General features: G+C 69.0%; 51 protein-coding genes and 1 tRNA gene (2 of these 52 running past the window's edge). 25 read left to right on the plus strand and 27 right to left on the minus strand.

All coding sequences use genetic code 11. The features are described 5' to 3' along the window. Together ACQP2E_RS06610 and ACQP2E_RS06615 are read right to left on the minus strand one after the other, a co-directional pair. Positions 1-907, minus strand: partial view of an endonuclease domain-containing protein gene (locus tag ACQP2E_RS06610; RefSeq protein ID WP_433828968.1) — the 5' portion only. The gene continues 104 nt to the left of window position 1, outside the view; the window shows 907 of its 1,011 coding nt (coding positions 1-907); it begins with the start codon at positions 905-907; its stop codon lies off the left edge, out of view. Positions 908-1,044: 137 nt separating this feature from the next. Continuing rightward, the gene (locus ACQP2E_RS06615) at positions 1,045-3,243 is read right to left on the minus strand and encodes a bifunctional polysaccharide deacetylase/glycosyltransferase family 2 protein (protein WP_433828969.1); all 2,199 of its coding nucleotides are present in this window, start codon (positions 3,241-3,243) and stop codon (positions 1,045-1,047) included. Positions 3,244-3,454: 211 nt separating this feature from the next. Between ACQP2E_RS06615 and ACQP2E_RS06620 the strand changes: the two genes are divergently transcribed. Continuing rightward, positions 3,455-4,612, plus strand: a complete 1,158-nt coding sequence (locus ACQP2E_RS06620) for a chitinase (RefSeq protein WP_433828970.1) — start codon at positions 3,455-3,457, stop codon at positions 4,610-4,612. A 58-nt stretch (positions 4,613-4,670) separates the two neighbouring features. On the opposite strand, the gene ACQP2E_RS06625 is transcribed toward ACQP2E_RS06620, so the two are convergent. Next, the gene (locus tag ACQP2E_RS06625; RefSeq protein WP_433828971.1) at positions 4,671-4,904 is read right to left on the minus strand and encodes a hypothetical protein; all 234 of its coding nucleotides are present in this window, start codon (positions 4,902-4,904) and stop codon (positions 4,671-4,673) included. 131 nt (positions 4,905-5,035) lie between these two features. On the opposite strand from ACQP2E_RS06625, the gene ACQP2E_RS06630 reads away from it, so the two are divergent. Next, positions 5,036-5,893: a GDSL-type esterase/lipase family protein gene (locus ACQP2E_RS06630; protein ID WP_433833798.1), complete on the plus strand. Its 858-nt coding sequence runs from the start codon at positions 5,036-5,038 to the stop codon at positions 5,891-5,893. A 204-nt stretch (positions 5,894-6,097) separates the two neighbouring features. Next, a complete protein-coding gene (locus ACQP2E_RS06635; RefSeq protein WP_433828972.1) occupies positions 6,098-6,793 on the plus strand; it encodes a hypothetical protein in 696 nt (231 codons plus the stop codon). Between the two features lie 17 nt (positions 6,794-6,810). Here the strand turns inward: ACQP2E_RS06635 and ACQP2E_RS06640 are convergent, their stop codons facing one another. Further along, a complete protein-coding gene (locus ACQP2E_RS06640; RefSeq protein ID WP_433828973.1) occupies positions 6,811-7,869 on the minus strand; it encodes a substrate-binding domain-containing protein in 1,059 nt (352 codons plus the stop codon). A 47-nt stretch (positions 7,870-7,916) separates the two neighbouring features. Here ACQP2E_RS06640 and ACQP2E_RS06645 point away from each other — a divergent pair, with 47 nt between their 5' ends. The 4 genes from ACQP2E_RS06645 to ACQP2E_RS06660 all read left to right on the plus strand — a co-directional run bounded on the left by ACQP2E_RS06645 (position 7,917) and on the right by ACQP2E_RS06660 (position 12,543). Continuing rightward, positions 7,917-8,360 (plus strand): MarR family winged helix-turn-helix transcriptional regulator, encoded by a 444-nt coding sequence (locus ACQP2E_RS06645; RefSeq protein WP_433828974.1) that lies wholly within the window; start codon positions 7,917-7,919, stop codon positions 8,358-8,360. 117 nt (positions 8,361-8,477) lie between these two features. Continuing rightward, positions 8,478-10,967 carry a DUF6250 domain-containing protein gene (locus ACQP2E_RS06650; RefSeq protein ID WP_433828975.1) on the plus strand — a complete coding sequence of 830 codons (2,490 nt, stop codon included), beginning with the start codon at positions 8,478-8,480 and terminating at the stop codon, positions 10,965-10,967. A 20-nt stretch (positions 10,968-10,987) separates the two neighbouring features. After that, a complete protein-coding gene (locus ACQP2E_RS06655) occupies positions 10,988-12,175 on the plus strand; it encodes an ABC transporter-binding protein (protein WP_433828976.1) in 1,188 nt (395 codons plus the stop codon). Further along, complete coding sequence (locus ACQP2E_RS06660) at positions 12,172-12,543, plus strand: hypothetical protein (RefSeq protein ID WP_433828977.1); 372 nt, start codon at positions 12,172-12,174, stop codon at positions 12,541-12,543. The genes ACQP2E_RS06655 and ACQP2E_RS06660 overlap by 4 nt, the downstream gene beginning before the upstream one ends. Here ACQP2E_RS06660 and ACQP2E_RS06665 read toward each other — a convergent pair. Next, positions 12,523-12,951, minus strand: a complete 429-nt coding sequence (locus tag ACQP2E_RS06665; protein WP_433828978.1) for a protein-tyrosine phosphatase family protein — start codon at positions 12,949-12,951, stop codon at positions 12,523-12,525. The genes ACQP2E_RS06660 and ACQP2E_RS06665 overlap by 21 nt on opposite strands. Before the next feature lie 45 nt (positions 12,952-12,996). Here ACQP2E_RS06665 and ACQP2E_RS06670 point away from each other — a divergent pair, with 45 nt between their 5' ends. The 3 genes from ACQP2E_RS06670 (at position 12,997) to ACQP2E_RS06680 (ending at position 18,706) form a co-directional block, all read left to right on the plus strand. Then, positions 12,997-14,271, plus strand: a complete 1,275-nt coding sequence (locus ACQP2E_RS06670) for an MFS transporter (RefSeq protein WP_433828979.1) — start codon at positions 12,997-12,999, stop codon at positions 14,269-14,271. Positions 14,272-15,209: 938 nt separating this feature from the next. Then, complete coding sequence (argS, locus tag ACQP2E_RS06675; RefSeq protein ID WP_433828980.1) at positions 15,210-16,856, plus strand: arginine--tRNA ligase; 1,647 nt, start codon at positions 15,210-15,212, stop codon at positions 16,854-16,856. A 59-nt stretch (positions 16,857-16,915) separates the two neighbouring features. Beyond that, the gene (locus tag ACQP2E_RS06680; protein ID WP_433828981.1) at positions 16,916-18,706 is read left to right on the plus strand and encodes a bifunctional metallophosphatase/5'-nucleotidase; all 1,791 of its coding nucleotides are present in this window, start codon (positions 16,916-16,918) and stop codon (positions 18,704-18,706) included. Positions 18,707-18,738: 32 nt separating this feature from the next. Here the strand turns inward: ACQP2E_RS06680 and ACQP2E_RS06685 are convergent, their stop codons facing one another. The 3 genes from ACQP2E_RS06685 to ACQP2E_RS06695 all read right to left on the minus strand — a co-directional run bounded on the left by ACQP2E_RS06685 (position 18,739) and on the right by ACQP2E_RS06695 (position 21,571). After that, positions 18,739-19,338, minus strand: a complete 600-nt coding sequence (locus tag ACQP2E_RS06685) for a hypothetical protein (protein ID WP_433828982.1) — start codon at positions 19,336-19,338, stop codon at positions 18,739-18,741. A 72-nt stretch (positions 19,339-19,410) separates the two neighbouring features. Beyond that, positions 19,411-20,835, minus strand: coding sequence for a serine/threonine-protein kinase (locus ACQP2E_RS06690; protein ID WP_433828983.1), 1,425 nt, complete (start codon positions 20,833-20,835; stop codon positions 19,411-19,413). Positions 20,836-21,136: 301 nt separating this feature from the next. Next, a complete protein-coding gene (locus ACQP2E_RS06695) occupies positions 21,137-21,571 on the minus strand; it encodes a hypothetical protein (RefSeq protein ID WP_433828984.1) in 435 nt (144 codons plus the stop codon). Between the two features lie 285 nt (positions 21,572-21,856). Here ACQP2E_RS06695 and ACQP2E_RS06700 point away from each other — a divergent pair, with 285 nt between their 5' ends. Beyond that, positions 21,857-22,222 (plus strand): STAS domain-containing protein, encoded by a 366-nt coding sequence (locus tag ACQP2E_RS06700; RefSeq protein ID WP_433828985.1) that lies wholly within the window; start codon positions 21,857-21,859, stop codon positions 22,220-22,222. A gap of 16 nt (positions 22,223-22,238) precedes the next feature. Here the strand turns inward: ACQP2E_RS06700 and surE are convergent, their stop codons facing one another. From surE to ACQP2E_RS06720, 4 genes are read right to left on the minus strand one after another with little or no spacing between them, the layout of a single operon-like run. Continuing rightward, positions 22,239-23,105, minus strand: a complete 867-nt coding sequence (surE, locus tag ACQP2E_RS06705) for a 5'/3'-nucleotidase SurE (RefSeq protein ID WP_245972455.1) — start codon at positions 23,103-23,105, stop codon at positions 22,239-22,241. After that, a complete protein-coding gene (locus ACQP2E_RS06710) occupies positions 23,102-24,046 on the minus strand; it encodes a 1-phosphofructokinase family hexose kinase (RefSeq protein WP_433828986.1) in 945 nt (314 codons plus the stop codon). Before ACQP2E_RS06710 ends, surE begins: the two co-directional genes overlap by 4 nt. Positions 24,047-24,102: 56 nt before the next feature. Continuing rightward, positions 24,103-24,414, minus strand: coding sequence for a hypothetical protein (locus tag ACQP2E_RS06715; protein ID WP_433828987.1), 312 nt, complete (start codon positions 24,412-24,414; stop codon positions 24,103-24,105). A gap of 42 nt (positions 24,415-24,456) precedes the next feature. After that, complete coding sequence (locus tag ACQP2E_RS06720) at positions 24,457-25,374, minus strand: cation diffusion facilitator family transporter (protein WP_433828988.1); 918 nt, start codon at positions 25,372-25,374, stop codon at positions 24,457-24,459. A gap of 132 nt (positions 25,375-25,506) precedes the next feature. Between ACQP2E_RS06720 and ACQP2E_RS06725 the strand changes: the two genes are divergently transcribed. Further along, on the plus strand, positions 25,507-26,448 hold the full coding sequence (locus tag ACQP2E_RS06725) for an SMP-30/gluconolactonase/LRE family protein (RefSeq protein WP_433828989.1): 942 nt from the start codon (positions 25,507-25,509) through the stop codon (positions 26,446-26,448). A 28-nt stretch (positions 26,449-26,476) separates the two neighbouring features. Here ACQP2E_RS06725 and ACQP2E_RS06730 read toward each other — a convergent pair whose 3' ends face one another. Beyond that, entirely contained in the window at positions 26,477-28,597 is a 2,121-nt protein-coding gene (locus ACQP2E_RS06730) for a HelD family protein (protein WP_433828990.1), read from the minus strand. Positions 28,598-28,825: 228 nt separating this feature from the next. Then, on the minus strand, positions 28,826-29,782 hold the full coding sequence (locus ACQP2E_RS06735; protein ID WP_433828991.1) for an alpha/beta fold hydrolase: 957 nt from the start codon (positions 29,780-29,782) through the stop codon (positions 28,826-28,828). 170 nt (positions 29,783-29,952) lie between these two features. On the opposite strand from ACQP2E_RS06735, the gene ACQP2E_RS06740 reads away from it, so the two are divergent. Further along, positions 29,953-30,561 (plus strand): carbonic anhydrase, encoded by a 609-nt coding sequence (locus tag ACQP2E_RS06740; RefSeq protein WP_433828992.1) that lies wholly within the window; start codon positions 29,953-29,955, stop codon positions 30,559-30,561. Positions 30,562-30,669: 108 nt separating this feature from the next. Here ACQP2E_RS06740 and ACQP2E_RS06745 read toward each other — a convergent pair whose 3' ends face one another. Continuing rightward, positions 30,670-30,996, minus strand: a complete 327-nt coding sequence (locus tag ACQP2E_RS06745; RefSeq protein ID WP_433828993.1) for a hypothetical protein — start codon at positions 30,994-30,996, stop codon at positions 30,670-30,672. Between the two features lie 245 nt (positions 30,997-31,241). Here ACQP2E_RS06745 and ACQP2E_RS06750 point away from each other — a divergent pair, with 245 nt between their 5' ends. Continuing rightward, on the plus strand, positions 31,242-31,733 hold the full coding sequence (locus ACQP2E_RS06750; RefSeq protein ID WP_360433538.1) for a DUF3145 domain-containing protein: 492 nt from the start codon (positions 31,242-31,244) through the stop codon (positions 31,731-31,733). An 82-nt stretch (positions 31,734-31,815) separates the two neighbouring features. Continuing rightward, positions 31,816-33,561: a glycoside hydrolase family 3 protein gene (locus tag ACQP2E_RS06755; protein WP_433828994.1), complete on the plus strand. Its 1,746-nt coding sequence runs from the start codon at positions 31,816-31,818 to the stop codon at positions 33,559-33,561. A 51-nt stretch (positions 33,562-33,612) separates the two neighbouring features. Here the strand turns inward: ACQP2E_RS06755 and fabF are convergent, their stop codons facing one another. The 5 genes from fabF to ACQP2E_RS06780 form a co-directional block, all read right to left on the minus strand. Further along, entirely contained in the window at positions 33,613-34,839 is a 1,227-nt protein-coding gene (fabF, locus tag ACQP2E_RS06760) for a beta-ketoacyl-ACP synthase II (protein ID WP_433828995.1), read from the minus strand. A gap of 1 nt (position 34,840) precedes the next feature. Further along, positions 34,841-35,083 carry an acyl carrier protein gene (locus ACQP2E_RS06765; RefSeq protein ID WP_014441425.1) on the minus strand — a complete coding sequence of 81 codons (243 nt, stop codon included), beginning with the start codon at positions 35,081-35,083 and terminating at the stop codon, positions 34,841-34,843. A gap of 47 nt (positions 35,084-35,130) precedes the next feature. Then, the gene (locus ACQP2E_RS06770) at positions 35,131-36,081 is read right to left on the minus strand and encodes a beta-ketoacyl-ACP synthase III (protein ID WP_433828996.1); all 951 of its coding nucleotides are present in this window, start codon (positions 36,079-36,081) and stop codon (positions 35,131-35,133) included. Then, the gene (locus ACQP2E_RS06775) at positions 36,078-37,016 is read right to left on the minus strand and encodes an ACP S-malonyltransferase (protein ID WP_433828997.1); all 939 of its coding nucleotides are present in this window, start codon (positions 37,014-37,016) and stop codon (positions 36,078-36,080) included. Before ACQP2E_RS06775 ends, ACQP2E_RS06770 begins: the two co-directional genes overlap by 4 nt. Before the next feature lie 197 nt (positions 37,017-37,213). Next, positions 37,214-38,395 carry a PucR family transcriptional regulator gene (locus ACQP2E_RS06780; protein WP_433828998.1) on the minus strand — a complete coding sequence of 394 codons (1,182 nt, stop codon included), beginning with the start codon at positions 38,393-38,395 and terminating at the stop codon, positions 37,214-37,216. 574 nt (positions 38,396-38,969) lie between these two features. Here ACQP2E_RS06780 and ACQP2E_RS06785 point away from each other — a divergent pair. Further along, positions 38,970-39,602 carry a TetR/AcrR family transcriptional regulator gene (locus ACQP2E_RS06785; protein WP_433828999.1) on the plus strand — a complete coding sequence of 211 codons (633 nt, stop codon included), beginning with the start codon at positions 38,970-38,972 and terminating at the stop codon, positions 39,600-39,602. Here ACQP2E_RS06785 and ACQP2E_RS06790 read toward each other — a convergent pair. The 5 genes from ACQP2E_RS06790 to ACQP2E_RS06810 form a co-directional block, all read right to left on the minus strand. Beyond that, positions 39,529-40,182 carry a hypothetical protein gene (locus ACQP2E_RS06790; protein ID WP_433829000.1) on the minus strand — a complete coding sequence of 218 codons (654 nt, stop codon included), beginning with the start codon at positions 40,180-40,182 and terminating at the stop codon, positions 39,529-39,531. The two genes, ACQP2E_RS06785 and ACQP2E_RS06790, sit on opposite strands and share 74 nt — an antisense overlap. A 277-nt stretch (positions 40,183-40,459) precedes the next feature. Continuing rightward, the gene (gene gltX, locus ACQP2E_RS06795; protein ID WP_433829001.1) at positions 40,460-41,866 is read right to left on the minus strand and encodes a glutamate--tRNA ligase; all 1,407 of its coding nucleotides are present in this window, start codon (positions 41,864-41,866) and stop codon (positions 40,460-40,462) included. A gap of 51 nt (positions 41,867-41,917) precedes the next feature. Then, positions 41,918-44,038: a methyl-accepting chemotaxis protein gene (locus ACQP2E_RS06800; RefSeq protein ID WP_433829002.1), complete on the minus strand. Its 2,121-nt coding sequence runs from the start codon at positions 44,036-44,038 to the stop codon at positions 41,918-41,920. Between the two features lie 83 nt (positions 44,039-44,121). Continuing rightward, entirely contained in the window at positions 44,122-46,860 is a 2,739-nt protein-coding gene (gene aceE, locus ACQP2E_RS06805; RefSeq protein ID WP_433829003.1) for a pyruvate dehydrogenase (acetyl-transferring), homodimeric type, read from the minus strand. Positions 46,861-47,066: 206 nt separating this feature from the next. Then, a complete protein-coding gene (locus tag ACQP2E_RS06810) occupies positions 47,067-47,471 on the minus strand; it encodes a YjbQ family protein (protein ID WP_433829004.1) in 405 nt (134 codons plus the stop codon). A gap of 207 nt (positions 47,472-47,678) precedes the next feature. On the opposite strand from ACQP2E_RS06810, the gene ACQP2E_RS06815 reads away from it, so the two are divergent. The 4 genes from ACQP2E_RS06815 to ACQP2E_RS06830 all read left to right on the plus strand — a co-directional run bounded on the left by ACQP2E_RS06815 (position 47,679) and on the right by ACQP2E_RS06830 (position 51,084). After that, positions 47,679-49,919, plus strand: coding sequence for a transketolase C-terminal domain-containing protein (locus tag ACQP2E_RS06815; protein WP_433829005.1), 2,241 nt, complete (start codon positions 47,679-47,681; stop codon positions 49,917-49,919). Positions 49,920-50,017: 98 nt separating this feature from the next. Continuing rightward, the gene (locus tag ACQP2E_RS06820; protein ID WP_111648964.1) at positions 50,018-50,449 is read left to right on the plus strand and encodes a DUF3052 domain-containing protein; all 432 of its coding nucleotides are present in this window, start codon (positions 50,018-50,020) and stop codon (positions 50,447-50,449) included. 65 nt (positions 50,450-50,514) lie between these two features. Next, positions 50,515-50,988: a peroxiredoxin gene (locus ACQP2E_RS06825; RefSeq protein ID WP_433829006.1), complete on the plus strand. Its 474-nt coding sequence runs from the start codon at positions 50,515-50,517 to the stop codon at positions 50,986-50,988. Positions 50,989-51,012: 24 nt separating this feature from the next. Next, positions 51,013-51,084 (plus strand) — tRNA-Val (locus ACQP2E_RS06830). A gap of 119 nt (positions 51,085-51,203) precedes the next feature. On the opposite strand, the gene ACQP2E_RS06835 is transcribed toward ACQP2E_RS06830, so the two are convergent. Further along, positions 51,204-51,728, minus strand: coding sequence for a DUF402 domain-containing protein (locus tag ACQP2E_RS06835; protein ID WP_433829007.1), 525 nt, complete (start codon positions 51,726-51,728; stop codon positions 51,204-51,206). A gap of 600 nt (positions 51,729-52,328) precedes the next feature. Here ACQP2E_RS06835 and ACQP2E_RS06840 point away from each other — a divergent pair. Continuing rightward, positions 52,329-53,171 (plus strand): hypothetical protein, encoded by an 843-nt coding sequence (locus ACQP2E_RS06840; RefSeq protein WP_433829008.1) that lies wholly within the window; start codon positions 52,329-52,331, stop codon positions 53,169-53,171. A 123-nt stretch (positions 53,172-53,294) separates the two neighbouring features. On the opposite strand, the gene ACQP2E_RS06845 is transcribed toward ACQP2E_RS06840, so the two are convergent. Further along, on the minus strand, positions 53,295-53,933 hold the full coding sequence (locus ACQP2E_RS06845; protein ID WP_433833800.1) for a bifunctional DNA primase/polymerase: 639 nt from the start codon (positions 53,931-53,933) through the stop codon (positions 53,295-53,297). A gap of 246 nt (positions 53,934-54,179) precedes the next feature. On the opposite strand from ACQP2E_RS06845, the gene ACQP2E_RS06850 reads away from it, so the two are divergent. The 4 genes in view from ACQP2E_RS06850 to ACQP2E_RS06865 are tightly spaced (at most 19 nt apart) and all read left to right on the plus strand, a layout consistent with a single transcriptional unit that may run on beyond the window. Then, entirely contained in the window at positions 54,180-55,406 is a 1,227-nt protein-coding gene (locus ACQP2E_RS06850; protein ID WP_433829009.1) for a helix-turn-helix domain-containing protein, read from the plus strand. A 16-nt stretch (positions 55,407-55,422) separates the two neighbouring features. Next, complete coding sequence (locus ACQP2E_RS06855; protein ID WP_433829010.1) at positions 55,423-56,007, plus strand: flavoprotein; 585 nt, start codon at positions 55,423-55,425, stop codon at positions 56,005-56,007. Positions 56,008-56,026: 19 nt separating this feature from the next. After that, a complete protein-coding gene (locus tag ACQP2E_RS06860; protein ID WP_433829011.1) occupies positions 56,027-56,887 on the plus strand; it encodes a Nif3-like dinuclear metal center hexameric protein in 861 nt (286 codons plus the stop codon). Beyond that, positions 56,884-57,129, plus strand: partial view of a zinc ribbon domain-containing protein gene (locus tag ACQP2E_RS06865; protein ID WP_433829012.1) — the start only. It continues 489 nt past the right edge of the window; 246 of the gene's 735 nt are visible here — the first part of the coding sequence; the start codon lies at positions 56,884-56,886; its stop codon lies off the right edge, out of view. The genes ACQP2E_RS06860 and ACQP2E_RS06865 overlap by 4 nt, the downstream gene beginning before the upstream one ends.

Below are 57,129 nucleotides of genomic sequence, written 5' to 3' on the forward strand. Positions count from 1 at the left end.
CGTTGGTGAAACGCAGGACGGCGTAACCGTCGAGCTGTAACTGCACGTCGCGCTGCCGGTCCTCCTCGAACCGCCGGGGATGGCAGTGTTCGGGACCGTCGAGTTCGACGACGCATCGTTCGCCGGGCCAGAGCAGGTCCAGCCGGATCGGGGTGGTGAGCGCGTGCGACTGGTACGTCTGGTTCCACATCCGGCCGGCGGCCCAGCTCTTCGCGGCCAGGGCGGCTTCGAGCGCCCGCTCCACGGAACTGGCGGGATGCGGCTTGCCGACGACGCCCGGCCCGGGCAGAGCGGACTCAGGGGAAGCGGGCAGCGGACGGGTCAGCCTGTGCACCGGAATCCGGTCCGCGTCTTCCGCCTCCGGTCCGACGATCCAGACCGCGGGCCCGCCGTTGCCCACGAGCCATTGCGCGCCGGCCGCGACGATCTCGCGGTCGCCGGCGCTCTCCAGCAGCAGCACGACCTGACGACGGCCGAAGGCCTCCGCGACGATCCGGGCGAGGGCGGCGGTCCGGGTGTGCAGCGGGAGGGTGCTGACCGTCGTGTGCCGGGCGGTCAGGGCCAGGATCGCGAGGTCGATCAGGAAGGGGACCGGGTACCGCGTACGCCGGGCGAGGTCGGCCGCGGCCAGCCGGATCGCGGCCAGCCCGAGGACGTCCGGGCGGTCGACCGCCGCCGCGTCCGGTAACCAGGCGGGAAGCAGCTCCACCGCGACCCGTTCGAGTTCGGACACGGCGGCGCGGACCACGTCACGAGGCGCCGCCGGGGTGCCGGCCGGGCGGCTCACCACGACGGCGAGGTCCGGATGGGTGCCGGCGATCAGCAGGGCGAGGTCATCGGCGGGGATGCCGGGAAGTGCGACGACGCGGTCCACCGGCACACCGGCCAGCAGTTGAGCGGCGTTCATCGCGCGAAAGCCTATTCATCCGGCCGTGGTGATCGCCATAGCTTCGTCGTGCACTGTGCTCGCACCGTTCGGCGGAGTGTCGCGTTAGTTCCACAGGGAGTGAGGGCCGCCGTCGGGTCAGGGCGGCGGCCCTTCTCTCAGCTTGACGGGGTCCGGGCGCCGAGCAGGGCGCTCAGTCCACCGGCCCGGTGCAGCTTCTGCCAGCCGAGGCGGATGCCGCCGACGGCAGCGAGCACCGACTGGATCAGCACCAGGTACATCAGCTGGCGGTAGACGAACTGCTGCAACGGGACCATCAGGACCGGTTTGAGTTTCTCGCCGTCCAGCCGGAACGCGTAGACCGTGCTGATCATCTGGATGGCGAGCATGGTCAGCCAGGCGATCGCGGTCTGCAACGGGTCCAGGAAGAGGAATCCGTAGATCAGGAAGACGTCGATCAGCGGCGAGAGCAGCGGCATCAGGGTCTGGAACATCAGCAGGTTCAGCAGGCCGCGGCGGCCGAACTTGCCGCCGGCACCCTTCTCCACCAGGGCGCGGCGGTGCTTCCACATCGCCTGCATGGTGCCGTAACTCCACCGGTAGCGCTGCCGCCAGAGCTGCGAGATCGTGGTCGGCGCCTCGGTCCAGGCGCGGGCGTGCTCCTCGTACACCACTCGCCAGCCGGCTCGGATCATCGCGATCGTCAGGTCGGTGTCCTCCGCCAGGGTGTCGTCGGACAGGCCGTTCACCTGCTGCAACGCTGAGCGGCGGAAGGCGCCGATGGCGCCCGGGACGGTTGCCATGCAGCGCATCACGTCGTACGCGCGGCGGTCGATGCTGAAGCCGACGACGTACTCGATGTGCTGCCAGAGGGCGATCAGGCCCTTCCGGTTGGCGACCTTGGCGTTGCCGGCGACCGCGCCGATCTCCGGGTCGGAGAAGGCCTGCACCAGGTTGCGTACGGTGTCCGGCTCGAAGACGGTGTCACCGTCCATCATGACCACGACCTCGGTGTCGGCCGCGGCGATGCCGGTGTTCAACGCTGCCGGTTTGCCGCTGTTCGGCTGCCAGATGACCGTGACGTTCGGATAGCCCAGCCCTTCGGCGATCTCCGCGGTGCCGTCGGTGGAGCCGTCGTCCACCACGATGATCCGGATCGGGTGGGTGCTTGCCGCCAGGGATCGCACGGTGTCGGCGATGCACTCCTTCTCGTTGTACGCCGGGACGATCACCGTGACCGGATCGGTGTACGGCCGGCCCCAGGTGTGTGGCGCCACCCCCTTCGCGCGCCGTCTGCCATGCTTGTGCCGGTTCGCGTGGCGGCGGCCCAGTGCCAGCATCAGCGTCAGCCGGCCGACCGTGAGCACACCGAAGGCGAGCAGCAGCCAGGAGAACCCGATCGTGGTGTTCCGGGCGATCTGTACCGCGCCGACCAGGCCGGTGCCGACCACGAGTTCCTGGGCGGTGGCCTTCGGGTTGACCGTCGCCATGCCGCTGAGCGCCGCGACAGTGGTGAACGTGTAACCCTGCGTCTGCAGCGCCGGGATCACCGTGGCGAGCGCCTCGGCCGTGTTGGACCGGTCGCCGCCGCCGTCGTGGAAGAGCAGGACCGCGCCGGCGCCGTCGTCCGGGGTGACCGCCTCGACGATGTCGTCCATGGTGACGCCGGCTTCCCAGTCACGGCTGTCCAGGTCGTTGACCACGGTCAGGTAACCGCTCTGCCCCATCTCCTCGATGACGGACCAGTTCGTGTTGTCCAGCGCCGCGACCGTCGACGAGTACGGCGGCCGGAAGATCACGCTGGTCACCCCGGCCGCGCCGGCCAGGGCGTACTGGGTCTCCTGCATCTCCACCGAGCGCCGCCAGTCGTTCTTGCCGGACATCTCGGGGTGGGTGAAGGTGTGAATGCCGATCTCGTGGCCCGCGTCCACGACCTGCCGGACCAGGCTGGGGTACTTGCTGATCTCCGAGCCGATCATGAAGAAGGTGGCCGGCACGTGGTACTCGGCCAGCACCTGCAGGATCTCCGGGGTGTACTCCGGGTCCGGGCCGTCGTCGAAGGTCAGCACGATCTGCTTCGCCCCGGCGTCGACGGTCGTGGTGGTGGTGCCGTCGGTCTGGATGATCGGGCCGCCGTTCAGCGCCTCATCCGGGACCTGGTCGGTATCCGCGGTCGACTCGATCGCGCCGTCCTGGGTGAACTCGCCCTCGACCAGGCCGTTCACGAGCAGGATGCTGGCGAACAGGGTGAGCAGCACCGCGAAGATCACCCATCGGGGTTCGGGCGCGCGGATGCGTCGCAGGATCGGTGGCGAACCCTTTGGTGGTTTCGCCTTCTCCGACGTGTAGACACTCACGCATTTCCCTTTCACGTTTTACTGCCGGCCGGCGCCGAATTGCGCCTGCCGGTCGTGTGAGCCAAGACACAAGAATCGTCGTTCAGTGGCATTTCCTTCCGTTGTTTACGGGTCGAAACGGGCATTGAATGTGTGCCTGCTGTGTCCGGATTGATCGCTTAGGCGTTTATCGTTAAAGCTTGATATGACCGAGAAATGCAACTATCTCGGTATGCACCCCATAAGTCGTCCCCTTGCCGGCCTGGTGGTCGCCGGGCTGCTCTTCACCGGAGCCTGTAAGAGCAGCGAGGCCGAGGCACAGCCCCGGCCGTCCGTGGTCGCCTCCGCATCGGCCGCCAACGCGCCCAATGCGAACTCGTCCAATGCCAGCTCGCTCGGTGCCGAGGCGTCGCCGAGCGGTTCGCCCAGCGCGAGTTCCAGTGCCGGCGCCACCGTTTCGCCGAGCGCGAGTGCGACCGCCATCCCGGAAAGCACCGCCACGGCGAGCGCGGCAGAACAGGACGCCGGGCCGGTCGTGGCGCCGTACGTCGACATCGTCAGCGGAACCGCTGATCTCGAGGAGGTGCACTCCAAGACCGGGCTCACCGATTTCTCGCTCGCCTTCGTGCTGGCCGACGCCGAGGGCACCTGCACGCCGACCTGGGGTGGCACGACGGCGATCGACAGCAGCACGGTGGCTGACGAGATCGAGGCGATCGGCGACATCGGTGGTGAGGCGATCGTCTCCACGGGTGGCGCGACCGGCACCTATCTGGAGAACGTGTGCTCGGCGGGCGACCTTGCTCAGGCGTACCGAAAAGCTCTTGACGTTGCCGGGAGCAATCACCTGGACGTGGACATCGAGCAGGACGTCGATTACGGGACCGTGGCCGAGGCGCTCGCGGCGCTGCAGGCCGGGCAGGGCACCGAGATCAGCCTCACGCTGCCGGTCGGCGGCACCGAGACCGGGCTCACCGACGAGGACGTCGCGCTGCTCCAGACGCTCGCCGACGCCGGCGTCGAGGTCACCGTCAACGCGATGACCATGAACTTCAGCTACGACAGCGGCTGGGGCGACGCGATGACCGAGGCGACCGAGGCGGTGCACGCCGACCTCGCGAAGGTCTGGCCCGGCCGCAGTGAGTCCGAGCTGTACGCGATGCTCGGCGTCACCCCGATGATCGGCGTGAACGACACCGGACCGGTCACTACCGTCGCGAACGCGCGGACCGTGCTGGCCTTCGCGCGGGAGAAGGGTCTGGGATTCGTCCGGTTCTGGTCGGTCAACCGGGACAACGGCGACTGCGGCGACGGCGAGCTCAGCGGGCAGTGCAGTGGCATCTCGCAGTCCGACTACGCGTTCACGAAGCTGTTCGCCGACTTCGAGTGACGGGAGCAGGCCTTTGGGTGGCGGGATCAGGCCTTTGGGCGGCGGGAGCATCCCGGGCTCAGCGAGGCCCGGCGGGTGCAGTCGAGGCGGCCGTCCTGGAGACGGTCGCCCTGGTGGTCAGATCCGCCGACGGCGACTGAACAAAACTGGACACCACGACGCCGATATAGAGCACGGCTGCCGCCGCCGCAGCGATTCCGGAAATCATGAGGATCTTTTTCCGCTTGCCTGTGGAATCGACGAAGACCTTCGCGTCGACGGGCTCGTTCAGTTTGGTGGAGGCGTAGATCATGGTGCTGGTCCCCTCGGAAATGCGGAAATCCCACGGCCCAGCAAGTTAGAAAGAGATTCTGAGGGAAAGCTATGCCAATCATCAGCAGGCTCTGTGCATGAATGCGGAACCTGTCATATCGTTCGGTGACTATGATTCGCCGCTGGCACGTCGTGGTACTCGTGATATTGGCCGTCGTCGCGATCGCCTGTGACGGCGCGGGCGAGGCCGCCCCCGAGCCGTCGAAGAGTTCCCGGCCGGTCATCAAGGCCTATCCGGCCTCGATGGCAGCCCTCGGTGACTCGATCACCGCCGGGGTCGGCAGCTGCCTGGCGTTCGTGGCGTGCGGCCGCAACTCCTGGTCGACCGGCTCGGGCTCCGCGGTGGAGAGCCATTACCGGCGCATCCTCGACGAGAACTCCAAGATCAAGAATCGCGCCGACAACTTCGCCGAGCCGGGCGCCGAGGCGGACGCGCTGGCCGGGCAGGCCGACCGGGCCGTCGACGCCAAGGCGCAGTACGTGACGATCCTGATCGGCGCGAACGACGCCTGCGCCGGCCGGGTGGAGAACATGACGCCGGTGCGGCGGTTCCGCGAGGAGGTCGACCGCGGCCTGGCCCGGCTGAAGAAAGGCCTGCCCAAGACGCGGGTGCTGATGGTCAGCATCCCGGACCTGTACCGGCTCTGGGAGGTCGGCCACAAGGACGAGCAGGCCGCCGGCGTCTGGAGCGAGGGCCGGATCTGTCCGTCGATGCTTGCTGATCCGACGTCGACGGCGAGCGCGGACGCCGAGCGCAGGCGGGCCGTCCGGGACCGGATCGACGCGTACAACACGCAGTTGCGCAAGGCGTGCAAGGCGTACGGGAAGAAGTGCCGGTGGGACGGTGGCCGGGCGCACGAGGTCCGATTCACCCTGGACCTGGTGAACGAGATCGACTACTTCCACCCGAACGTCGAGGGACAGAACGAATTGGCCGATGTGGTGTATCCCGGACGTTTCACCTGGTGACCCGTGTCACAGCCGCCGACGTTGGCACGTTCTCGCCTCGTCCCTGCCACCAGGGATTTCACGTGTTCATTCACCCCGAGTAGTGGCCTCTCACCTATTCGGAGCGTTTTGCTGACGCGGTTCAACGGTAAATATTGACCCTGCACGCGGGGGAGTCAGCAAAAGGCATATCGATACCGACGACAGCGCTGAGAGGACCCCGTGATGGCGGATTGGGTTCTGGTGCCATGCCTGGTGCGGTTGCGTTCGGAGCTGAACACCATCGCCCCCGGCCGTGACAAGTCCAGCGACGGCACGATCGGCGACCGGGCGCATCAATCCAGCGTCTCCGATCACAACGACGACGAGGTCGGCTCGGTGCCGATCCACGACGCGGACTCCAAGCACGAGGTGCACGCGTTCGACGCGGACGACGATCTGCGTACGCCGAGCCTGACCATGGAAATAGTCGTGCAGCACATTCTGCGCCGGTGTCGCAGTGGCGCCGAGAAACGGCTGCGCTACATCATCTACAACCGCCGGATCTGGGAGGCGTCGAACAGCTGGAAACAGCGTGCCTACACCGGCGCCAGCCCGCACACCGAGCATGCGCACTTCAGTGCGAGTTATGAGACGAAGCGCGAGGCCGACACCTCGTCGTGGCGACTGGAGGACATCCCCGTGGCACTGACCGACGCTGACAAGAAGTGGCTCTCCGCCCAGATCGACGCGGCCGCGACGAAGGCCGCCGAGCGGGTGTGGAAGACGAAGCTGAACATCGCGGTGCAGCCCGGTGCGAAGCCGAGCCTCCAGGAGGCCGGCTCGATCCTGCGGTACACCTCAAGCGAGCACCACACCATCGAGACCGAGATCCAGGAACTGCGCGTCGAGGTGGAGAAGGTGCTCGCCGAGGAGGGATGATCCGCGGATCACGTCTGTCAGGGCAGCTGTGTGATCACGTCGAACTCGACGCCACGGGCCTCGGCCAGGTAAATGCGCTGGTTCACGTGCCGCTGGCGCAGCCGCAACAATCCGCGGGGTCCCTCGTACGAGACCGACTCGGCGTTCGCGCCGATCGCGCGCAGGTCGACCGCGCCGGCCTGCTCGACAAGCGCCGCCAGCAACAGCACACCCTCGTAACAGGACTCGCCGAGGCTGCCCAGCGGCGGCGCCTCGGCCCCGAACCGGCGGGCGTAACGACCGTGGAAGTCCAGGTTTTCCGGGGTGATCATCGAAGCGAAGAAGCCGGCCGTGCTGAACAGATCGGCGGTCGCCGTGGCGCCGCTGGCCAGCAGCATGTTCTCGTCCATCAGCGTGCTCAGGCGCAGGCAGCGCCCGGTCAGCCCGGAGCGGGCGAAGGCCCGGTTGAAGCGGACCGCGTCCGTGCCGACCAGCAGCATCAGCACCGCGTCGGCGCCCGAGTGCTCGATCGCCGACAGCGTGCCGGTGAAATCGTGGGTGCCGAGCGGGACGTAACTCTCGCCGACGACGTTCAGGCCGGCGCCGGAGGCGTACCCCCGGGCGGCCAGGGCGGTGCGGCGTGGCCAGATGTAGTCGTTGCCGATCATGTACCACCGGCGGGCCGCTCGCTCCTCACCCAGCAGGCGCATCGCTGGGAAGAGCTGGACGTCCGGCGTCTCGCTGGTCAGGAAGATCCCCTCAGCCCGCTCGCCGCCCTCGTAGAGCGCGGTGTAGACGTACGGCACCCGGCCGGCGACCCGCGGCGCGACGGCCTGCCGGACCGACGAGATGTGCCAGCCGGTGACGCCGTGCGCCCGGCCGGTCCCGACGAGCGCGGCCACCTCGTCCGCGACCACCTTGGGTGGGGCGCCACCGTCCACCGGGATCAGCCGTAGCTCACGGCCGAGCACGCCACCGGATCGGTTGATCTCCTCGGCGGCGAGCTGAGCGCAGGACTCCGCGCTCGGACCGAAGATCCCGGCAGGTCCCCGCAGCGGCACGACGAGCGCCACATCGAAGGTGGTCGGCCGCCGCATGGCCTTATCGTGGCCGAACTTTGTAGAGCTTCGGTAACATCCCTTCGATGCGGGGACCGAACGACCTGATGTACCTGCTCAACCGTGCCGAGCGCCTGCTCGCCCGGCACCTGTCCGACATCCTCGATGCGGAGCACTGCACGCCGGACGCCTGGCGGGTCCTGCAGGTCCTGGCGGACGGCAAGGGTCACTTCATGACCGGGCTCTCCGAACTGGCCTTCCTGCCGCCGGGCAGTCTCACCCGGCTGATCGACCAGCTCGCCGAGGAGAACCTCGTCTACCGCCGGGGTGACGATGTGGATCGCCGGCGCATCCGCGTCCATCTCGCGGCCCGCGGCCGCCGTCTGCACGAGCGGGTGTCGCAGCAGATGAAATCGCGCATCGCGAGCCTGGAGATCGACGATCACCTGGTGGTCCTTCTCGGTTCGCTTGTCACGGCCCTCGATCCCGCGCTCTTTCCCAAAGATCGAGAAGCGAGGGTACGGGTGTAGCGCCCGTCACCCTTTGCAGCGCGGAAAAGCCCTCACCTCATCGAACGTGGTCACAGAGTCGATCACGTTTAAACTTGTGCAAACGTCGATACACAGTGGCCCCCTAACTTCCGGCCCATGAAACGCGCACTCGCCGCCGCCGCCGGCTTCACGCTGGCCGCCGGCTTCCTTACCGCTCCGGCGTACGCCGGTGGCTCGGCTGGTTCTCCCGGCACCTCTCCTGATACCCGGCGCATCGTCGAGTCGCTCGATCGCGGGCTCGTCGCGGTGCCCGCGACCGGTGGCGGCACTTTCCTGAGCTGGCGACTGCTCGGCACCGAATACGGCAACAACGTCGAGTTCAACGTCTACAAGGGCACCAAGCGCCTGAACAAGAAGCCGATCGACGAGTCGACGAACTTCACCGACACCACGGCCGGCTCCGGGATCTACACCGTCCGGGCGATCGTGAAGAACAAGGAGCAGGCGCCGAGCGGCCCGGCCATCACACCCGGCGACATCACGCTGCTCGACGCGCCCAACTACTACGTCCAGCACGCCTGGCCCGGTGACCTGGACGGCGACGGGCGCTACGAGATCGTGGTCGCCCGGCTCTCGTACGACCTGGACAAGCCGAACTACATCGAGGCGTACACGCTCGCCGGCGAGAACCTGTGGCGGGTCGACCTCGGCCCCGCGTCCTACGTGCGGCAGGGCGGCAACGCGGCGAACGACCCGCCGCTCGCCGCGATCAGCGGGTACGGCGAGGTCGCCGGTTACCGCAACGACGACAACGTGACCGTTTTCGACGTGGACAGCGACGGCCGCTCGGAGGTCTTCGTGAAGACCGCGAACGGGACCACCTTCGCGGACGGCGCGGTGATCAAGGCGGGGGCTCTCGATCAGTTCGTCTCGGTGATCGACGGCTGGACCGGCGTGGAGCGTTCCCGCGCCGCCGTCGCCGCCGACTTCGCCGCCGACGGGCCCTCGGGCGGCCAGTACGGCATCGCGTACCTGGACGGTGTGCACCCGAGCCTGATCACCAAGCAGGTCGTCCGGATCGGCGCGAAGCGCGGCGACTTCCGGGTGTTGTTCGCCGCGTGGGACTACGACGGGCGTGAGCTGACCCAGCGGTGGAAGTACATCCGCGGCACCGACCCGGGCACCAGCTTCCACCAGCTGCGGATCATCGACCTCGACCAGGACGGCAAGGACGAGATCGCGGACGGCAACTACGTCGTCAACAGCGACGGCACCTTCCGCTACGTGGTGCCGCAGTCGATCCACGGCGACCGGTTCCACATCGGTGACCTGGACCCGAACCGTCCCGGCCTGGAGGGTTACGCCATCCAGCAGACCGAGGGCGGTGTCTTCACCAACTTCCCCTGGTACTACTACGACGCCTCGACCGGCGAGCGCCTGATCACCGGCTCGCACCCGGACGTCCCGCAGGACGCGACCCTCTGGGATGTACCGCGCGGCACCACCGCCGACATCGACCCGACGCACGAGGGGTACGAGTTCTGGGCGGCCACCGCCAACTCCGACCTGCCCGGCGCCGGAGTGTGGAGCGTCGACGGCACCCAGCTGTCGAAGACCACGCCGAGCGTGAACTTCCGCATCTGGTGGGACGGCGACAAGGGCTCCGAGCTGCTGGACAGCACGTACGTGGAGAAGTGGAACTACAAGAAGTCGGTTTCGACAAAGATCTTCGAGCCGACCGGCGTCGTCTCCTCGTGGCGTAACGCGGTCCCGTTCTACGGCGACATCCTCGGCGACTGGCGCGAGGAGTACTTCGCGGAGACCAGCGATCACACCGCGCTGCGGCTGTTCACCACGAACATCCCGACGAACGTGAAGCTCTACACCCTGGCTCACAACCCGGGTTACCGGCTGGGCTGGACGGTTCGCGGTTACCTGCAGTCGACGCTCACCGATTTCTACTTCGGGTTCGGCAGCAACCCGCCGGCCAAGCCTCGAATCCAGACGACCGCTGGCGTTACCCGTGCCTGGCAGATCATCGCATCAGATAATTTCGTGAAAAATTCGGGCAAATGGCAGGCTGAGCTCCAAAGCGGTGGCACTGTCAACGCCGCCAACGGGATCCTGGACATCGACGTCCCCAACGGCGCCACGATCTGGCTCAAGCAGGAACTCGACGGACCCTACGAGATCGAGTACACCGCCACGCCGATCTCCGCCGGTGGCCCGAACGACCTGGTCACCGACCTGAACTCGTTCTGGAACGCCCGCGACGCCCGCTCCCCCGACGACATCTTCGCCACCACCCGCAGCGGCGGCTTCGCCGAGTACGACTACCTCAAGACGTATTACGTGGGCCAGGGCGCGAACCTCAACACCACGACCCGGTTCCGCAAGTACGTGGGGGAGAAGGGCAACCGCCCGCTGATCTACGACTACACGTCGCCGCTGATCGAGGCGAACACCCCGATCAAGGTGAAGATCGCGGTGGACGGCGAGAAGATCCGGTACTACAGCGACGGTCAGCTGGTCTTCGACTACACCGACGCTGACCCGTACCGAAGTGGTTGGTTTGCTCTTCGCACCGTGGCCAGCCACTTCCACGTCGAGGACTTCACGGTCTGGCGACCCCCGGCGAAAGCCTGATATCGAGTAACTTGGATCACATGGTGGAGCTGTACTCCCGGCGGTCGTTCGTCGCAGGCGCACTGACCGCCGGGATGCTCTCCACCGCGACCGGCTACCTGCTCACTCGCAGCGAGCCGGTCACGCTCGTTCTCGCCACCGGCGCCGACCCGACGGGTGCCCGGCAACTGCTGGTCAGCATGTGGAACCGCCTCCACCCGGACATCACCATCGAGGTGGTGGAGGTCAACAGCTCCACCATGGATCAATACGCGAAATTCACCGAGACCCGGGCCGACATCTACAACCTCGACGTCATTCACATCCCGAGGTTCGCCCGGGCCGGACGGATCACGCCGGTCGTGCCGCGCAACGACATCTCCCTGCTCGAACCGGTGCGCCGGGTGTGCCGGGTGGAGAACTCGCCGGACGAGTTCTGGGCGATCCCGTTCAACACCGACGTCGGGATGCTGTACCGCCGGATCACCGACAAACGCGCACCCGACCTCGCGCCGAGCATGCGTGAGGTGCTCGCCCAGGGCAGTCTCACGGCGCAGCTCAACACCGACGGGATCGCCACCGACGAGGCGTTCGTGATCAACGTGCTGGAGCAGGCGCTCGCTCAGGACGACGCGATCCTCGACGCCGCCGGCACGGTCTCGTTCAGCCTCGGGCAGTGGCGTACCGCGCTCGCGCCGCTCGCCGACGCGCTGCGCCGCCGCCGCGTCCTGGCGGAGTCCAGCGAGGAGACGACTCTCCGGACCTACAACGTGCGCGACCTGCGCTACATGCGTAACTGGCCGGTCTGGTTCCCGTCGGTGGACCGCGCCGAGCGCGGCAGCAAGGCCGGCACCATGGAGATCCGCCTGAGCGGACTGCCGACCGGTGTGCTCGGCGGGCAGAGCCTCGCGGTGGCCCAGGACTCGCCGCACCGCGAGGAGGCCGAGCAGGTGATCCAGTTCCTGACCGACGAGCCGGCCCAGAAACTGCTGGCGTCCTTCGGGTTCGCGCCGCCCGGCTTGGATGCCTACATCGACGCCGGCGTCCAAGCGGTGGCTCCGCACGTGAGCACGATCCGCACTGCGGTGGAGGCGGCTCGCCCCCGCCCGATCCATCCTGGATACCCCGATTTCGCCCGTGCCTTCAAGGACCACACCTTCGCCTATCTGTACCGCGGCGAGGAGCTCACCCAGCGGTTCGTCGAGGACCTGCGGGAGGCGTTGCAATGATCGATACCGGACTGCAGGCGTGGCAGATCCCGATCTTCGTGACCGGCGTGATCCTGCTGGTCGAGGGGGTCGTCCACCTCGTGCTGCGTGCGCGCGGCACGGATTCGGTCACCAGCGCCGGCAGCCTGTCGAACAGGTGGATCCGCACCGGCGGCCTGGTCCTGCTCTCGGTCCTGGCCCTGATCATGGCGGTGGCCGCGCTCGGTCCGGCACTCGCCGATCAACTGGCCGGCGTCACCGCCGCGGCGCTCGCGGCTGCCGGTGTCTGGCTGGCCTGGCGCTCGTACCAGGAGACCGTCAAGCTGGCCGCCGAGATCCGGAAAGCCCGGGAGACGCCGTCGGACTCCTCAGGAGAACCGCTCGACTAACCGCCGCTGCCAGGGCGTCTCCACCGCCCGCGGATGATAGTTCCGCCGCACGAACCCCACGGCCTCACCCGGCGCGACACCGTCCAGCACGGCGAGGCAGGCCAGCGCGGTCCCGGTCCGGCCACGGCCTCCGCCGCAGGCCACCTCGACCCGCTCACCCTCACTGCGGCGCAGGGCTTCGATCAAGACCCTTCGTGCGTACGCGAGATCGGCCGGCAACCAGAAGTCGGGCCACCGAACCCACTCGGCGGTCCAGCCGAACTCGGGCGGCGCCGAGCCGAGCAGATAGACCCCGAACTGCGGCGGGTGCCCGGACGGCATCGGGTCCCGCAGACCCCGGCCCCGGACCAGCCGGCCCGATGGCAGCCGGATCACGCCGGCGCCGGTCAGCTCCCAGGCGACGGTCATAATTCGATCGTATCCAGCGCCGCGGGCACGTAGGGTGCACCCCTTGTGAGCACGCTGATCCAGACCCTCCTGCCCGCACGGCTCGGTACCGGTTTCCGCTGGCTGCTCGCATCCTCCTGGACGACCAACCTGGGCGACGGCATCGCGGTTGCCGCCGGCCCGCTGCTGGTGGCGTCACTCACCCGCGACCCGTTCCTGATCTCCCTGGCCGCCCTGCTGTCCTGGGCGCCACCCCTGATCTGCGGCCTCTTCGCCGGCGTCCTGTCCGACCGGCACGACCGCCGCCGCATCATCCTGCTGGCCAACGCGGTGCGCCTGGTCGTGCTGGCCGCGATGGTCACCCTGCTGTCGACCGGCCACCTGACGGTGCAGGGCGCCCTGATCGGTTTCGGCCTCATCGCCACAGCCGAGGTCTTCGCCGACAACACCACCGGCACGCTGACCCCGATGCTTGTCCACCGCGACGACCTGAGTCTCGCCAATGCCCGCCTGCAGACGGGTTTCATAACCCTGAACCAGCTGGCCGGCCCACCCATCGGCGCGGCGGTCTTCGCGGCCGGCCGAGCTTGGCCGCTGGTAGCCGAAGCCGCCCTGGTGACAGCCGGCATGCTCCTGGTCTCGCGGGTGGTTCTGCCCCCGCACGGCCGCGCGACGGCATCGCTCGACGGGCCGGACGGCGCGGCCGGCAGCGAGCGGCAGCCGGCCGGTTCGGCCAGTGTGTGGCGCGACATCGCCGAGGGTTTCCGCTGGGTGCTGCACCACCCGCCGGTGCGTACCCTCTGCCTGACGATCCTGATCTTCAACCTGACCTTCGGCGCGGCCTGGTCGGTCCTGGTCCTCTACGCGAGCGTTCAACTCGGCCTCGGCGCGATCGGCTTCGGTCTGATCACGACAGTCTCAGCGGTAGGCGGAATCCTGGGCACCGGCCTGTACGGCTGGCTGACCGCCCGCATCAGCCTGGGCAACCTGATGCGCATCGGCCTGACGATCGAAACCCTGGTACACCTGGCCCTGGCCGCGACAACATCACCATGGGTGGCGATGCCGGTCTTCTTCATCTTCGGCGCCCACGCCTTCGTCTGGGGCACGACCTCCACCACGGTCCGCCAGCGAGCCGTCCCGTCGCATCTGCAAGGCCGGGTAGGCAGCGTGAACACGATCTGCGTCTACGGCGGCCTGGTGATCGGCTCAGCCTTCGGCGGCACCATAGCCACCCACTACGGCATAGCCGCCCCCTTCTGGGTCGCCTTCGCAGGCTCAGCCATCTTCCTGATCCTCCTATGGCCCCAAATGACCCGAATAGCCCACACCCCCCACTAACCCACCCAGCCCGCGCCCATCCGCCCCGCCCGTGTGTGGCCTGCTCGTTTCCAGATCCTGTGAGGATGCGCCGCCCGGACCGCCCCAACCTCACAAGATCCGCCCACCGCCCCGGATCTTGTGAGGCTGCGCCGCCCGGACCGCCCCAACCTCACAAGGTCCGCCCACCGCCCCGGATCTTGTGAGGCTGCGCCGCCCGGACCGCCCCAACCTCACAAGGTCCGCCCACCGCCCCGGATCTTGTGAGGCTGCGCCGCCCGGACCGCCCCAACCTCACAAGGTCCGCCCACCGCCCCGGATCTTGTGAGGCTGCGCCGCCCGGACCGCCCCAACCTCACAAGGTCCGCCCACCGCCCCGGATCTTGAGCGACTTTGCACACTCGGCGGTAGAAAATCGCTCAAGATTCGGAGCCGGCGCCGGGTCGCACGACTTGCCGGGTTCGGCCGGCCGCGGGCTCGGCCCTCCACGCCCCCGTTGGGACGTTGCTTCACAGATCTTGTGCGGCTGTGGCTGCCCGGGCGGCGCAAGTCCACAAGATCGCCGCCCTGGCCGCCTTGGCCGCCTTGGCCGCCTGGCCGCCCTGGCCGCCCTGGCCGCCTGGCCGCCTGGCCGCCCTGGCCGCCTGGCCGCCGTGTCGCCTGATCGCCGTGTCGCTGTGTCGCCGTGTCGCCTATTCGGCTGCTTGTCGGATGGCTGGACGGCTGGCTGGAGACGGTGGTGCGGGGTTGGGGTGGGGCCGAGGTAGGGGTGGGTGGAAAAGGGGGAGCGGGGGTCAGGGCGCGTGGTTATAGTTCGGCGCATGTGCTGCTTTGGTGTGCGACGCCGGTCTCTCTCTGGCCGCCGCTGAAGTTTGGCTTTTTGCTGGCGGGTCGTTGCCCGCCGGTGCTGGAGAGCGCCTGTGCTCCGACCCGTCTCGTTTCTCGTGATGGGGTCGACTGTGAATCTTGAACGCCTTCTGCATGACCGGCTTGAGCCTGCTTTTGAAGCGGTTGCCGGTGTCCCCACCGAGCCCGCCGTCCGGGTGTCGCCGCATGCGGATTTTCAGTCCGGGGCGGCGCTGGGGCTTGCGCGTACCCTCGGGAGGCCGCCGAGGGAAATCGCAGCTGAAGTGGCGGGGAAGGCGGACCTTGGCGGTCTCGCCGAGGTCGCCGTCTCCGGGCCTGGGTTTCTCAATCTGACCGTTTCTGATGATCTGATCGTGGCCTCGCTGGACGCGCTCACCGGCGATGACAGGCTCGGTGTCGCGCAAACAAAGACGCCGCGGCGAATCGTTGTCGACTACTCCGGGCCGAACGTCGCCAAGGAGATGCACGTCGGGCACCTGCGGTCCACGATCATCGGGGATGCGCTGGCCAGGCTTCTTGACTGGCAGGGGCACGAAGTGATTCGGGTCAATCATCTCGGTGACTGGGGTACGCCGTTCGGGATGCTGATCGAGCATCTGATCTCCACGGAGGGTGTGGACGGCGACCATTCGCTCGGTGATCTGACCGCTTTTTATCGTGCTGCTCGGGCCGAGTTCGACGCTGATGAGGGCTTCCGGACCCGGGCGCGGCTGCGGGTGGTGGCGCTGCAATCCGGCGATCCGGACACCCGTGAGCTGTGGCGGCGGCTGGTTCAGCGGTCCGAGGAGGAATTCCTGGCCGTCTATGACCGGCTCGGTGTCACGCTCGGGCCCGAGGATTTCGCGGGGGAGAGCGGTTATCAGGATGATCTTGCCGGGGTCGTGGCCGAGCTGAGCGCGAAGGGCCTGCTTGTGGAGAGCGACGGCGCGCTTTGCGCCTTTCCTGCCGGTTTCACCGGCAAGGACGGCGCCCCGGTCCCGCTCATCGTGCGCAAGGGCGACGGCGGTTTTGGTTACGCCGCGACGGATCTCGCGGCTCTCCACCATCGGGTACGCGACCTCGGCGCCGACGAGCTGCTGTACGTCGTCGGAGCACCGCAGCGTACCCACTTCCAGATGATCTTCGCCGTGGCCCGGGCGGCCGGATGGTTGCCGGAATCGGTCAGCGCCGAGCACATCGGGTTCGGCTCGGTGCTCGGTGCCGACGGCAAGATGCTCAAGTCCCGGGCGGGGGAGACGCTGCGGCTCGCCGACCTGCTGGACGAGGCGGTGGATCGGGCGTCGGCCCCGGAGATCGGGCTTGCCGCGATCAAGTACGCCGACCTGTCCGGCGATCGGCGGGGCGATTATGTCTTCGACGTCGACAGGATGCTGGCGACCAGCGGGAACACCGGACCGTACCTGCAATACGCGTACGCAAGGATCTGCTCGTTGTCGGTGAAAGCCGGCGGCGAGCCGGGGAGGGTGATGATCACGCAGCCGGCAGAGCGTGCTCTTGGTCTTGCGCTGCTCGGGCTGGAGCCGGCCGTGCGCGGTGCGGCTCAGGCGCGGGAGCCGCATCGGCTGGCCGGTTATCTGCATGACCTCGCAGCGGCGTTTTCGGTCTTCTACGAGAAGTGTCCGGTGCTGCGGTCGGAGGGTGCGGTACGCGCGAGCCGGCTCGCGCTGGCCGAGCACACCGCGCGGACCCTCCATCGTGGAATGTTTCTGTTGGGTATCCCGGCGTTGGAGCAGATTTGATCTCCACGCAACGTGTCACCGATCGACCGATGCCCGTATCGGCCGTTAAGGTGCGGGGAATGACCCCTCTCTCCGGCATATCGCGCCGTGGTGTGCTCGCCGCCTCCGCGGCGTCCGTCGCCGCGCCCCTCATGGTCTCGGAAGCGGCACAGGCCGGCGGCCACAAGCCCCCCGCCTCGACGACCTACCGGCTCACTGTGCTCGGCACGTCGGACACGCACGGTAACGTCTACAACTGGGACTACTACAAGGACGCTGAGTACGACGACAGCGCGAAGAACGACATCGGTGTTGCCAAGCTTGCCGCTCTGGTGAACAAGCTTCGCGCCGAAGCGACCGGCCCGGTGCTGGTCCTCGACGCCGGCGACACGATCCAGGGCACGCCCCTGGCGACCTATTACGCCAAGCAGGAGCCGATCACCTCGACCGGTGAGAAGCACCCGATGGCCCGCGCCATGAACGTGCTGCACTACGACGCCGTCACGCTCGGCAACCACGAGTTCAACTACGGCCTGCCGCTGCTGAACCTCTGGATCCGCCAGCTCGGCTTCCCGGCCCTCGCCGCGAACGCGATCAGCGTGAAGACCGGCAAGCCGGCGTTCACCCCGTACATCATCAAGAAGGTCTCGCTCGGCAAGCACGCGCCGACGCTGCGCGTCGGCATCCTGGGTCTCACCAACCCGGGCTCGGCGATCTGGGACAAGGCGAACGTCGAGGGCAAGATCGAGTTCACCGACATGATCGCCTCGGCGGCCAAGTGGGTGCCGATCATGCGGGCTCGCGGCGCCGACATCGTGCTGATCTCTGCGCACGGTGGCGACAGCGGCACGTCCAGTTACGGCACCGAGCTGCCCAACGAGAACCCGACCGCGATGATCGCCGAGCAGGTGCCCGGCATCGACGCGATCCTTTTCGGTCACGCGCACCGTGAGGTGCCGCAGCGGTTCGTCGCCAACCTGAAGACCGGCAAGCAGGTGCTGCTCTCCGAGCCGTCGAAGTGGGGCCAGCGCCTCACCAAGATGGACTTCGACATCGTCCGCGACAAGGGCGACTGGAAGATCACGACGAGCGCCGCGGTCATGCTCAACACCAACACGGTCGAGGCCGACCCGAAGGTGCTCGCGGTCGTCAAGAAGCAGCACGAGAAGACCGTGGCGTACGTGAACCAGCCGGTCGCGAACTCCACCGAGACGCTCTCCGCGGCGACCTCCCGGTACGAGGACACCCCGATCCTCGACTACATCAACAAGGTGCAGACCGACACCGTCACGGCGGCGCTGGCCGGCACCGCGTACGCGTCACTGCCGGTCCTCTCGATCGCCGCGCCGTTCAGCCGTACCGCGGTGTTCCCGCAGGGTGAAGTCAAGATCAAGGACGTCGCGGGGCTCTACATCTACGACAACACCCTGGAAGCGGTCGTGCTGACCGGGGCCGAGGTGAAGGCGTACCTGGAGTACTCGGCGAAGTACTTCGTGACGCTCGCGGCGGACGCCCCGGTGAACACCGAGACGATCAGCGACCCGGCGGTGCCGGACTACAACTACGACGTCCTCTCCGGCGTCGATTACGACATCGACATCAGCAAGCCGGTCGGCAGCCGGATCACCCGCCTGCAGATCGCCGGCGTGGACGTCGCGGCGGACGCCCAGTTCGTGGTGGCGGTCAACAACTACCGGCGCTCCGGCGGCGGCAGCTTCCCCGGCATCGTGAAGACCCAGGTCTACAACGCGCAGCAGGAGATCCGCCAGCTCCTGATCGACTGGGCGCAGGCCAAGGGCGCCATCGACCCGGCCGACTTCTACGTCAAGAACTGGCAGCTCGTCCGCGCGGGCGTGCCGATCACGTTCTGATCCCGTGGGGCCCGGGTGACCGGGCCCCACGCTCAGTCGTTGATCTCCCAGTTGCTGTTGAGGTCCGCATCCACGAAGAGCGACGTGGACTCACCGTCCGCGACAAGGGTGAACGTGCAGACATAGGTACGCAGGCCGTCGGAGCCGCGGTCGCCCTCGGGCGTGCACTGCGGGTTCGAGACGGTCGCGCCCACCGACTTCGCGATCCGGCCGTCGTCGAGGATGGTGTCCTCCAGGGCGGCGGTCAGCGACTTCTCCTCGAAGTGGGCATAGGCCGGCAGGGCCACGCGGTACGCCAGCGCCGACCAGAACGCGGTAGCGATCACCAGCGTGGCGCCGAACGCGATCCAGTACGGTGCGCGTTCCCGCCCGTACTTGCGGGCCCGGCCGGAGCGCCGCATCGCCGGGATGACGCCGAGGACGCTGAGGAAGAACGTCCAGCCCACCACCGGCCGCCAGGACGGCGCCGGTGGGCGGGCCGAGCCGTGCACCTCGCCCGGGAACCGGACCAGCAGCTGACCGTGCTTGTTCTCCGGTGAGCCGTACGGAGGCACGACGCCACCGAACGGCTGCGCAGCCAGTTCGTTCTGGACCGGTGCCGGGGTGACCGCCCACGGTGGAGCTTCTGTCATGTGAGGACCTTCCAGGTAGCGGCACGGTTGCAACCGTCCCGCTCATCGGCGCAGGCCCTCACGAGTTGAGGATTACGGGGCGGTGCCCCCGCCGCCGGTCCCGGTCGTCGTGGTGGTGGTGACCGTGGGCTCCGGCTCCTCGGGCTCCTCCGGCGCCGTCGTGGTCGGCACGGTCGTCGGCACCGTGGTCGGCGTCGTCGTGGCCGGGGTGGTCGGGTCGGTCGTCGCCGGAGTCGTCTCGCTCGGCGTCGGGGAGGCCGACGACAGCGACGGTGACGGGCTCGCCGACGCGCTGCGCGACCGTTTCACCGGCCGGCGGCTGGTGACCTCGGTCGACGGCTCGGCCTCCTCGCTCGCCTCGGTCGGGAACTGCTCCACCACCACCTGCTCGTTCTGCTGGGTGGGTGAGGTCGTCGGCTCCTTGTCGCCGGTCGGGTTGAGCAGGAAGACCACTCCGAGGGTGCCGGCCAGCGCGAAGAGCGCGAGAATCGCGAACATCAGCCCGCGCTGGGCGAGCGGCTGCGACGGCCGGGCCGCGGAGTACGGCACCGGAGGCGGGCCCACCGGCGCCTGCGGCGGGAAGTTGCGGGGACGCGGCACCGCGCGGGTCGGCGCGGCCGGGCTGAGCGGGGCCACCATGGCCGTGCCGGTCAGACGTTTCCAGTCCATCGGCCCGGCGGCGGCGAAGGCGGCCTCGGCGAACTCGGCGGCGCTCTGGAACCGGTCCGACGGCTGTTTCGCCATCGCCTTGGCGATCAGGTGACGCACCTCGACCGGCACGTGGTCGGGCAGCGGTGGCGGCTCGTCCTCCAGGTGACGCAGCGCGACCTGGAGCGCGTTCTCCCCGTCGAACGGGGGGCGTCCGGCGATGCAGTGGTACGCCACGGCGCCTAGCGCGTACACATCGGTGGCTGGTGTGAGGTCGCCCTTGGCGACCTGCTCGGGCGCCATGTAGAGCGCCGTGCCGACGATCGCGTTGAGGCCGGTGACGCTGGTCAGCGCCGCCGACCGGGCGACACCGAAGTCGATCAGGATGACCGCGCCGGTCGGTTTCACGATCAGGTTGCCGGGCTTGATGTCGCGGTGCACGATGCCGGCCTGGTGCGCGGCGTGCAGCGCGTCGGCGGCCTGGGCCACGATCGAGAGGGTCTCGGTGACCGGGATCGGCCCCTCTTTCACCCGGCTGGACAGCGGCTCGCCCTCGACGAAGGCCATCACCAGATAGGCGACCTTCTCCTGGCCGCCGAAATCGCCGTCGCTCGCGTAGTCGTAGACCTCGACGACACCGGGGTGCCGGAACGTCGCCATCATCCGGGCCTCGCCGTAGAAGCGAGTGGCGAACTCCGGATCCTCGAGCATCGCGGTGCGCAGCACCTTCACGGCGACCGTGCGTCCGAGGACTGCATCGGTGCCGCGCCAGACGTCACCCATCCCGCCGGTCGCGATGCGATCGTCCAACCGGTACCGGTTGTCCAGGAGATCTCCGGCACTGAGCACCAGTGGGACCTTATCTGTATCGGGCGGCCCGAGAGGGTGCCGCGGAGGGAAGCCGAATGCCGCTCAAGAGTACAGATCACCGCCACTGCGCGGGAGGTCAGCGACGGCGGCCTTGGACCGGCCGCGGAGTCCTCAATGAGCTGTTTGAGCCTGGGTTCCCGGGTGTCGCGCGCTCGGCGTTGATCACCGGAGCGCACCGCGGCCCTCCGATACGACGATGAATGTGCTGGAAAGCACTCCGGCTGGCCGCCAGATCGGCGACCAGCCGGCACTTTCGCTCATCCGGTACGGCCTGAAAGCCTCAGCGCTCGTCGTACGTCGGGGTGACAACGATGGCGGTCTCGGCGAGCTCGAGCTCCTCGTTCTCCGCCTGACGTTCCTGTGCGGCCCGTGCGGTGCTGGCCGCGGCCCAGCCGGCGGCCAGGCCGATCAACCCGATCGCGGCGATCAAGCCCCACGGACGGGACGGCTTGCGTCCGGCCAGCGCGTTCGCCGCCGCGTTCGCCCGGCCCCACGCCTCGTCTGTGACGGAACTCACCCGTCCGCCGGCCTGGTTCGCCAGCGACGAGCTCTTCTTGCTGGCACGTTTGGCCAGCTTGCGGCTCTTGTCACCTGCCTTGCCGGCGAGGTTGGTCGCTGTGCCGGCGCCCTCACTGGCCGCCGTCATGGCCGAGGTGAGGTACTCCCAGGCCTGCTCCGCGGTCCGCTCGGCCCGGTTCTTCCTGCTCCACGACATCACTACCTCCTGCGATGGCCCTTCAAGGCCAGCATGCCCCGGATCGGAGTTCGACAAACGTCCGGTATGGACGGCATCACGGTTCGAAAACGATTTGACGGGCCGCAGTACTGTTGACCTCGTTCACACGGGCCACTCAGGCGACTGACAGGTTCAGGGCCTAACCTTTCGGACGGATTCACCGAACCTTCCGGGGGTAGTCCTGCCGGTCTTCTCAACCGGCCTGGCTGACCCACGAACAGAGGAACAACGCCTGGACCAGCCGGGCGGGTGGAGGGAAGAGGCGTGACGCTGTCGATAACGACGTCGACGCTGGCCGACGGGGCCATTGAAATCTCGCCGCGAGGCGAGATCGATGTCGAGAACGCGTACGAGATCCGCGAGGCGGTGGGTGCGCAGCTCTCTGACGCCAGCCCCGGCCGGATCGAGCTCAACATGCAACAGGTGACTTTCATCGACTCTGTGGGGATCAGCGCCCTCGTGGCCGCTTTCCAGCTCGCCGGAGTCAGCGGTGTCAAACTCGTCGTCACGCGGCCGAGCCGTTTCGCGCACAGGCAGCTGTGGGTGACCGGTCTGCTCGGTCTCTTCGGCAATCCGCAGCCCCACGAGCCGCAGGCTTACGAGGACGTGGTGACCACCGCCGGCGCGTGACGTCAGCACAGACCAGTCAGAACCCCGGGCTCTGCACCCGGACCGCTTCGACATTGATGCGAATGTCGGTGTCCTCGTGCGGGGCCCGGATCGGGGTGACCACGGCGAAGTTCTCGGCGAGGGCTGCCAGGTCGCTACCGGCTTCCAGTTCCTCCTCGGCGGCCTGCACGGCCGTCCGGACGAACCCCTCGCCGGCTTCGGCGATGCTCATCTGCACCTGACCGAAACGGGCCAGGTGCGCCTGCCGGAGCCCGCGGATGCCGTCCAGATGCAGGTCCGGCACATTCAGGTTGAAAACCGTCCCGGGCGGCGTGTGCAGCAGCGCCGGGAGGATCCGGACCGCCACCGCGGCGCCGCTGGCCCAGTGGTGCAGCTCGTCGTCGATCGTGTCGAGGGCGGCGATCGCGGCCCCTCCGCTGGACGCTGACGCGGCCGCCGGGGTGAGCACGTCCAGGGACACGGCGAGGCCGCGCAGGCCGGCGTGCGAGGCGGTGAGCGTCGCGCCGACGGTGCCGGAGTGCACCACCGCCGCGCCGGCGTTGGCGCCCCGGTTGATCCCGGAGACCACCAGGTCCGGCACCGGGCCGAACGCCTCACGCAGCGCCAGCAGCACGATGTACGCGGGCGAGGCCGCCACCCCGTACGCCGGGATGTGTTTCGCGCCGTGCAGCTCTCGCGGCTCCGACACGATCTTGCCCTCGTGCACCACTGCTGTCATCGCGGCGCTGCTGCCGCTGGACTCACTCAGTGGGGCGGCCACCACCACGTCGTAACCCTCGTGGGCGACAGCACGGGCCAGCCAGCGGATGCCGGGCGCCTCGATGCCGTCGTCGTTGGTGATCAGGATCCTCATCGGGGGCTGATTGCCCGAGATCGAACTCATGATGCCTTCTTGATCGGAGTCAGTACGACTCGTTCGGTGAGGACTCGTACGGCGTCGACGTGCCCGGTGCCCAGGCCGTGCCGGGTGACGTTCAGCGCACCGGCGGCGGCGCCGGTCCGGACCGCCTCCTCCATCGGGCCGCCGTGCGCGAGAACGGCCGCGACTCCGGCCGTCATCGAGTCGCCCGCCCCGCGGTGCTCGGCCGATATCAGCCGGGGGAGCGCGACGCTGTAGATCTCGCCGTCGATCAGGGCCAGAGCGCCCTCGTCGGACCGGGAGATCAGGACCGTCTCGGCGCCTCGCTCGTGCAGATGTGCGAGCGCCTTCGTCAGGGAGGCGGTGGATCCGTCCGGCACTGTCCCGTCCGCGATCAGCTCCTCGTGGCTGATCTTCAGAACCGAGACACCGGCGTCCAGGACCGCGGCCAGGTGCTTGCTGCACAGGTCCACGATCACCCGGCAGCCGTTGGATCGCAGGTCGGCGGCGAGCCGGCCGTAGACCTCCGGTTTGATCACCGAGGGGTGCGCCGGGCCGCTCAGGATCGCGATCCCGGCCCGCAGGCCCTCGGCGAGCGTCAGGTTGTACAGCTCGTCGAGCTCGTGCCTCGACAGCGGGTTTCCGGGCCGCTCGGCGATCTCCTGACGGCTGCCGCCGCGGCGATCGTGCACGTACCACCCGCTGCCGTGCTCGCGCATGACCAGGCGCAGCGTGACGCCGGGCAGGTCGGAGAGCAGAGGACTGAGCACCCGGCCGACCTCACCGCCGGCGGCCGCGCACAGCGTCACGTGCGCACCCAGCGACGTGATCATCCGGGTCTGCCAGATGCCCTGGCCACCCGGGTGGACGTGCAACTCAGGCTCGTCGTGGTGTTGTTCGATGGTCACCGTCAGCTGGGGCGCCGGCGCGAAGACCATGACCCGGCCGTCACTCATGTCTCGCATTGTTATCTTTTTGCGCATCCGCCGTGGCTGATCGCAAAAAGAACAAGTGCCCCGCTTTACGACTCGCGCCCCGTGATGGTCAACTCGTGGACCTGGTCGGTCAGCTCGGGATGGGCGCGTAACAGCTCTTCGAGGCGGATGCGCCACTTGCCGGCCTCCAGGTCGGTGGCGGACCGGTCGCCACCGGTCCGGGCGGCCTCGGCGACCAGGTACTCGTGGGTGGCGAGCAGAGCCTCGAAGATCTCCGGCCCGAGCAGGTGGTAGGCGGCGGAGGCGAATTCGTGGTGGGACGGCTGGGACGCGGCCCGGACGAAGGCTCGCGCGGCATCCCAGATCACACGCGGCTGGTGGGTGACGTGCGTCGACATGGCTCGATCATCGCGCGCCGGGTGTGATGATCGCCATAGCTGTCACCAGCCGGTCGGCGTGCAGTGCCGGCTCGCGCCGGCCGGCTCCACCTGCAGGGTGGCGTGGTCGATCGCGAAATCCTCGTGCAGAGCGTCGCGGGCCACCGAGAGCACCGCGCCGAGCTCGGCCGCCGGGTCGAGGCGCAGGTGTGCGGAGGCGACGTCCATGCCCGAGGTGAGGGTCCAGACGTGCAGGTCGTGGACGTCGCAGACGCCGGGGACCGAGGCCAGCCGGTCACGGACCGCGGAGATGTCCAGGTGCTCGGGCGCGGCCTGGACCAGGATGCGGATCGCCGAGCGGCCCAGCGCGAACGTCCGCGGCAGGATCATCAGGGCCACGATCACGGCGACGATCGGGTCCGCGTACGTCCAGCCGGTGAACCAGATGACCAGAGCGGCCACGATGACGCCGACTGAGCCGAGCAGGTCGCCGAGCACCTCGATGTACGCCCCGCGTACCCCGATGTTCTCCTTGGCGCCGGAGCGCAGCAGCAGGAAGGCGACCACGTTGGCGAGCAGGCCGCCGGCCGCGACCAGCAGCATCCAGCCGGCCGGGACGTGCGGCGGGTCGGTGAACCGGCGCACGGCCTGGACCACCACGAAGCCGGCGACCACGGTGAGCAGGGCCGCGTTGGCGAGTGCGGCGAGCACTTCGAGGCGGTAGAGCCCGAAGGTGCGGCGCGAATCGCCGCCGCCGGCCCGGCCGGCCGCGGTGATGGCGGCGAGCGTCATGGCGATCGCCAGAACATCGGTGAACATGTGACCGGCGTCGGAGAGAAGAGCCAGTGAACCGGTGAGACCGGCTGCGACCGCCTCGACGATCATGACGGCGGTCAGCAGGCCCGCTGCCCACCAGAGAGGCTTGCGGTGCTTGGCCCCTCCGAGCTGGGCGGCAGTGCCGTGGTCGTGGCCGGCTCCCATGTCTTCTACCTTCCGTCGTCCAGCGGGCCGTCGCCAATGTATGCGGACATTGCTATATGTGCAATCGGTTGTGTGGATGACCATCGCACGTTGGAATCACCTATGACCCGTCCGCAACGGAAAGGAAGTTTCGTGCTTCGCCGTACCTTTGCGAACGCCCTACTTGGCACCGCCCTCGCGGTGACGGTAACCGCCGTACCCGCCGAGGCAGCCCAGTCCAGGGCGTTGACAGGCCCACTACCCAGCACAATCACCCTGCCGAGCGGTTTCCAGCCCGAAGGCATCGCCATCGGGAAGAAGCCGTACGCCTACTTCGGCTCCCGGGTCGACGGCGACATCTATCGCGTCGATCTGCGTACCGGAGCCGGCCGGACCTTCAGCGAAGGGCCGGGCACCGCGTCGCTCGGTCTCAAGATCGATGACAACCGGCTTTTCGTGGCCGGGGGCGCGGGGGGCAATGCCCGTGTTCTCGATCTGCGCACCGGTGAGGTACTGAAGTCGTACCAGCTTCAGCCGGTGGGCACGACGGCCTTCATCAATGACGTGATCGTCACCGATGACGCGGCCTGGTTCACCGACTCGCGCAACGCGGTGCTGTTCAAGCTGCCGTTCGGCCGGCACGGCAAGCTGCCGGCCGCGGCCGCCGCGGTGCCGATCACCGGTGACTTCGTCCAGGGCGAGGGCAACAACGCCAACGGAATCACCACCACGCCCGACGGCCGTGCGCTGATCGTCGTGCAGTCCAACACCGGCTCGCTGTTCCGGGTCTCGTACTCCGGGGTGGCCACGAAGGTCGACCTCGGCGCCACCGAGACGCTTGTCAACGGCGACGGGCTGTGGCTGCGCGGCAGGACGCTGTACGCCGTGCAGAACCGGCTCAACGTGATCGCCAAGGTCGAGCTGAACCGCAAGGGCACGGCCGGGACCGTCGTCTCCCGGACCGGTGACCCGAGCTTCGACGTGCCGACCACGATCGCGGAGTTCGGCAAGCGGTTCTACCTGCCGAACGCCCGCTTCACCACACCGGCGGAGCCGACGACCGCGTACAACGCGGTCGCCGTGCCCATCCCGTAGTAACTGTCGCCGTGTCCATCCCGTAGAGCTAGAGCCAGCCGGGGTTCGTGCCCACCGTGGTCAGCCGTTGCGTCGCACGTGACAGCGCCACGTACAGGGTGCGGATCCCGGCCGGGTCGCTGGCGATCTGCGCCGGCTCGACCAGGACCACGGCGTCGTACTCCATACCCTTGGCCTCCAGCGCGGTCACCACCTGGACCCGCTCCGGCAGACCGGCCACCCAGCCGGCCACCTCGCCCTGACGGGGCACCGGCATGATCACGCCGATCGTGCCGTCCACCTCGGCGAGCTGCTTCTCGGTCAGCTCACGAACCGCACCGGGCAGCCCGTCGACAGTGGTCACCACGTCGGCCGGGTCGACGCCGGTGCTGCGTACCGCCGAGGGCAGCGGCAGGTCCGGCATGATCTTGCGGATCACCTGGGCGGCCACCGCGAAGATCTCCGAGGAGTTCCGGTAGTTGGTGGTCAGCGAGTAACTGTTGCGCTTGCGGGACCCCAGCGCGCGATCGCGCGCACGGTCCAGCTCATCCGCGTCACCCGACCATGCGGTCTGTGCCGGGTCACCCACAACCGTCCAGGATGCGTACGCGCCCCGGCGCCCGACCATCCGCCACTGCATCGGTGACACGTCCTGTGACTCGTCCACCACGATGTGCGCGTAGTCCCGGTAGTCGTCCTCACGCTGCAGGTGCTGCGTGCGGGCGGCCGCCTGCCGGTCCGCGAACGTGCTGACCTCCTGGACGCCGTCGCGCACGTGGAACGGGTTCTTCGACTTCTTGGCCGGCTTGCGCGGGCGGCCCATCAGCTCGTCCAGCTCGTCCAGCAGCGCCACGTCGGCGATCGTCGGCCCCTCGGTGGCGAGCGCGTCGAACGAGCCCTGGAGGGTGGCGATCTCGTCGCGGGAGAGGATGCCGTTCGCGTACGACCGGAGTCGTCCGGGGTCGGCCATCCAGAGCAGCACCCGCATCGGGGTGAACCGCGGCCACCAGGCCTTGAGGAATTCCCGGAAGTCGTTGCGGTCGGCCAGCTCGGCCTCGAACTCCTTCTTCTCCGGCAGGCCACTGCCTTTGTGGTCACGGAACTGTGCCCAGAGCGCGTCGAAGACCCGGTCGAAGCCGTGGCCGCGTACCTCGTTGCGCCGGGCGCCGCGCTGGAGCGCGGCACGGCGGATCTTCTCGAGCGCCGCGGCGTCCAGCCGCAGCAGCGTGCCCCGGTAGAGCAGGCGCAGCTCGGTGGGGCCGCCCGGCACCGCGTCGTGCGAGGCGCGTTCCAGCACCCGCCGCATGCGCAGCGAGCCCTTGATCGAGGCCACCTCGCCGGAGTCGACCCGGACGGCGTCGTAACCGGGCACCAGCGAACCCAGCGAGCGCAGGGTCGCGGTCTCCTCGCCGAGCGAGGGAAGCACTGTCGCGATGTACTCCACGAAGACCCCGGACGGGCCGACCACCAGGACGCCGCCGCCGGCGAACCGGCTGCGGTCGGAATAGAGCAGGTACGCCGCTCGGTGCAGCGCCACCGCCGTCTTGCCGGTGCCCGGGCCGCCGGTGACGATCGTCACACCGCCGGCGGGGGAGCGGATCGCCTCGTCCTGCTCGCGCTGGATGGTGGCGACGATGTCGCGCATGCCCCGGCCGGTCGCTTTCGCGAGGCTCGCCAGCAGGGCACCGTCGCCGACCACCCGCATGTCGTCCGGCGCGGAGTCCGGATCGAGCAGGTCGTCCTCGATCCCGGTGACCCGCTCGCGGCTGGACTGGATCATGCGCCGGCGGACCACTCCGAGTGGATCGGCCGGCGTGGCCTGGTAGAACGCGGCGGCGGCCGGCGCACGCCAGTCCACCACCAGCGGCTTCGAATCGTTGTCGCGGATTCCCATCCGGCCGACGTAATGGGTGGCCTCGGTCTTGAGGTCGAGCCGGCCGAAGACCAGGCCCTCGTGCTCGGTGTCCAGGGCGTGCCGGCGGCGAGCCGCGTGGAAGACCATCGCGTCACGCTCGACCAGGGCTCCGAAGGTGCCGACCCCGGCCAGGCTGTAGCCCTCTTTCTCGGCTCGGGAGGCGTCCCGGCGCAGCTCGGTGAGCCGGGCGTAGACCCGGTCCACGTGCTGCTGTTCGACCGCGATCTCCTGTTGCAGGACGGTGGCGTCGCTCAAGTCCGCTGTCTTCCTCTCATGCCCACCACACCGCTCAGCGCGAAGGGGGGCGAAAAACCTCTGCGCACCACCAGCGCTTGCGCGTAGGGGGCAATCGAACTTACTCCTGTCCGGCTGGCCGCGTCGAACCGCACTCCTCCCGCACTACCCTCCGCCCAGTCCTCGAATCTCTCAGGATTGCCGCCGGGGCGCCGCCGGACTCCCGTTTCAGCTGAAACGGGAAACGACTTAGGCGGCCTCGCGGCAGCGGGTAACGCCCTCGCGCACGGCGCGGCGTTCCCGTTTCGCCGACCGGGCGACTCGCCGGACGATGGTGACGAGCGCCGAGGAGACCTGCTCCGGACGCTCCAGCGGCAGCATGTGCCCGGCGCCCTCGAGGATCTCCAGCCGGGCGCCGGGCAGCGCCTGGGCGATCGACTCGGCGCAGGCCGTCGGGGTGAGCCGGTCCCGGTCACCGACCAGGACGGTGGCCGGGATGTCGGCGATGGCCGCGAGGGTGTCCAGGCGCTGCTGGGCGCCGACCGACGCGCGGAAGCCGCCGATCGAACGCAGCGAGGCGCGACCGATACCGCCGAGGGTGACTTTGAGTGCGGCGTCCGCGCAGTCCTCGCCGAAGAGCAGCCACTGGACTGCCGGGCGCAGGGCGGGCAGCACCATGCGGTGCGGTGACCACGCGCCGGAACGGGCGAGCAGGCCGGCACCGAAGGTCTCGCCGGCGCGGAACACGGCGGCCACCTGCGACGGCAGGCCGTACCGGGTGTGTGTATGTCCCTCGGCGGTCGTGGAGACCAGCAGCAGGCCGGCCACCCGGGCGGTGAACTCCTCGGGGTGGCGGTGCGCGTACTCCATGATCGTCATGCCGCCCATCGAGTGGCCGGCGAGGACCACCGGACCGGTCGGCGCGAATTGCCGCAGAACCTCGGCCAGGTCGTCGCCGAGCTGGGCCAGGGTGGCCCCGCCGAGCCCGGTGTGCCCGGACCGCCCATGGCCCCGGGTGTCGTAAGCGATCACCCGCGGCGCCTTGTGGCCCATGCCGCCGAGGGCCGCGACCTGGTCATGCCAGATCCGGCGGTCCAGGCACCAGCCGTGCAGCAGCACCACGGTCACCGGCGCGTCGGCCGGGCCGGAAACGGTCACGTGCAGGCGTACGCCGTCGGCGAGAGTGATCTCCGAGCGCGTCTGCATGGGCACCTCCGTGAGTGTCACGGTCCCCGTTGTACCCACGGGTAATAATCATCACTCCCGATCACGTGTATTACCAGCATGTTTCGTCAAGGCTTTTGGTCAGATCCGGTCGGACAGTGAGTTACCTCGCAATCACTTTCCCGCCGGACTTCAGCAGCGAAAATCTCTTCATGGCTGTTACCCGAGAAGCGCAGGTCATCACGCCCGCTGAAGCACTCAGCAGACTCGTGACGGGCAACAAGCGGTTCGTCTATGGAAATCCCCGTTACGGCCACGACGTGACCCAGGCGGCTGCCACCGCGGGCGGCCAGCAGCCGCACTCGGTGGTCCTCGGCTGTATCGACTCACGGGTTCCGCTCGAGGCGATCTTCGACCAGCCGTTCGGCTCGATCTGCGTGGCGCGCTCCGGCGCACACGTGCTGGACCGGTCGCTGATCGGCTCGGTCGGCTTCGCGGTCGCCGAGCTCGGCGTCTCGCTGGTGGTCGTGGTCGGGCACAAGCGCTGTGGCGCCGTGAACGCCACGGTGAAGGCCCTGCGCGCCGGCACCGTCTCCGAGGGCGAGATCGGCTATCTGGTCGACCAGCTGGCCCCTGCGGTACGCGAGGTGGGCATGGACGACCCGGACGCCGCCGAGAAGGCGATCCGCGCCCACGTGATCCGGACCACGGACCGGTTGCACAAGGTGGAGAGCCTTGCCGAGGCGATCGCGGCCGGGCGGATCAACGTGGTCGGCGCCATCTATGACCTGGACAGCGGATGGGTAGAATTTCTCTCTTGATTTTTTGGAGGCCTTGATTTTTGCAGGCCTCAGCCTGTCCTGATCTTCATGAAGTGCAAAAAGGCGCCCCCCGGCACAAACCGGGAGGCGCCTTTTTCAGAGGCGTTCTCAGCCCTCGAACACGCCGGCGTCGGCGAGACGCTTCTCGGTCGCGTCCCAGCCGTGCTCCGGGCTGGCGTTGTGCAGCGAGTTGATCTCGGCGCGGATCTTGGCACCGTGGCCGGCCGCGGCCAGCACCCGGATCTCCTCGACGAAAGCGTCCGAGTCGGTCTTGAGGTGCGTGGTCTTGCCGTTGGTCAGGTTACGCACGTACGCGAAGCGGCCGGTGCCGAGCGGGATGAGGTACTTGTACTCACCGAGCACGCTGAGGGCACCGGACGTGCTCTGGCCGGCGCGGACTGATGCGCGGGCGGTCTTTGAGGTGTTGCTCGCCACGGCGGCACTCCTTGGAGGAAAGCTGAGAAAGTAGAAAAAGGGCCGTGGCAACTCTACACGACAGCCCGTGGACCGTGCCGTCGGAGCAGGTACGGGCGTTGCACTGGGTATGCCACTACGGCACGTCCCATAGTCGATGTTGCGGATTCTCTGGCGCACCATCCGTACCACCCGGCATCATGGGACACGATCAACCGCGGTCGAGGTCGTAGGGGAAGACGCACCTCGGTCTCCGGGAGGTCACCGTGCCAACGTGTGGCGTCGTATACGTCCACTCGACCCCACTCGCCGTGTGCCAGCATGTCGAGTGGGCGATCGCGCGCGTCCTGACCGCGCCGGTCAATCTGCAATGGACCGTGCAACCGGTCGATCCCAGCATGCGCCGAGCTGAGTGCAGCTGGACCGGCCGGGCTGGTACTGGCGCCGAGCTGGCTGCTGCCCTCCGGCAGTGGCCCATGATCCGTTTCGAGGTCACCGAGGAACCCAGCGCGGGCCTTGACGGCGAGCGGTTCATGCACGTCCCCGGGCGTGGCCTCTTTCATGGGGTCATGGGCGCTTCGGGCGACATCCAGATCGGCGAGGACCGGCTGCGCTCCATCATGACCTCGGTCCGCGCGCCCGAGGCGCTGGCGCACGCCCTGGACAAAGCGCTGGGCACCGCATGGGATGCGGAGCTCGAGCCGTACCGGTACGCCGGCGACGGTGCGCCGGTCACCCTGCTCACCAGGGTCGGCTGACGTGCGATCCGGCTGATCGGGCGAAAACCGCGACTGGTGGTTCTCGGGGATAAAGTGGCGACGGTCGCCGTGAACTGGTTCGATGGCGTGCGTGAAAAACCTGCTCCGCGTCGCTTTGGCCGTACCTTTGCTGCTTTTGTCCGGAGCATGCGGTAACGATGAGCCGGCGCCGTCGGCAACCACCGCGACGACGCCTCCGGCGTCGCCGTCCCTCGCGCCCGAGCCCTCGGCCAGCGCCGGCCTGGTGATCAACGCGGACCCGGCGGCGCGTGCGGCCGAGGTGGTGACCAGGCTCAGTGACGAGGACCTGGCCGGCCAGGTGCTGATGCCGTACGCCTACGGCAGTTACGCCACCACCGTCGACAAGGGCGCCTCCGCCGGCAACCAGAAGCTCGCCGGGGTGAACACCCCGGCCGAGATGATCGAGAAGTACAAGCTCGGCGGTCTCATCCTGGTCGGCTTCACGCCGGACGACCCGACCGGCGACACCAACCCGACCACGAACGTGGAGAACCCGAAACAGGTCCGCGAGCTGACCAGGGGCCTTCAGCAGGCGGCCCTCAAGCTGCCCGCCGCCGCACCCCTGATGATCGGCACCGACCAGGAGTACGGCGTGGTCACCCGGATCACCGAGGGCGTCACGATGCTCCCGTCGGCGCTGGCCGTCGGCGCGGCGCGGCAGCCCAGCCTCACCGAGGTGGCCTGGCGGGCAGCCGGCGAGGAGCTGGCCGCGATGGGCATCACCGTCGACTTCGCCCCGGTCGCCGACACGCTCGCGACCCGGGGTGGCGGCCTGATCGGCTCACGCTCGTTCGGCTCCGACGCCAAGGCCAACGCCACGCAGGTCACCGCCGCCGTCCGGGGCTTGCAGGGCGCCGGCGTCACGGCCGCCCTCAAGCACTTCCCGGGCCACGGGCACACCAGCGGGGACAGCCACGACGAGCTTCCGGTGATCAAGCAGAGCCGCAAGGACTGGGAGGCGCAGGACCTGCCGCCGTTCCAGTCGGGCATCGCGGCCGGCGCGGGCCTGGTGATGTCCGGTCACCTCGATCTCCAGGCGATCGACAAGGGCACCGCCGCCACGTTCTCCCACAAGATCATGACCGACGTGCTGCGCAAGCAGCTCAAGTTCACCGGGGTGGCGATCAGCGACGCGATGAACATGGCACCGGCGAAGAAGTGGCCGGCCGGCGAGGCCGCGGTCCGCGCGCTCAACGCGGGCAACGACATGCTGCTCATGCCGCCGGACATCGGCGGCGCCCGGGACGGCATCGTGGCCGGGCTCAAGAGCGGCAGCCTCAAACGGGAACGCCTGGTCGAGGCGGTCACCCGGATTCTCACCCTGAAGTTCCGTACCGAGATCAGGAACCAGCCGGACCTCGACGTCGTCGGCTCGCCGGCGCACGCCCGGTCGGTCGGCGCCCTGGACGCCGCCGCGATCACGGTTCTCCGGGGCAAGTGCTCCGGGCCGCTGGTCGAGGGTCCGGTCACGGTCACCGCGCCCGCCTCGCGTGAGGTCGCCCGGGTCGCCATGGTCCGGGCCCTTCAGGAGGCCGGTGTGAACGTCCAGGCCGACAACGGGGCGAAGATCCGCCTGGTCGGTTTCGGCGACTCCCAGGTCGACCTGGACGACTCGGCGGCGATCACGGTGGCGATGGACAGCCCGTCGCTGCTGGGGCTGTCCCGGTCGCCGACGCTTGTCGCCACGTACTCGTCGAGCAGGCTCTCGCTTGCCGCCCTGGCCGCAGTCGTCGCCGGGAAGGCCAAGGCGCCCGGCAAGTCGCCGATCGAGGTGGCCGGGCTGAAGCGGAGCGCGTGCGTCAAATGACCTGAATGAAACAGCCGGGTGCCACGACATTCGTGGCACCCGGCTTTTGGATCAGGCGCGGGCGAAGACCAGGGCCACGTTGTGGCCCCCGAAACCGAACGAGTTGTTCATCGCCGCGGTCATCTCGAGCGGCCGCGCCTTGTGCGCTGCCACGTCGAGGTCGAGACGCTCGTCCGGGTCGTCGAGGTTGATGGTCGGGGGGATCACAGCCTCACGCAGGGCGAGAATGGTGGCGATCGACTCGACCGCACCGGCCGCGCCGAGCAGGTGCCCGCTCATCGACTTGGTCGAGGTGAGGATCGGGTGATCGCCGATGGCGGCCCGGATCCCCTTGATCTCGCTCATGTCGCCGACCGGCGTCGAGGTGGCGTGCGCGTTGACGTGCTGGATGTCCGCACCGGTCAGGCCGGCGTCGGTCAGAGCCATCCGCATCGCACGGATGCCACCGCGGCACTCCGGGTCGGGCTGGACGATGTCGAAACCGTCCGAGGTGATGCCGGCGCCGAGGAGGCGGGCGTAGATCTTCGCGCCACGAGCGATCGCGTGATCGGCACGCTCCAGCACGATCGTTCCGGCGCCCTCACCCAGGACGAAGCCGTCCCGGTTCTTGTCCCACGGGCGCGACGCCTTCTCCGGCTCGTCGTTGCGCGTCGACATGGCGCGCATCGAGGCGAAACCGGCGAGCGGCAGCGGGTGCACGACGGCTTCGACACCACCCGCCACCACCACGTCGACGCGGCCGGCACGGATCAGGTCGAGCCCGAGGGCCACGGCCTCCGCGCCGGTGGCGCATGCGCTGGCCACGGCCCGGACGCCACCCTGGGCACCGAGCTCGATGCCGACCCAGGCGGCAGGGCCGTTGGGCATCAGCATCGGTACGGTGTGCGGGCTGACCCGGCGCGGGCCGGACTGCTCGAGGATGTCGTCCTGTTCCAGCAGCGTGGTGGCGCCGCCGATGCCGCTGCCGATGCTGACCGCGAGGCGTTCCGGGTCCAGGCCCGAACCGGCCAGGCCGGAGTCGGCCCAGGCCTCCTTCGCCGCGATCAGCGCCATCGCCTCGGAACGGTCAAGACGGCGCATCTTGACCCGCTCGATGAGCGTGGCCGGGTCGACCGCGAGTTGTGCGGCGATCCGCACCGGGAGCTGACCCGCCCACTCCTGAGTGAGCGGGCCGACCCCGGAGCGGCCCGCGAGCATTGCGTCCCAGGTGGACGCGACGTCCCCGCCCAGCGGGGTCGTCGCGCCGAGCCCGGTGACGACGACGTCTACGTTGCTCATGTCAGTGGTTCGCCTCGATGTAGGTGACGGCATCGCCGACGGTCTTCAGGTTCTGGACCTCGTTGTCGGGGATCTTGACGCCGAACTTCTCCTCGGCCGCGACGACGACCTCGACCATGGACAGCGAGTCGACATCCAGGTCGTCGGTGAAGGACTTACCCTCGGCGACGTCGTCCGGGTTCACCCCGGCGACCTCCTCGAGGATCTCGGCGAGGCCAGAGGTGATCTCTTCGCGAGTTGCCATTCTCGTTCTTTCTCTCGGTGGGTGGTGAATACGCCGTCAGGTGCTGCTCAAGGGCAGCGGACAACCTGGCCGGCGTAGGTGAGGCCGCCGCCGAAGCCGAAGAGCAGCACGTGGGACCCGGAGGGAACCTCGCGCCGTTCGATCAGCTTCGACAGTGCCAACGGCACACTGGCCGCTGAGGTGTTGCCGGAATGGACCAGATCTTTTGCGACGATCGCGTCCGGGCTCAGTCCGAGCCGTTTCACGATGCCGTCGATGATCCGGGTGTTCGCCTGGTGCGGCACGAAAGCCGCCAGGTCGGAGGGGTCGACGCCGGCGCGGCGGCAGGCCTCGATCGCGAACGGGGCGAGCGCGGTGGTGGCCCAGCGGAAGACCGCCTGGCCCTCCTGCTCGATGTACGGCTGCCAGCCCTCGATCCGCAACACGTCGCCCTTGTCCGGGGCGGAACCCCAGAGCACCGGGCCGATGCCGATCTCCTCGCCGTCCGGAACGGCGGAGACCACCGCGGCGCCCGCGGCGTCACCGAAGAGCACGGCGGTGGTGCGGTTGGACCAGTCGACGACGTCGGAAAGCTTCTCCGAGCCGATGACCAGGGCGTTGCGGGCGGCGCCGGCGCGGATCGCGTGGTCCGCGGTGCCGAGCGCGTACGAGAACCCGGAGCAGGCGGTGTTCAGGTCGTACGCCGCCGGTGCCGTGATGCCGAGCCGGCTCGCGACCCGGGCCGCCACGTTCGGGCAGCGGTCGATCGAGGTGCAGGTCGCGACGGTCACCAGGTCGATGTCGGCGGCGGTGAGGCCGGAATTCGCCAGTGCCTTCTCGGCCGCGTACGTCGCCATGTCGGCGACCGACTCGTTCTCGGCGATGCGGCGCTCGGCGATGCCGACCCGGTCCCGGATCCACGCGTCGTTGGTGTCCAGGTTCATGGCCAGGTCGTCGTTCGTGACCACGCGCGAGGGCTGGTAGTGCCCCATCGCGACGATGCGGGAACCCGCGGTCATCGTGCTCCTCCTTGGTGTCCGCCGTGGCGGGCGATCAGGTCGCGGGCGGCGTCCAGGTCGTCCGGGGTGTTCAGGGTGACGATCTCGGGCGCGCCCTCGCCCTTGAGCTCGCGCTTGACCAGGCCGGCCAGAGTGCCGGCCGGCGGCAGCTCGATCACGCCGGTGACGCCGAGTTCGCGCAGCGACGCCATGCACAGGTCCCAGCGGACCGGCGCGGTCACCTGACGGACCAGGCGGCGCAGCACCTCGGCGCCCTCGGCGACCGGCTTGCCGTCGAGGTTCGACAGCCACGTCCGGGCCGGATCGTTCACGGTGACGCCGGGCGCGACGGCGGCCAGGGCCGCCTCGGCCGGAGCCATGTACGGAGTGTGGAACGCGCCCGCCACGGCCAGCGCGATGACCCGGGCCTTGGCCGGCGGGGCGGCCGCGAAGTCGGCGAGACCGGGCAGCGCGCCCGCGGCGACGATCTGACCGGCGCCGTTGCGGTTCGCCGGGTGCAGCCCGTGCTTCTCGATCGCGGCGATGACCTCGTCCGGATCGCCGCCGAGGACCGCGCTCATGCCGGTCGGCTCGAGGGCGCAGGCGGCGGCCATCTCCCGGCCGCGCACACCGGCGAGGCTGATCGCGGCCTCCGGGGAGAGCGCGCCGGCCAGTGCGGACGCGCCGAGCTCACCGACACTGTGGCCGGCGATCAGGTCGACGTCGCCCAGCGGGAGTTGCTCGCCCGCGAGCAGCGCGGCCGCGACGAGCAGAGGCTGGGTACGGGCGGTGTCCTTGATCTCGTCGGCGTCAGCCTTGGTGCCGAGGTGGACCAGGTCCACTCCAGCGAGCGCGGACCACTCGCCGAGGCGGGCCTCGGCGCCGGGTAGGGCGAGCCATGGGATCAGGAAGCCGGGCTTCTGTGAGCCTTGGCCGGGGGAGAGTACGGCGAGCACGTCTTGACTCTTCCGGATCGGGGGAGGTTCGGGGGTTGCTGGGCGCGACGAAACCCTACGACGATGTTTGTAGGAAACCTACAAAGCCGCCGTTGGCTTGGGACACTTTAGTCATATTCGCCACGGAAGCGGAATTTCCCCCGCGACCCGTAATCAGCGGACAATACGACCAACATGAGGTACGAGGCAGGCATCCCTCAGGTTGCGGGGTCGAGCCTGCCGATTGTCAGCGCGATGCGTAAAGCGAACGCGTCCCGGCCGTCGAACGGCGACAGGGCAGTGACCTCGGCCACCCGGCGCAGGCGGTATCGCACGGTGTTCGGATGCACGTAAAGCTCGCGTGCCGCACTCTCCAGTACCCCGCCGGAGCCGAAAAACGCATCAAGCGTCTCGATGAGTCCGCTGCCGGCCCGGGTCAGCCCACCGTAGACCTCGTTGCGCAGCTTGCGCCGGGCGTCCAGGTCGCCGGCGAGCGCGCGTTCCGGCAGCAGATCGTCGGCGGCGACCGGGGATGGCGCGGCCGGCCAGGCCGGCGCGGCCCGGAATCCGTTCAGCGCGGCGCGGGCCGACTCGGTCGCCTGGTCCAGCGACGGGACGGCCGGGCCGACCACGATCGGTCCCTCGCCGAAGGTGCCGGAGAGCGCGGCGGCTGTGGCGACCGGGTCGGTGGCGCCGCCCGCCACCACGACCAGCCGGTCGCCGTGCACGCCGCCGATCACCTCGAGCCGGGACCGGCGGGCGGCCCGGTAGACGGCATGCAGCACCGCGGTGATGTCCCCGCCCGGCGAACGGCCCACCACGACCGTCACCGGTGGCGCGTCGGTCCAGCCCAGGGCGGCGGCCCGGCTGGCGAGAACGTCCGAGGAGTCGCCGCGCAGCAGGGCGTCGACGAGCAGGGCCTGCAGGCGGGCGTCCCAGGCGCCCCGGGACTCGGCGGCCCGGGCATAGACCCGGGCAGCCGAGAACGCGATTTCCCGGGAGAACCGGAGGATCGCCTGAAGCAGCGCGCCGGTCTCGCCCTCCTCGGCGAACCCCGGCACCTCCGCCTCGGCGACGTCGATCGTCACCTTGATCAGTTGCACGGTCTGGGTCAGCGTGATGGCCCGGGCCAGGGCGCGAGGCGCCGCCGCGAAGACCTCGTCGGAGATCTCCTGGGTGCTGGCGGCGACCGTGGCGCCGGAGCTGAGCCACTCCACGAGAGATCGGACGCCGGCCTGTGCGACGAGCATCACCCAGGATCGCTGGTCAGCGGGGAGCGCGCGGAACCACGGCAACGTCTCTTCCATGCGGGCCACCGCTGACGTCGCGAGCGCCCCGGCATGCCGTTCGATTCGGCGTAGTGTGCCGGGCGCTAGCGGGTTGGTGGTGCTGTCAGCCACATGCCAAGCGTGTCACGGACCAAATGTCGGGTTGAGCTGAGTAGGTTTATGCCGTTTTACGACATTTGACCGGTGTAGCAGTGCGCCCCTTCCGCGATTTCGGTCGGTGACCTGGCATCGTGTCGGACTAGTGCGGTCCGGGCCGGGGGGTTAACACAGGGCGTCGCGGTGCCGATGAAGAGACGGTGCCGAGGAATGCTGGTGTTGGTGTCGAGGACGCGGATCGAGGAGGCGAGATGATGGAACGGGACGACGCGTTGACGCGTACCGACGGTGATTCCGTCCTCGACGATGTGACGGTGCCCGCACCGGTCGACGAGGAACCGATAGTGGATCCAGGATCGGGACGGGTTGGTTGCCGTACCGAACTGCGTGGGTGGGCTGGTGCTCACCTGCACGGTGCCGTGCGCCCGAGAAGGCGCGCGGCGGGACGAGGGCGGCCGCCAGGCCGCTGGTGCTAGACGCTTCGGTACTGAGCGCCGAGCGGGGAGCTGGGGCCCCGAACGGGTGAGTGCCACACCGGCCCGGGCGAGTTTCGCCCGGGCCGGCCCATGCGCCTGGTCAGGTGGGTGTGGTGGATGACAAGAGACGGCTGATCCTGGACCAGGCGCTTGCCCTCGTGGACGAGCGTGGCCTCGCCGCGATGTCGATGCGGGCCGTCGCCGAGCGGGTCGGCCTGACCTCGATGGCCCTTTATCCGTACGTCGGTGGCAAGGACGCGCTGCTGGACGGCCTCGTCGACCTGCTGCACCTGGAACTGGGAACCGCGTTCGGCGATCCCGCCGAACTGGATCCGGCCGGCATCGACTGGCGGCGGCGGTTACGTGCGCTGAGCCGGGCTGTCCGCGCTCTCGCTCACGCGCACCCGAGTGCTTTCCCTCTGCTGCTGACCCGATCGGCGGCCGGCGCCTCGGCATCCTGGCTGGCCGCAGCGTTGCGCGGCATCCTGCACGACGCCGGTGTACGCGCGCCCGACGTGCCGCGGATCGCGCGGATGATCTGTGCGTTGCTTCTCGGTTATCTCACCGGCGAGGTGACCGGCGGGCTGCCGGTGGCCGAGAACCCCCTCGAACCGGATGCCGAGTTCGACGCCGACCTCGACGACCTGATCGCCCTGGTGGAGAGCGTCTCGGTCAGATCCGGCGCCGGATCAGGAACGCCATCCCGGCGAGACCGACCAGGATCGCCAGCAGAACCGCGCCGTTGAGCAGGAAGAGGCGGCGGATCTCGCCGAACACCTCGCTCGCGCTCTCCACCGGGTTCACGTCGGCGTTCAGGTTCTCGCCGACGCCGCCGCCGATGCCGCCGTTCACCACGTCGGGCTTGGCCTCCAGCGGGGCGCCGGACAGGCGCAGCGACTCCGACATGGAGAGCCGGCCGTAGAACCAGCCGGCCGCTTTCTTGCCCGACGGCTGCTTGGCCGGCCGGTATGCCCGGGGGCCGCCCGCCGCCTGCGGATAGAGGTCGTAGGTCTGGCTCGGCGCGTCCTTGACCAGGATGGTCAGTGTGTATTTGTCGCCGAGCTTGCCGGATTTCGGCGCGGACGTCTGCGGCCTGGCCGCAGCCAGCCAGTCGACCTCGGTGAACAGCATCTCGAAGAGCCGGGGCTCGTCGGCCTGCCGGATCACGATCGACTTGCTGATGCCCTTGCCCTTGATCTCCATGGCATTGGGCTCGTCCTTTTTCGGCGCCGCCGCCGCACCTGGCGCGAAGCCGAACGTCAGCACGACGGCTATCACCATCGCACCGGCCGCCGACACCAGCCTGGTGATCGTCCCTCGCACCATCCGACCTCCCCCGCCCGTGGATGCACATGGACCACTGACCCACTGCTCGTGGCCCACACACCCATAGCCTTCCCGGACTCCGGCCCCGGCGCATCTCGCGGCAGGGTGAATTGGAGCCATTTGGGGGACGGCTGAGACAACCGGTGACCGTTGATCAGCGGCCGAATAGTACCTACTCCCCGCAACGCGTGGGGGTGGTGGCCACCCTGGTGACGGAGAGCGTCACCGGATTCGACGACCGGCTATGGCGCGCCGGCCGTCGAATGCGGTAAACGTGTCAGAGACGGGCGCGAGCTGCGGCAAGACGGGTCAGCGTGCGCTCGCGGCCGAGCGTCTCGAGCGACTCGAACAGCGGCAGGCCGATCGTCCGGCCGGTGGCCGCGACGCGTACCGGCGCCTGAGTCTTGCCCAATTTGAGACCTCGCTCCTCGCCGACCTGCTCAAGAGCCGCCTTGAGCGGCTCCGCGGACCAGTCGGTGAGTGCGCTGAAGGCAGCCGCTGTCGCGTCCAGAATGTCCGCTGCGCCGTCCTTCATGGCCTTCGCCCAGGATGCCTCGTCGTGCACGGGCTCGTCGAGGAAGAGGAAGTCCACGTAGTCCACGATCTCGGAGAGCACCGCGATGCGGGTCTGCGCGAGCGGGGCGATCGTCGTGAAGACCGCCGAGTCGAAGGCCTCCGGCGACCACGGCGGCGCGGCGATCGTCTCGGTCCCGGTCAGCCACGGCGCGCAGACCTGGGTGAACTCGTCCGGGCTGAGCGCACGGATGTACTCGCCGTTGAACGCGCGCAGCTTCTTGATGTCGAAGAAGGCCGGAGCGTGGTTCACGTCCTCGATCCGGTACTCCTCCTCGACCACCGACCACGGGACGATCTCCCGGTCGCCGGTGGGCGCCCAGCCGAGCAGCATCAGGTAGTTGCGCATGGCTGCGGCGAGGTAACCCTCGTCCCGGTACGACTCCAGGGCCACCTTGTCGCGGCGTTTCGACAGTTTCTGCCGCTTCTCGTTGACGATCACCGGGACGTGGCCCCAGACCGGCGGGGTGGCGCCGAGCGCCTCCCAGAGGAGCTGCTGTTTCGGCGTGTTCGGCAGGTGCTCCTCGGCCCGGAACACGTGGGTGATGCCCATGCTCATGTCGTCGACGACGTTGGCCAGCAGGAAGACCGCCGAGCCGTCGCTGCGGGCGATGACGAAGTCCTCGAGCAGCTTGTTCTCGAAGGTGGGCTTGCCGCGGACCAGGTCGACGACCACGGTCTCGCCCTCGTCCGGCGTACGGAAACGCAGCGCGCGCCCCTCGCCGGGGCCGAGCGCACGGTCGCGGCAGAAGCCGTCGTAACCGATGTGGGTGTTGCCGGTCCGCGCGATCACGTCGTCGCGCTTGCAGTCGCAGTAGTAGGCCCGTGCCTCGCCGTAGAGCCGGGTCGCGGCGGCGGTGTGGTCGGCGGCGTAGGAGGACTGGTAGTAGGGGCCTTCGTAGCTCCCGCGCTCGATGCCGATCCAGTCCAGCGCCGAGATGATGCCCTCGGTCCACTCGGGCTTGTTGCGGGCCGCGTCGGTGTCCTCGATCCGAAGCACGAAGACACCGTCGTGCTGCCTGGCGTAGATCCAGTTCTGCAGCGCCGAGCGAGCGCCGCCGACGTGGAACATGCCGGTGGGTGAGGGGGCGAAACGCACGCGAACAGTCACGCCTTAAGACTACCGATCGCTTTCCGGGCCTCTCCGGCTACACCGTTTCGACTACACGGTGAAGCGGTTTACCAGGCCGGTCAGGCGCGTCGCGGTGGCGGTGAGCTCGTCGGCTGCCCGGTGTGCCGCCGCGACCGAGCGCCTGGTGCCCTCCATCGCGCCGCTGACCGTCCCGATGCCGTCGGCGATGTCCCGGCTCCCGGTTGCCGCCTCGGCGATGTTCCGGGCCATCTCAGCGGTCGTGGCGGCCTGTTCCTCGACCGCCGCCGCGATCGCCGTCTGGAAGTCGTTCACCTGGGCGATCCGCTCGGAGATCGCGTCGATCGCGGTGACCGCGCGGGCGGTGTCCGCCTCGATCGCTGCCACCCGGGCGGTCACGTCCTCGGTGGCCCGCGCGGTCTCCTGGGCCAGCTCCTTCACCTCGCCGGCGACGACCGCGAAGCCCTTGCCGGTCTCGCCGGCCCGGGCCGCCTCGATGGTCGCGTTGAGTGCCAGCAGGTTGGTCTGTTCGGCGATGTTGGCGATCAGCTTGACCACCTCGCTGATCGCGGTGGTGGAAGTACGCAGCTCGCTGATCACGCTGGCCGCCGCGGCGGTCAGGCCGACACCGTCCCGGACGGCCTGTGCCGCCTCCTGGGCGTTGTGCGAGATCTCGGTGATCGAGGTGCCCATCTGCTCGGCGCCGGCGGCCACCGTCTGCACCACGTGCGAGACGGTGTCGGCCGAGGCACTCACCGTCCCGGCCCGGTCGGCGGCAGTGTCGGACGCCGAGGAGAGATCACCACCGGTCGCCGCGACCTGCCGGGCGGTCCCGCTCACCTCGTCGGAAGCGCTTGTCACGTCGCGCATCACCGCACGCAGCTCGATGGCCGCGGTGTTCAGCGCGGTGGCCGCCTCACCGATCTCGTCACGGCCCTTGTCGTCGGCGGTGACCGTGAGATCCCGTCCGGCGAGGCGGGTCAGTGCTCGGGTGAGCCGGCCCAGCCGGCCGGAGAGACGCGCTGCCTGGAAGTACGCGAGAGCCGCGCCGGCCAGCGCCAGCAGCACCGCGGCGATCACGAACGCGGTCAGCATGGTGCGCCGGCCGTCCTGGACCACGGCGACGGCGCTCTCGGCGTCCGCGTCGTACCCGCCGACCGTGATCGCCCACTGGTACGGCGCGTAGTACGCCACCGTCGTCGTGGTGTCCCCGGCGTCCGCCCCGGACGCGCCGGGCAGCTGGTACGTGGTCCGCCAGGTCGCGTCGTCGGCCAGCTCCGGCGCCTGGGTGACGATCTCCTCGACGTACTTCGTGCCGTCGGCGTCGACAGCCGCCAGGTCGGTGGTGCCGGCCAGGCCGTCGAGGCTGGAGGCGATCACCCGGCCCTTGTCGGCCGCCAGGGTGCTGTAAACGGTGACCCAGCCGTTGTCCCGTACCTGCTGGCCGGCGATCGCGGAGGTGAGGTTCGCCAGCGCGTCGGCCTGCGGCACACCGACGAACAGCGCACCGATCACGTCACCTGAGGAGTCCTTGATCGGGTCGTACGCGGTGATGTACCAGGTGTCGACCACCTGAGCCACACCCCGGTACGACTTACCGGCCTTGATCGCGGCGGCCACCGCATTCGCCTTGCCGTCCGCCCCGACGGCCGGGATGTACGTGCCGATCGCCCGGTTGCCGGTCTTGCCGCGGACCGTGGTGGCGACCCGGAGCAGGTCGCCTGCGCTGTTCATCCGCTGGAACAGGGTGACCGCGCCACCGACCAGCTCCTGAGCGTCGTCGACGAACGGGGTGGTCGTCTTCGGATCGGTGTTCTGCCCCAGCCAGCGGCCGTTCACCGTGACCCGGGGCAGCGTCACCGTGGTCTTGTCCTGGCTCACCTGGTTCGTGGCGGTCCACTTGGCGGTACGCGACGCGAGGCGTACCCCGCCGCGCTGGTCGAGCAGGCCGTCCGCGCTGTGCATCCCGACGTCCACGCCGTTCTGGACCTCGTCGCCGACGGTACGCACCAGCGTGGTCACCGACGCCGTGGTGCGATCCAGCTCGGCCTCGTTCTGGCGGAGCACCTCGTCGCGGGTGCTGTCGGCGAACCGGCCGCTCTGCCACGCGCCGACGAGAACCAGGACCAGAGCCGTGACCAGCACGCTGCCGAGCCCGAGGATGAGCAGCTGATGAAGCATGCGGAGACGCATAACCTCACAGTCGGCACCCAGGGGCCAGAGACTGAGGCGGCCCGCCACAAAAGTGACGGGCCGCCTGCAGGAAACGCTGGTGCCTAGCTGTCGCCGCCGGTCTCGCCCACCGGAGCGGCGTTCACGTCGTCGATGGCGTACTTGCGGGCGGCCTCGGCCGGCACGTGTTTCGGCACCTCACCGCGGAGCGCGAGCTGGCGCAGCGTCGCCACGGCGACCGACTCGCCGTCCACGTGGAAGTGGCGGCGCAGGGCGTGCCGGGTGTCGCTCATGCCGAAGCCGTCGGTGCCGAGCGAGGTGTACCCGTTCGGGACCCAGCGGCTGATCAGGTCCGGTACCGCGCGCATCCAGTCGCTGACCGCGATCGAGGGGCCCTCGGTGCCTTCCAGCTTCTGCTGGATGTACGGCTTGCGGGGCTCCTCGCCGGCGTGCAGCAGGCTGTGCTCCTCAGCCTCGATGGCGTCGCGGCGCAGCTCGGTCCAGGAGGTGACCGACCAGACGTCGGCGCTCACGCCCCAGTCCTGAGCGAGCAGCTCCTGCGCCTTGAGCGCCCAGTGCATGCCGGTGCCGGAGGCGAGCAGCTGCGCCTTCGGGCCTTTCTCCACCGAGCTCTTCCGGAACCGGTAGATGCCCTTGAGCAGGCCCTCCACGTCGACGCCCTCGGGCTCGGCGGGCTGGATGGCCGGCTCGTTGTAGATGGTGAGGTAGTAGAAGATGTTCTCCTGCTGCTCCCCGTACATCCGGTGCAGGCCGTTCTCCACGATGTGCGCGATCTCGAACGCGAACGCCGGGTCGTACGCCACCACGGCCGGGTTCGTCGCCGCGATCAGCAGCGAGTGCCCGTCCTCGTGCTGCAGGCCCTCGCCGTTGAGCGTGGTCCGCCCGGCGGTCGCGCCGAGCAGGAAGCCGCGGGTCATCTGGTCGGCGGCCGCCCACAGCTCGTCGGCGGTCCGCTGGAAGCCGAACATCGAGTAGAAGATGTACAGCGGGATCATCGGCTCGTCGTGCGTCGCGTACGACGTACCGGCGGCGATGAAGCTCGCTGTCGAGCCGGCCTCGTTGATGCCCTCGTGCAGGATCTGGCCGCTCGTCGACTCCTTGTAGGACAGGAAGAGTTCCCGGTCCACGGAGGTGTAGGTCTGGCCGTGCGGCGAGTAGATCTTCTTGGTCGGGAAGAGCGAGTCCATGCCGAACGTGCGGGCCTCGTCCGGGATGATCGGCACCCAGCGGGCACCGAACTCCTTGTCCTTCATGAGGTCCTTGAGCAGGCGGACGAACGCCATCGTGGTGGCGATCTTCTGCTTGCCGCTGCCGCGCTTGATGTCGCCGAACGCCTTGGAGTCCGGGATTGCCAGCGACTTCGCCTTGGTACGCCGGGACGGGATGGAACCGCCCAGGTCACGACGCCGCTGCATCATGTACTGGTACTCGTCGGACTTCTCGCCGGGGTGGTAGTAAGGCGGGAGGTACGGGTTCTCTTCCAGCTGCTTGTCGCTGATGTCCAGGTAGAGCCGGTCCCGGAAGCCCTTGAGGTCATCCAGGGTCAGCTTCTTCATCTGGTGCGTCGCGTTACGTGCCTCGAAGTGCGAGCCGAGCGTCCAGCCCTTGATCGTCTTGGCGAGGATCACGGTCGGCTGGCCGGTGTGCTCGGTGGCCGCCTTGTACGCCGCGTACAGCTTGCGGTAGTCGTGACCGCCGCGCTTGAGGTTCCAGACCTCGTCGTCGGTCATGCCCTCGACGAGCTTGCGGGTCCGCGGGTCACGGCCGAAGAAGTGCTCACGCACGTACGCCCCGGACTCGCCCTTGTAGGTCTGGTAGTCGCCGTCCGGCGTCGCGTTCATCAGGTTGACCAGCGCACCGTCGGTGTCGGCGGCGAGCAGGGAGTCCCACTCGCGGCCCCAGACGACCTTGATGACGTTCCATCCGGCGCCGCGGAAGAACGACTCCAGCTCCTGGATCACCTTGCCGTTGCCGCGGACCGGGCCGTCCAGGCGCTGCAGGTTGCAGTTGACCACGAAGGTGAGGTTGTCCAGCTCCTCGCGGGCCGCCAGGCCGATCGCGCCGAGCGACTCGACCTCGTCCATCTCGCCGTCGCCGAGGAAGGCCCAGACGTTCTGCTGGCTGGTGTCCTTGATGCCGCGGTTGTGCAGGTAACGGTTGTATCGCGCCTGGTAGATCGCGTTCAGCGGGCCGAGGCCCATGCTGACCGTCGGGAACTCCCAGAAGTTCGGCATCAGCCGCGGGTGCGGGTACGACGGCAGGCCGCCACCCGGGTGCGACAGCTCCTGACGGAAACCGTCGAGCTGGTCGGTGGTGAGGCGGCCCTCGAGGTACGCCCGGGCGTACATGCCGGGGGAGGCGTGACCCTGGTAGAAGATGTGGTCGCCGCCGCCCGGGTGGTCCTTGCCCCGGAAGAAGTGGTTCATGCCGACCTCGTAGAGGCTGGCGCTCGACGCGTACGTCGAGATGTGGCCGCCGACGCCGATCTCCGGCCGCTGCGCGCGGTGCACCAGCATCGCCGCGTTCCACCGGATGTACGCCCGGATCCGCCGCTCGACGAACTCGTCGCCGGGGAACCAGGGCTCACGCTCCGGTGGGATGGTGTTGATGTAGTCCGTGGATGTCAGTGGAGGAACGCCGACCTGTCGCTCCCGGGCCCGCTCCAGCAGGCGCAACATCACATAACGGGCTCTTTTGGCGCCTCGTTCGTCGATGACTCCGTTGAGCGACTCGACCCATTCGTTTGTCTCTTCAGGGTCGATGTCGGGAAGCTGGCTCGGCAGGCCATCGCTGATCACCGGGCGCTTGCGCTCCGTGGCCACAGGCAATCCTCTTGGTTGAGTGTCGTTTACACCGGGCGACCTAGGTGGCGAATCGCTCGGTCAGGAACTCCATCCTGCCCCCTTTCGGTGGGCCTCGTCACGCCTACCCGACCTGTCAGCGACGCGCGACACGTTTACTGACCAGTAACTTTCCGGTGATCTGGGCAGACGTCCGGATGGTTCTCGCCACCGTCGCGGTGCACAACTCAGCCGGGCAGGAAGGAGAAACGCACCTGGCGGATCGGGTTGTCACCGTTCGGGTCCACCAGGCAGATCGACTGCCACGTGCCGAGCGCGATCCGGCCGCCGATGACCGGCAGGGTGGCGTACGGCGGGATCCAGGCGGGCAGGACGTGGTCACGCCCGTGGCCCCGGGACCCGTGCCGGTGCTGCCACTTGTCCTCGGCCGGCAACAGGTCGTCGATGGCGGTCAGCAGATCGTCGTCCGACCCGGCTCCTGTTTCGATGATCGCCAAACCCGCTGTGGCGTGCGGGACGAAGACGTGCAGCAGGCCGTCCTGCTCGGACGCGACGAACCGCTGCGCCTCGGCCGTGATGTCGTGCACCACCGGAAGGCTGCCGGTCCGGACTGTGATCACTTCGGTACGCATGTTCTATGTATAGATCTTCTAGGTGTAGAGATCGAGCAGCAGGAACACCCCGGCGGTACCGGTCAGCCAGCACAGGCAGACCGCCAGCCGGACGGCCACGTACCTCAAGATCATGTCCTGAGTACACCATCGGCGAACCCGCACGCGCGCAGAGATCGACATGCTTGATCGGCCGTTCTGCATTGGCAGGGCCAGCATGGTTCGGCGATGCTGAATTTCGTGACCACCCCGCAAAACCTCGACGAGCGGTTCCGCGATGCGGTCTCGGCCCTGCGGCCACCGGAAAACCGGCGCGAACCCGGCGATCCGGTCCGTGAGGACAGCACCCTGACCGGCGCCCGCACCCGGGAACTCTTCGACGCCCAGCTCACCGCCCGCCACCTCGACCTCGCAGCGCGATGGCTGCGAAGTTTCAACGAAGGCTTCACCACCACCGGTTCGGCCGGCCATGAGGGCAACGCCGCTGTCGCGGCTGCCCTCCGCGGCGACGACCCGGCCTTCCTGCACCATCGCTCCGCGGCGTTTTATTGCGTACGCGCAGCGGGGCGCGACGAGTCAGCCGGGACCGATCCGGCCCGCCGGTTGGAGGACGCCGCCCGGGATGTGCTGCGTGGCGTGGTCGCCTCGCAGAGCGACCCGGCCACCGGTGGCCGGGACAAACTGTTCGGCAACCCGGACCTGCACCTGCTGCCGGCCCTCTCCACCCCCGGCGGGCATCTGCCCCGGGCGGCCGGGCTGGCCAGGGCGCTGACCCGGACCAGCACGGCGCCCTGGCCGGACGACGCGATCGTGGTCGCCTCGTTCGGCGACGCCGGGGCGAGCGGCCCGGCGGCGGCTGCGGCGATCGAGATGGCCGGCCGGGCGGCGACCGAGGGAAAACCGGTGCCACTGTTGCTGATCTGCGAGGACAACGGCCCCGGATCGGCCGATCCGGACGGCTGGGTGGCGGCACTGCTGCGCGACCGGCCGGGCCTGCGTTACGCGTACGCGGACTCCGCCGACCTGGCGAGCGCGTACGACGCGGCGGTGGACCTGGCCGGATATGTGCGTGGTGAGCGCCGGCCCGCGGTGCTCCGCCTCGCCGCGGTCAACCTGCTCGGCTCCGGAACCGAGTCGGACCTGGACCCCGACCTGGCGCGTGACCCGCTGGTCGGCACCGCCCGGCTGCTCGTCGAGGCCGGGCTGCTCGGCCCGGACGACGTGATCACCAGGTACGACGAGGTGGGCTGGCAGGTCCGCAAGGCCGCCGAGGAGGTGCTCGGCGAACCGAAACTGGCCTCGATCGGCGAGATTGTGGCGTCCCTGGCGCCGCGCCGCCCGCTGCGGGTGTCGAACGCCGTCACCGAGGCCGCCGAGCGGGCCGCCGGCCCCGGCGCGGCCGCCCGGGTACGGGTCTTCGACGGGCAGCTGCCCGAGCACGCCGGCCCGATGACGCTCGCGCAGGCGATCAACGCGACGCTTGCCGACGCGCTCGCCGCCGACCCGACCGTGCTGCTCTTCGGCCCCGGCGTCACCACCGGCGGCCCGAACGGCGTCACCGCCGGTCTGCGGGACCGGGAGTCCGACCGGGTGCTCGACACCCCGGCGGACGCCACCACGGTGCTCGGGCTCGCTCTCGGCGCCGGCACGGCCGGGCTGATCCCGGTACCGGAGATCACCGGCCTGTCCGCCCTGCACACCGCGACCGAGCAGCTGCGGGTGGAGGCGGCGACCATGTCGTTGCTCTCATCCGGGTCGTACCGGAACCCGATGGTTCTCCGGGTGCCGGGCCTGGCCCAGCCGCTCGGGATTGGCGGGCATCTCGCCAACGACAACTCGGTCGCGATGCTGCGCGACGTACCCGGAATCGTCGTGGCGGTGCCCTCCCGGGCCGCCGACGCGGGGCCGATGCTGCGCTCCTGCCTGGCCGCCGCGGCGGTGGACGGCACGGTCAGCGTCTTCCTTGAGCCGGTCGCGCTGTACCAGACGAGGGACCTCTATCAACAAGGCGACAGCGAGTGGTTGTCGGCGTACGCGGAGCCCTCGAACTGGTCCGCCGAGCACGTCCCGATCGGCCGGGCACGCATCTACGGCATGGGCACCGCCCAGGATCTGACCATCGTGACGTACGGCAACGGAGTGCGAATGTCGCTCCGTGTCGCTGCCCAGCTCGCCGCCGACGGGTACGGTTCCCGAGTGGTCGATCTTCGCTGGCTCAATCCGCTACCCGTCGCTGACCTGGTACGGGAGGCCTCGGCCACCGGCCGGGTGCTGATCGTCGACGAGACGCGGCGTTCCGGCGGGGTCGGTGAGGGCGTCCTCGCGGCTCTGGTGGACGGGGCTTTTGTCGGATCGGTGCGCCGGGTGGCCGCCGCCGACGTCCCCGTTCCGCTCGGTCCGGCCGCTCAGCAGGTCCTGGTGGGAGAGGATGCCATTACCCAGGGTGCCCACACGCTGCTGGCGCGGTAAATTGCCACACACTCGGTGCGCCACTTGCGCCCGGGGCCCGGAGTGTGTGGACTACCCCAAAGGTTTTGGGGACTTTCACGGCTAGGAGGATTTGGACAGTGAGCGCGACCGCGGGTCAGGCCGACGGCGTACGCAGCCTGGCGGACCGGTTCGGCTTCGAGCCGAGCATGGTGGTCATGGAGATGGGTTACGACGACGATGTCGATGAGGATCTCCGTGAAGCCCTGACCGAACGCGTCGGAGAGCTGGTCGACGAGGACACCGATGAGGTGGTCGACGCGGTGCTGTTGTGGTACCGCGACGACGACGGTGACCTTTTCGAAATACTCACCGATGCACTTGGCCCTCTCGCCGACAACGGCGTGGTGTGGCTGCTGACCCCGAAAGCCGGCCGTGACGGCCATGTCGAACCGAGCGAGATCAGCGAGTCGGCACCGACCGCCGGTCTGCAGCAGACGTCGACGGTCAACGCCGGCAAGGACTGGACGGGCGCACGCCTGGTTACCCCCCGGGGCGCCAAGAAGAAGTAAAGCTCGCTGCCACCTCACGTCAGGTCGGCGCCCATGACGGCGCCGGCCCTGGTTAGGCTGTGCTCATGCCGATCGAGGTGGGCCAGCCGGCGCCGGATTTCACCCTCAAGGATCAGAACAACCAAGAGGTGCGGCTCGCCGATTTCCGGGGCCGCAAGGCGGTTCTGCTGATCTTCTACCCCCTGGCGTTCAGCCGCCGCTGCCACGGCGAGCTCACCGAGATCCAGGAGAACCTGGCGGCGTACGCGAATGGCGACGTCCAGGTGCTCACCGTGAGCGTGGACTCGGTCTACAGCCACAAGGTCTGGGCTGAGCAGGAAGGCTTCGGCTTCCCGCTGCTGGCCGATTTTTGGCCGCACGGCGAGGTGGCCGAAGCGTTCGGCGTCTTCGACGACGCCAGGGGATTCGCCAACCGGGGGACGTTCCTCATCGACGACACGGGCCTGGTCCGGTTCGCCGAGATGAACGGCCCCGGCGAGGCCCGCGACCAGAACGCCTGGCGGGCAGCCCTCAAGGCCCTGGCCGGGTCGGCAGGGTAGGATGACCACTCCGGTTCAGGAGCCGGGCGCGTAGCTCAGTGGGAGAGCACCCGCCTTACAAGCGGGGGGTCGTAGGTTCGAAACCTACCGCGCCCACAAGTCTCTAGGTGTCCTCTGTCCGCGGAGCGCGCGGACCCGGGACACTTGTCAATTCTGCTCCGGAGGCCGAGCCCCCGGAAACCCCGCGGCGCGGCTCGCCACCGGCTTGGACTCTGTCAGCGCAGGCGAGAGAGCCAGTTGCGGTACTGGCCTGCGAACGGTTCGGTGTCGGTGGACAGGGCCGAGCGCAAGGTCTCGGCTGCGGCGGTCGCGCCGGCCACCACGTCGGCGGGGTAACCGAAACGCACGCGGTTCTGTTCGAACTCGTCCTCGTCGTCGATGACCACGCGGCCGTCGCGGCGCAGGCGGATCACGTCGAGGTCCAGGTCGATCACGGTGAACTGGGCCGGGCCGGTGCGCTCCGGCGGGGTGATCACGTCGCAGTAGATCTCCGAGCGGCCCGGCGCGGCCGAGAACATCGCCATCCACCAGGCGTCGCGCGGCAGCAGCCGGACCGAGTCCTCACGGGTGCGCTCGAACCGCCGCCAGCCGTAGCTGTACCGGACGATCGTGCCGCGCGGCGTGCCGATCCAGGTGCCGTGCTCGTCGTCACCGAGCAGCCTGCCGGTGACCCGCCGGTGCGGCCGCCCGTCGTACTTACGCAGCACCAACTCGACTCGCTCCGAACCAGGCCCAGTCACCTGGCCGAGGCTAGTGCGGCGACGTCGGCGTTCGCGGGAAGCCTCGCCATTCAACCAACACCGCCGAAGCGGCTGATCAAGGTCGGTCACGGAGAAGCAGGGGTGAAGGCCCACCGTGTGCTCGGAGCAACGTGGCCGCGTGGATGGGGACGCACGGGTGCCCGGTGTGGCATAGATGAGGTCGCACGGTAGCGGTAGGTGTGACTTCATCATGGCCAGGGCGTGGACCCGGGCACACGGTGGCGTTATGTGCGACCTGACCCACCCTGCGACCTGACCCACCCTGCGACCTGACCACCCTGCTCGCGGTCGGCTTACTCAGTGCTGGAGCCGGGCGGGGGCCGCGCCGGAACGGCAACCTTGGTGCACCGGGTTGGGGATCAAGCCGCCGTGAGCGGGACCGAATGGGACGGTGCCGGCGGGGTGACCTGCTGGTGGGCGGGTCGCGGCCGGTTTCTCCCTGGCGGCTGGGCCCGCCCGGAAAACCCGGCCTGGCGGCACGAGCCGCCCGGAGACCCCGGCCTGGCGGCCCGTGCCGCCCGGAAAACCCGGCCTGGCGGCCCGAGCCGCCCGGACAAACCGACGTGACGGAGGACTGCCGTGGGCACGGAACTGCACGTCGGGATCGATGGCGAGAAGACTGTTGTTTCCGCGTACCCGATCAGGAGCCGCAGCGGGCGCGCGAGAAGGACCCGGACCGGGTTTTTGGTGGAGACCGTGCCGTGCGCGCCGAGCGGGCGCACCCGGGAGCAGCGCGTGGTTTTCGTGGCGCGCCTCGCGCTGCCGCTGCTGCTTCTTTCCGCGGTGGCGAGCGTCTTCGGGATCAACTGGTGGCTGGCGATGGCGGGTAGTGCCGCGCTGGCCGGGTACGTCTGGCGGCGGCAGACTCGTGCCGCGCAGCCGGGAGCGTTCGCTGTGCCGCGTGACCAGGAGTCGCGGGTGCTGTGGACGGCTGCCGAGCGGACCGCTTTCGACGGTGCGCTTGCTGCCTCGCGACGCGTTCGTGGCACCTGGCCGGCGCTGGACGGGATGGTCGACCCGGTGCTGGCCGACCGTTCGCTGACCCGCGCTCTTGACGAGCTTGCCACCGTGCTCACCCGGCGGCAGGATCTGCGCCGGCTTCGTGCCGATCTGAGCGGCGTCCAGGTCAGCGACATCCCGGCGGACAGCCCGGCCCGCGCCGCGGTCGCCGAGCAGTCGGAGCGCGCCGACGAGCTGTGGCGGGAGACCGGCGAGGCCGCCAACCGGATCCTGCGCAGCATCGACACGGCAGCCCGCGCGGGGGAGAGCTTCCTGCGGGAGCGCCAGGTCGCGGCCACCGCACGGTACGCCGAGCGGACCCTCGCCCGGGTGACCGGTGCTCCGGCCGCCGCGGAGAGCGGGCCGGAGCTGGCCGACCGCACCGAGGCCGTGATCGCCGCTTACCGCGATCTCGCTAACTGAATTCACTCATGGTGGTCACCTGTTCGGGTGACTCGCGCCACAGGGTGCTGACGTACTAGCTTGTCTAATGACATGTGTTCGTGTGCCCACATCAGGCAGACCGTCCGCTCATGGCGACGACGGTCACGCCGCGCGGCGCGACGTGGACAGCTGCCGGGGGATCGCCGGGCGGGCACGCACCGGTCCGGCGGCAGCGGCAAGCAGGTCTTGCACGCGTTCCGCGTCGGGCAGTCGCCAATCCACCTGTTCCGGCGTGACGGTCCAGCGGACCTGGCCGTCGGGCAGGCGGTTCGGCGGCGCGGGGATCCACGAGCCGACGCCGTGCCGGATCACGTCGAGCCGCTGTTCCAGCTCGGGGCGAAGCGGCAGGCCGGGGCTCACCAGAAACATCCATCGCCCGGCTCCGGTGACCGCGACGGGTCCCAGGCCAGGCACTCGACCGCCCAATGTGGCCGGCACTTCCAGCACGTCGAAGGCCGACCCGGTGGGCAACAGCACGGTGTGCGCCTGATGGCGCCACCAGGCGGAGATCCTGATCGGATCTCCGGAGGCCGACTCGGCCCAGGCGTCGAGCGCCGGGTGGCACCCGGTGATCGTGCACCCGGGTCGGCCGCAGTGGAATCGATGTCCGGCGAGGTACGCGCCGGGTGTCACGTCCCAGCCGTGTGCGGCGTACCGCAGGGCGGCACGGCGCAGGCGTACTCGGTCGAGACGATCGAGGAGCGCGGGTGGGACGAACGGCTGACGGCTGGTCCACTGCATAGCTCGATATCCCCCGTATCCGGGTCTGCGGCTGCGGTCGCGGGCGAAACGGCCGTATCCGATGACGATGAACGTCGTTGGGACGGGCAGATCCACCCTTTGCAACTTGCACAAAAAACTACGAGCATCGGTGAGCAGGCGATCACACACGCTGTGCGATCTGTGGACACATGAACGGTCCACACTGCGATTGACACCGGATGGCTCATCGGCGGACGGGCCGCCGGTTGAGTTGGGGGAGGCACCGTGGACGAGCTGCCGATCGGCCGCCGCGTCGCCTATTGGCGTGGCCGACGCAAGATGTCCCAGCAGGTATTCGCGGACCGGCTGGGCAAATCGAAGAGCTGGGTCGACAAGGTGGAGCGGGGAGTTCGCCGACTCGACAAGTTCTCAGTGGTGTACGACATCGCGGATGTGCTCCAGGTCGACGTCCAGCTTCTGCTGGGCAAGGAGGTGGAGCGCAAACCAGAGACGCAGAACTGCATCGACCAAGTTGAGGTCGAGGAGATTCGTGCTGCTCTGGAGCGTTATGACCAGATGAGTGCGTTCTTCCAGGCGGTGCCACACTCGCCGCCGCTCCCGGAGATGCGCAAGGCGGTCAGCCATGCCTGGCTGACGTACCAGCATGCGAAGTACGGCGTGCTGGCCCGGGCACTGCCCAAACTGCTGCGTGATGCGCAGGCAGCGGACAGCGCTCATGCCAACAGTGACGAGGCGCCTGCCGCCGCGCACCTGCTCGGGCAGGTCTACCAGATCGCCAGCTCCGCGCTGCGCAAGGTGGGTGAGCACGAGCTGTCCTGGCTCGCCGCTGACCGCTCGATCGCGGTCTCCCAGCGGGCCGGCGACCAGCTGCTCGCCGGGCTGGCCAGTTACCGGGTCGGCAGCGCTCTGCTCGCGCTAGGCCGGGTCAGGCCGTCGCTCGAGGTGAACGTCAACATAGCCAACCGGCTCGCGCCGGGCCCGGAACGGGCCCGTGGGGAACAGCTGTCCGTTTACGGGATGCTGCTGCTCAACGGCGCTATGTCGGCCGCACGGATCGGCGACGCCGCCACCGTGCGCGACCTGCTCAGCGGCGCCGAACAGGCCTCGCGGGAGCTGGGTGGCGACTTCAACCATTACTGGACCTGCTTCGGGCCGACCAACGTGCAGCTGCATCGCTGTGCGACCGCGGTCGAGCTCGGCGACGGTCGCCTGGCTGTGGAAGCCCACGAGCGGATGGACATGGAAGGGTTCAACGCCATGCTCCCGGAGCGGCGTGCCCACCACTTCCTGGACATCGCTCGCGGCTACACACAGATCGGTGACGTGGAGAGGGCAGGCGAGATGCTGCTCGAGGGCGACCGGCTCGCCCCGTCGGAGATCCGCTGCCGCCCACTCGCCCACGAAGTCCTTTCCGACGTGCTCCGGCGTACCCGGGGCGCGCCACCGGCTCCTATCGCGGAGCTGGCAGAACAGATGGGAGTCGGCGTATGAGGTGGGACTGCACGTGATGACGGGTAACCCCTCACCCGGTGTGCTGTACGTACTCGTGTGCGGCTCACCGATGGCCCGGGACGTCGGGATCCTCGTCAGCCTCGCCCAGAGCGACGGCTGGGAGGTCTGCGTGATCACCACCCCGGACGGCCGCAAGTTCGTCGACGTCGCGGCCCTTCAGGCACAGACCGGTCATCCGGTCCGTTCCGATTACAAGAGTCCCGGCGACCCTGACGTGCTGCCGCAGGCCGACGCGATGATCGTCGCGCCGGCCACGGTCAACACGGTCAACAAATGGGCCGCCGGGATCACCGACACCCTGGTGCTCGGTCTGCTGGTCGAGGGGTACGGGTACGGCGTGCCGACCGCCGTCGTCCCGTACACCAACAAGATCATGGCGCTGCACCCCTCGCTGCACGAGAGCCTGGCGAAGCTGCGTGACTGGGGAGTGCAGGTGCTTTACGGCGAGGACGTCTGCCGTCTCGGCGCCCCCGGGCAGACCGATCGCTACCGTCCGCAGTTTCCCTGGAGGCGAGCCCTCCAGGCGGTGAGCGGGCCGGTGGGAGTGGGCAGCCGAGTGGAGCCCGGGGCGGTTTCGTAGCCATATAGAGTTGGCGGTCGTGACAGTCCGCTCCTTAGTTGAAGCCCTCGACGCCCGTTACCCACGAGCTTGGGCTGAATCTTGGGATCGCGTGGGGCTGGTGCTCGGTGATTTCGAGGCCCCTGTGCAACGCGTTCTCTGCGTCGTGGACTGCGTGCCGGAAACCGTCGAGCAGGCCCTCGCCATCGGCGCTGACCTGATCGTCGCCCACCACCCTCTGCTGCTCAAGCCGGTGTCGTCGATCGCCCCGGACACGTTCAAGGGCCGGATCATCCACCGGCTGATCCGGGGCGACGTGGCGCTCTACACCGCGCACACCAACGCCGACGTGGCGAACCCCGGCGTCTCGGACGCCCTCGCCGCCCGTCTCGGCCTGACCGGCCTGCGCCCGCTCGTGCCCGCCGAAGGCGCGGCCGAAGGCAGTGGCCGCGGTCTCGGCCGGATCGGCGAACTCCCCGCGCCACTCACCCTGACCGCGCTCACCAGCCTCGCCGCGAGCCGTCTACCGGCCACCGCCGCCGGGGTACGCGCTGCCGGCGACCCGTCACGGGTGATTCGTACCGTCGCGGTCTGCGGTGGCGCGGGCGACTCCTTCCTGCCCGCCGCGACGCGGGCCGGCGTCGACGCGTACCTTTGCGCGGACCTCCGCCACCACCCGGTCAGCGAGCATCTCGCGAGTGGTGGCCCGGCCCTGCTCGACGTCGCACACTGGGCGAGCGAGCGGCCTTGGCTCGACGACGTGGCGTCCTGGCTGCGCGAGGAGTTCGGAGTCGAAGTGGTGGTGTCCGACCTGGACACCGATCCCTGGACCGTCCATTCCGCTTCTGCCCATTTCGCTTCTGACCATTTCGCTTCTGAGGAGAAGGAGAACCACCCGTGAAGGCCGCCCCGGAAGCCCAACGCCGCCTGCTCGACCTGCAAGCCGTCGACACCGCTCTGGCTCAGCTCGCGCACCGCCGTAAGTCCCTGCCCGAACTGGCCGAGATCGACGCCGTCGCGCGTGAGGTCTCCGCGCTGGAGGACGACCGGGTTCGCGCCCAGGTCGCGGTCGACGACCTGGACCGGGACATCAGCCGGCTGGAGAAGGACATCGACCAGGTGCGGCTCCGCAAGGACCGGGAC

Source organism: Actinoplanes sp. CA-015351 (assembly GCF_050955685.1).
GTDB lineage: Bacteria > Actinomycetota > Actinomycetes > Mycobacteriales > Micromonosporaceae > Actinoplanes.

Bases quoted from the DNA above. Each gene is read 5' to 3' on its own strand.
- ACQP2E_RS06810 (WP_433829004.1), bottom strand. From the start codon at position 47,471: ATGCGTACCGAAGTGATCACAGTCCGGACCGGCAGCCTTCCGGTGGTG.
- ACQP2E_RS06855 (WP_433829010.1), top strand. From the start codon at position 55,423: ATGACGGGTAACCCCTCACCCGGTGTGCTGTACGTACTCGTGTGCGGC.
- ACQP2E_RS06755 (WP_433828994.1), top strand. From the start codon at position 31,816: ATGGCGTGCGTGAAAAACCTGCTCCGCGTCGCTTTGGCCGTACCTTTG.
- fabF (WP_433828995.1), bottom strand. From the start codon at position 34,839: ATGAGCAACGTAGACGTCGTCGTCACCGGGCTCGGCGCGACGACCCCG.
- ACQP2E_RS06695 (WP_433828984.1), bottom strand. From the start codon at position 21,571: ATGTCGTGGAGCAGGAAGAACCGGGCCGAGCGGACCGCGGAGCAGGCC.
- surE (WP_245972455.1), bottom strand. From the start codon at position 23,105: ATGAGTTCGATCTCGGGCAATCAGCCCCCGATGAGGATCCTGATCACC.
- ACQP2E_RS06740 (WP_433828992.1), top strand. From the start codon at position 29,953: ATGGCTGTTACCCGAGAAGCGCAGGTCATCACGCCCGCTGAAGCACTC.
- ACQP2E_RS06715 (WP_433828987.1), bottom strand. From the start codon at position 24,414: ATGTCGACGCACGTCACCCACCAGCCGCGTGTGATCTGGGATGCCGCG.
- ACQP2E_RS06645 (WP_433828974.1), top strand. From the start codon at position 7,917: ATGCGGGGACCGAACGACCTGATGTACCTGCTCAACCGTGCCGAGCGC.
- ACQP2E_RS06640 (WP_433828973.1), bottom strand. From the start codon at position 7,869: ATGCGGCGGCCGACCACCTTCGATGTGGCGCTCGTCGTGCCGCTGCGG.
- ACQP2E_RS06765 (WP_014441425.1), bottom strand. From the start codon at position 35,083: ATGGCAACTCGCGAAGAGATCACCTCTGGCCTCGCCGAGATCCTCGAG.
- ACQP2E_RS06815 (WP_433829005.1), top strand. From the start codon at position 47,679: ATGCTGAATTTCGTGACCACCCCGCAAAACCTCGACGAGCGGTTCCGC.
- ACQP2E_RS06790 (WP_433829000.1), bottom strand. From the start codon at position 40,182: ATGGTGCGAGGGACGATCACCAGGCTGGTGTCGGCGGCCGGTGCGATG.
- ACQP2E_RS06685 (WP_433828982.1), bottom strand. From the start codon at position 19,338: ATGACAGAAGCTCCACCGTGGGCGGTCACCCCGGCACCGGTCCAGAAC.
- ACQP2E_RS06710 (WP_433828986.1), bottom strand. From the start codon at position 24,046: ATGCGAGACATGAGTGACGGCCGGGTCATGGTCTTCGCGCCGGCGCCC.
- ACQP2E_RS06770 (WP_433828996.1), bottom strand. From the start codon at position 36,081: ATGACCGCGGGTTCCCGCATCGTCGCGATGGGGCACTACCAGCCCTCG.
- ACQP2E_RS06620 (WP_433828970.1), top strand. From the start codon at position 3,455: ATGCACCCCATAAGTCGTCCCCTTGCCGGCCTGGTGGTCGCCGGGCTG.
- ACQP2E_RS06630 (WP_433833798.1), top strand. From the start codon at position 5,036: ATGATTCGCCGCTGGCACGTCGTGGTACTCGTGATATTGGCCGTCGTC.
- ACQP2E_RS06665 (WP_433828978.1), bottom strand. From the start codon at position 12,951: ATGACCGTCGCCTGGGAGCTGACCGGCGCCGGCGTGATCCGGCTGCCA.
- ACQP2E_RS06845 (WP_433833800.1), bottom strand. From the start codon at position 53,933: ATGCAGTGGACCAGCCGTCAGCCGTTCGTCCCACCCGCGCTCCTCGAT.
- ACQP2E_RS06650 (WP_433828975.1), top strand. From the start codon at position 8,478: ATGAAACGCGCACTCGCCGCCGCCGCCGGCTTCACGCTGGCCGCCGGC.
- ACQP2E_RS06735 (WP_433828991.1), bottom strand. From the start codon at position 29,782: ATGCAGACGCGCTCGGAGATCACTCTCGCCGACGGCGTACGCCTGCAC.
- ACQP2E_RS06625 (WP_433828971.1), bottom strand. From the start codon at position 4,904: ATGATCTACGCCTCCACCAAACTGAACGAGCCCGTCGACGCGAAGGTC.
- ACQP2E_RS06680 (WP_433828981.1), top strand. From the start codon at position 16,916: ATGACCCCTCTCTCCGGCATATCGCGCCGTGGTGTGCTCGCCGCCTCC.
- ACQP2E_RS06655 (WP_433828976.1), top strand. From the start codon at position 10,988: ATGGTGGAGCTGTACTCCCGGCGGTCGTTCGTCGCAGGCGCACTGACC.
- ACQP2E_RS06660 (WP_433828977.1), top strand. From the start codon at position 12,172: ATGATCGATACCGGACTGCAGGCGTGGCAGATCCCGATCTTCGTGACC.
- ACQP2E_RS06635 (WP_433828972.1), top strand. From the start codon at position 6,098: ATGGCGGATTGGGTTCTGGTGCCATGCCTGGTGCGGTTGCGTTCGGAG.
- ACQP2E_RS06800 (WP_433829002.1), bottom strand. From the start codon at position 44,038: ATGCGTCTCCGCATGCTTCATCAGCTGCTCATCCTCGGGCTCGGCAGC.
- ACQP2E_RS06825 (WP_433829006.1), top strand. From the start codon at position 50,515: ATGCCGATCGAGGTGGGCCAGCCGGCGCCGGATTTCACCCTCAAGGAT.
- ACQP2E_RS06720 (WP_433828988.1), bottom strand. From the start codon at position 25,374: ATGGGAGCCGGCCACGACCACGGCACTGCCGCCCAGCTCGGAGGGGCC.